The following is a 57671-nucleotide window of genomic DNA, read 5'->3' as shown; positions in this document are numbered from 1 at the left end:
TCCTCCGCCGCGACGCACGCGTCCAGCACGATCTTGTCGTCCTCGGAGCTGAAAACCGTCTTCAGGCTGGTCCAGCCACGCATGAGCGCGCCCTGCACCGAACCATGCTCTGCCGGACGTCCGCCGAGCCGTTCGATCTCGTTGTCGAGTTCGATGACTGCCGATGCGCAATCGCCAGCGCGACGCTGCATCACCGCCGAAATCGCCGGCATCTTCGCGTGCGCCGCCGCATGACGGAAACCTTCTTCCCCGTCGCGGCTCATCACCAGCAGGGTGTTGAGGGTATCGATCAGCTCGTCGGGGTCGACGGGCTCCCCTTCGACGGCACGCGCGGTGCGGCGCGACGCAGCCCGCTCCCAGGCAGCCTGCACGGCCGGACGTGCGTCGTCCCACGCCATGTTGCGGCCCGGCGAGCGCAGCCAGTCTTCGGCGAGGCGGGATTCAGCCTCCACATACGTGCCGGGGTAGCGCTCCACCCCCAGCCAGCCATGCTCGAAAGCAGGGCGGTAGTATTCATAGGGCGTGCCCGGGCGATAGTAAGGCTCCCGAACGTGGGCGTCGGCCCAATACACATCGTCATCGGCCGCAGGCCCGATCGTATCGACCAGCGCCTTGCCGCCGGCAGCGCCGGCCACGGCGCCGATCACCCCGCCAACCGCCGCACCCACCGGGCCCGCCGTTGCCGCGCCAACCGCCACGCCGGTGGCAACGCCCGAGGCAGCCCCGCCCACCAGGCCGATCTTGGTTGCAGTGGATTTGTCGTCAGCGCTTGGCGCCATCGGCGTCGTGACCTTGCCGTCAACCGGATGGGGCAGATGCTGGGTTTCGATCATTCTCTGGTTCATGGCTGTCTCCTTATCGGGTAGTGAACACGGAGTCATCTTCCCGCGTCCCGAGGAGCATCTCGATCAGCCACTGGCGCAAGCACCTGTCGGCCGGGGCCGACATCCCCGTAGGACTACCCACCCACGCAACCGGCCGCCCTGTGAAAACGGTTACACGGGGACACACGAATATTGTTGCAGCGCAGCACTTCCTCATCTATATTTGAATCGTCTCCTCCACCCTCCTCCTTTGGTGTGGATTTAACCCGAGTGGCACCCCCGCCCTCGGGTTTTTCTTTTGGTGCGCCGCCTCCGGCGCAAACCGCCGGCCGGCAGGCCCCGCCGCCGGTGTATCCTCACCCCGGATGAATAGCGCAAAGAGGGCGCCCATGAGCGAGGCGAGGGGTGAGGCGAGGAGCGAGGTGAAGGTCTTCCTATCCACCGTCAGCGCGGAGTTCTGCAGCTACCGCGACGCGCTGCGCCATCACCTCGACCGCCCCAACGTCACGGTCAAGGTTCAGGAAAACTTCATCCCCACCGGCACCGAAACGCTGGACATGCTCGACCAGTACATCCGCCAGTGCGACGTGGTGATCCATCTGGTGGGCGACATGACCGGCGCGATGGCCCAGGCGCCCTCCGTCGCGGCGATCCGCAGCGCCCACCCCAACTTCGCCGACAAGCTGCCGGTCGCTGCCTTCCTCGAAGCCGACGGCCCACCGCTGCCCTACACCCAATGGGAAGCCTGGCTGGCCCTCCACCACGGCAAGCGCCTCATCATCGCCGAGCCCGAACCCGACGCCCCCCGCGACCCCGACTACGCCCCGACGCCCGAACAGATCGCCGCCCAGCAGACCCACCTCGCCCGGCTGGCCAGCGTCGAACGCTTCCCCGGCATCCGCTTCCGCAACCCCGATCACCTGGCCGCCGAAGTGTGGCGCTCGGGGCTGCTCGATCTCCTCGTCGCCGCCGGGCTGATCACCCGACGGGTGCATCTGCCCCAGGCCAGCCTCGGCCCGCTGTTCATCGGGCGCGACGGGCTGCTCGACCGGCTCGCCGACTTGCTCGGCACTCCGCCTCAGGCCAAGGAAAACCCCGCCACCTGCGTCGCCCTCAGCGGCCTGGGCGGCGTCGGCAAGACCCGGCTGGCGCTGGAATACGCCTGGCGCCGGGGCGGCGGCTACCACGCCCTATTCCTGATCGGCGCCGACAGCCCCCAGGCCATCGACCGCAACCTGGCCGCCCTGTGCGGCCCCGTGCTGCTCAACCTGCCCGAAAAAGATCAGCCCGACGAAAGCCGCCAGAAAGACGCCGCCCTCGCCTGGCTCAACCACCACCCCGGCTGGCTGCTGATCCTCGACAACGCCGACGACGAAGCCGCCGCCCAGGCCGTCGAAGCCCTGTGCCCGCGCCTTTCCGGCGGCCACCTGCTGATCACCAGCCGCCTGCCCAACTGGAGCGCCGCGATCCAGCCCGTGGCGGTGGACGTCCTCGCCCCCGCCGCCGCGGCCGATTTCCTGCTCCGGCGCACCGCCGGCCGCCGCGCCGTGCAGCCCGACGACCCGGCCCGCGCCGCCACCCTCGCCCACGAGCTGGGCTACCTCGCCCTGGCGCTGGAACAAGCCGGCGCCTACATCGCCAAACTGCGCCTCGGCTTCGCCCAGTACCTCGACCAGTGGCGAAGCCGCCAGGCCACGGTGCTCGGCTGGTACGACCCGCGCCTGATGCAATACCCCAGGAGCGTCGCCATCACCTGGCAGACCAGCTTCGACCAGCTTCAGCCCGCCGCCCGCCGGCTGCTGCAGCGCCTCGCCTGGCTCGCCCCGGCCCCCATCCCCACCAGCCTGCTGGACGTGCCCATCCCCGGCGAGGACGCCCACCTGCGCGACGCCCTGGCCGAGCTGGAAGCCCTGTCCCTGGCGAGCTGGTCCGACGACGGCACGGCCTTCGCTGTGCATCGCCTCGTCCAGGCCGTCACCCGCCACGGGCAGGCCGACGACACCGAAAAGCCCGCGCTTGGCGAGGCGCTGGGCTGGATCGACGACGCCTTCGTCGGCGATCCGGAGGACGTGTGCAACTGGCCCGTTATTTACCCTCTCGCCCCCCACGCCCAGGCCGCCGCCATCCATGCGGCGGACAGCAGGCTCGACGGCCCCAGTGCCCGGCTGTTGAATCAGGTCGGCCTATTGCTACTGGCAGTAGCCCGCTCCGCCGAAGCCGAACCGCTGATCCGCCGGGCGCTGGAGATCAATGAAGCCCGCTTCGGTAAGGATCACCCCAACGTCGCCCGCGATCTCAACAGTCTGGCCCGAGTACTGCAGGACACCAATCGCCTCACCGAAGCCAAACCGCTGATGTGCCGCGCGTTGCTGATCGTTGAAGCCCGCTTCGGCAAGGATCACCCCGAAGTCGCCATCCAGCTCAACAACCTTGCCGGACTGCTGCAAGCCGCCAACCGCTTTACCGAAGCCGAACTGCTGTTGCGCCGGGCGCTGAAAATCGATGAAGCCAGCTTCCACATAGATCCCCCAAAGGTCGCCATCCGGCTCAACAGCCTGGCCCGACTGCTGTACGTCACCAACCGCCTCACGGAAGCTGAGCCGCTGATTCGCCGGGCGCTGGAAATCGATGAAACCAGCTCAGGCAAGGATGATCCCAAGGTCGCCCGCGACCTCAACAACCTGGCCCAGCTGCTGAGGGCCACCCACCGCCTCGCCGATGCCGAACCACTGATGCGCCGCGCCCTGACGATCTTGCTCAAGAGCCTCGGCGCTGACCACCCAAACAGCCGGCTTGTCACCGACAACTACATCGACCTTCTGCAGGCTCTTGGTAAGACCTACACCGAAATCGCTGAATTCTTTCCCAGCCTGCTCGACTGACCCACCCCGTCACACGCCCGTAACATCACCCAGCCACGATTTCCGGCATGAGCGATAACAACAATAACAACATGGCTTATGACTCTCCTGCCGCCCGCGATCTGTGGCTGCGGCTTCAGCAGTGGTCGCCGGATCATCCCGGCGCCGCCCTTTCCCTCTCCCGACGGCTCCAGCTCGAAAACGGCTGGACGGCCGACTTCACCCGGCGAGCCATCGACGAATACCGGCGCTTCGCGTATCTGGCGATGGTGGCCGGGCACACCATCACCCCGTCGGACGAGGTGGATCAGGTGTGGCACACCCACCTGCTGTACAGCCGCGATTACTGGGACGACTTCTGCCCGCGGGTGCTCGGCCGACCGCTGCATCACCAGCCCAGCGACGGCGGGCCGGAGGAGGCGGCGCGTTACAGCCAGCTTTACCGGCTCACCCTGGCGAGCTACGAGCGGGTTTTCGGCGAGGTGCCGCCCCAGGATCTGTGGCCGGCGCCGGCGCTGCGCTTCGGCGGGCGCTTCCAGCGGGTCAACCTGCGCACCCACCGCGTGCTGCCCCACCTCGACCTGCCCGGCCGCCTGCGCCCGCTGCTGGCCCGGGCCCGGGGCGCGGCCGTGGCGCTGGCGGCGGCGGTGGGCCTCTCGGGCTGCGCGCGCTTCGTGGATTCGTCGCTGCCCGGCAGCCCGGGGCCGGGCACCTTTCTGTTCGTGTATCTGCTGATGATCGTGGCCGGCGTGGCGCTGGCCGTAGGGCTGCGACGCGTTCTCACCGGCAGCGCCGCGCCGGGCGACACGCGCTTCCGCCGGATCGATCTTTACGCCCTGGCCTACCTGGCCGGCCGACGACGACGAGTGCTGGAGACGGCCGCCGGCCGGCTGCACCAGCAGGGCTGCATCGCCTTCCCGGAGGGCAACCAACGCTGGGAGGCCGTCCAGCCGCCCCCGGCCGACGCCCATCCGATCGAGCAGGGTCTGTTCGCCAACGTGGCCTACGGCAAGACCATCCACGCCCGACGCCTGAGCCCCGACCTGAACGCGGCGATCGCCGACCTGCACCGGACACTCCAGGCCGAAGGGCTGATCCCCAACCGCCTGCCGGGCCTGCTGGCCGCCCTCGGCGGCGCGGCGACCCTGGCCGGGGTGGCCACCGTGGGCGGGCTGCGGTGGTGGCACGGCATGATCCAGGGCAAGCCGGTGCTGTTCGTCGCGCTGCTCACGCTGGTGGCGGGCGGGCTCGCGCTGTACCTGCTCAGGCCGCCCCGGATCACCGGCGCAGGCCGTCACGCCCTGCGGCAGACCCGCCTGCGGGTGCCACGAGGCAAGCCGATCGGGCAGCTCGACCCGATGCTGATGACCGTGCTGGCCCTGTTCGGGCTGAGTGCGCTGGCCGACAACGCGCTGGCCGACCTGAAGGCCGCCCTCCAGCCGCCCAATTCGTCGTCGGGAGGGGATGGGGGCGACGGTGGAGACGGTGGTGGGTGCGGAGGTGGCTGCGGCGGCTGACGCCCTCAGTCGCCGCACATCGCCCGGATGTCGGCCGGCACGCCCACCGCCCGGATGCGCGGCGGATCGACCAACTCCCGCACCGCAAACACCCGCACCTCGCGCCCTTCGGCGAGCACCGTGTCGCCGCGCCGGGCCACGTGGCGCATCACGAAGCTCCTGCCGCCCCAGCTGTCCACCCAGCTCTCGATCTCGATGTCCTCGCCGTAGGTGGCCGGGTTGCGGAAGCTCGCTTGGGCGTCCACCAGCGGCGTGCCGATGATGCCGGAGTCGCGCTCGGTGTCGCGCCAGCTGGGCACGCCGCAGGCGGTGAAGAACTCGCGGCTGGCGGTGTCGAACCACCGGAAGTAATTGGAAAAATGCACGATCTGCGCCGGGTCGCAATCGACGAAGGCGATCCTGTAGCGGTGGATGTGGTGATAGCCCATGGCGGGCTCCTTTCAAGATTGATGGACGAAAAAAACGGCTGCGGGGGCCTGAGCCACGCAGCCGTGAACGAGCGAAGATCGGAAGGGAAAGACCGCCCTATCGGCCGCCGATCCGCTCGGAGAGATGACCCCATTCGGGCTGGAACAGGCCGGCGTCCATCAGCTGCACGTCGCGCATGATGGGCGGGAAGGCCATGTGGGCGACCACGTCGCGCTGGATGTCGATGCCCGGCGCCACTTCGAGCAGCTCCATGCCCTCGGCGCTGAGCTGGAACACCGCCCGCTCGGTGACGTACAGCACCGTCTGGCCGATGCTCGCCGCGTAGTGGCCGCTGAAGGTGATCTGCTCCACCTGCTCGATGAACTTGCGGCTCTTGCCTTCCTTCACGATCTTCAGCCGGCCGCCCTCCACCCCGATCTCCAGCCCGCCAGCGGTGAAGGTGCCGCAGAACACCACTTTCTTGGCGTTCTGGGTGATGTTGATGAAACCGCCGCAGCCCACCGGGCGCCCGCTGAACTTGCTCACGTTCACGTTGCCCTGGCCGTCGGTCTGGGCGAGGCCCAGGAAGGCCACGTCGATGCCGCCGCCGTCGTAAAAATCGAACTGGGCCGGCTGCTCCACCACCGCCTCGGCGTTGGAGGCGTGGCCGAAATCAAAGCCCGCCGCCGGCACGCCGCCGATGGGGCCGGTCTCCAGCGTGAGCGCCATCAGGTGCTCGATTTTCTCTTCCGCCGCCACCGACGCCACGCCCTCGGGCATGCCGATGCCCAGGTTCACCACCGCGCCGGGCTTGAGCTCCATCGCCGCCCGGCGGGCGATGATCTTGCGCTCGTCCAGCGGCAGGGGCTGCATCGCCCGGGTGGGCACCTTGATGTCGCCGGCGTACACCGGGTTGAAGTAGGTGTTCATCGTCTGGAGGTGGTATTCCGGCCGGCCGATCACGATGTAATCCACCAGGATGCCGGGGATCTTCACGTCCTTCGGGTGCAGGGTGCCGTTCTTGACGATGTGCTCCACCTGCACGATCACGATGCCGCCGCTGGCCCGCGCCGCCTGGGCGATGGACAGCGACTCCAGCAGCACGCCTTCGCGAGCCATCGACACATTGCCGTTCTCGTCGGCAAACGAGCCGCGCAGCAGCGCCACATCCACCTTGGGGTTGCGGTAGTACAGCCACTCCTCGCCATCCAGATGCACCACCTCCACCAGATCCTCGGTGGCGGAGGCATTCACCTTGCCGCCCTCGATGCGCGGATCGACGAAGGTATCCAGCCCCACCTTGGTCAGAAAGCCCGGCCGCCGACCGGCGATCTGCTTGGGCAGCTGCACCAGCACGCCTTGCGGCAGGTTGTAGGCCTCGATCTTGTTTTCCATGATGAGGCGCATCAGCTCCGGCCCACCCACGCCAAAATGCCCGCCGACGATGCGCTTGAGCAGGCCTTCGCGGGCGAAGTGATGCACGCCGCGGTCCTTGCCGTTGCCGACGCCGGTGGCGTGGTAGAGGGTGAGATCCCGCGGGTGGCCGGTGGCCTCGAAGGATTCGCGGATCGCCAGCACCGCCTCTTCGGCAAAGCCGGCGAGGCCCATGCCGGTGCAGTACACCGTGGCGCCGTTCTTCACCAGATGCCCCACGTCGGAGGGCGCAATGATTCGTGCCATCGCCGCCCCCTTTATTTGGCCGACAGGCGCACGGCGCCGTCGAGGCGGATCACTTCGCCGTTGATCATCACGTTCTCGACGATGGAACGCACCAGCTGGGCAAACTCGTCCGGCCGGCCGAGCCGCGGCGGAAAGGGCGTCGCCTTGCCGAGCGAATCCTGCACGTCCTGGGGCAGCGCGGCCATCATCGGGGTGAGGAACAGCCCCGGCGCGATGGCATTCACGCGGATGCCGGAGCGGGCCAGCTCCCGGGCGATGGGCAGGGTCATGCCCACCACGCCGGCCTTGGATGCCGCGTAGGCCGCCTGGCCAACCTGACCTTCAAACGCCGCCACCGAGGCGGTATTGACGATCACGCCGCGCTCACCTTCGGCGTTGGGCGCGCCCGCCGCCATCGCTGCCGCCGCCAAGCGCACCATGTTGAAGGCGCCCACGAGGTTGATGTTCACCGTGCGGGCGAAGTTGTCGAGCGGGTGCGGGCCGTCCTTGCCCAGCACCTTCCAGGCCGGGCCGACGCCCGCGCAGTTGATGAGGCCATGGAGCGCGCCGAAGCGGCTCACCGCCAGATCGACCGCCGCCTTGCCGTCGGCTTCGCTGGTGATGTCGGTCTTGATGAAGGCGACACGGTCGCCAAGCTGGGCGGCGAGGGTCTCGCCCTTGACGACGCCCACGTCGGCGATCACGACCTTCGCGCCGCCGGCGTGGAGGTTGCGGACGGTGGCTTCGCCGAGGCCTGAGGCGCCGCCGGTGACGATGAAAACGGAATCCTGGATGTGCATGTGCTTGTCTCCTTCCTTCGTCCGGCTTATTGGCCGGCGCTGTGATTTTGTTCGCGGGGCAAACGTGGTCGCCCGGTGCGTTGAATATCGAATCGTTGGCCGGGAGTTCGCCCCGGCGGGCGACCGACTTTCTTGCTTCGCCAAGAAAGTAGGCAAAGAAGGCGACCCGGCTTCACCGGTCGGCCTGCGGCCGACTGCCCTGCGCTGCTCGCAACAGGCGGCCGGCGCGGAACTCGCCGGCTACGCCGGCTCAGACAGCCGCGCCGGACTTCTCCGCCTGTTGCTGTGCTGCTCGGCGGTTCAGACGGGCTTTGGGCGAGCACCGAGCCTTTACTGAACCGACGCAAGCGACTTGCGCTGGGGTCAATGCGGGCTATGCCCGCTCCACCAGAATCGCCATCCCCTGACCGCCGCCGACGCAGGCCGAGGCGATGCCGAACTGCTGGTCGTCCAGGTGGAGCTGGCGCGACACCGTGTGGGTGAGGCGCATTCCGGAGGCGCCCAGCGGGTGGCCGATGGCGATGGCGCCGCCGCGGGTGTTGGCGCGGTCACGGTCGAGGCCCAGTTCGCGCTCGCAGCCCAGGTACTGGGCGCCGAAGGCTTCGTTGATCTCGACGCGGCCCACGTCGCTGAGGGTGAGGCCGGCCTTGGCGAGCACGGCGCGGATCGCCGGGGCGGGGCCGATGCCCATGATCTCGGGCGGTACGCCTGCCGCCGCGCCGCCGACGATGCGGGCGAGGGGCTTGAGGCCGTGGGCGCGCACGTAATCGCCGGAAGCCACCAGCACTGCCGCGGCGCCGTCGACGATGGCCGAGCTGTTGCCGCCGGTCTGCACGCCCTTGAAGGCGGGCTTGAGCTTCTGCAGGGTTTCGAGGCTGGTAGGTTTGACGTGCTCGTCGCGCTCGAACACCGCCTTGCGGTCGGCGAGCTTGAGGAAGCGGCTCTGGTAGCCATCGAGGGCGAATTCGGCGTTGGTCACCGGCGCCACTTCGTCGGCAAAGTAGCCGCCGTCCCACGCGGCGTTGGCGCGGGCGAAGGTCTGGGCGGCGTAGGCGTCCACCTCGTCGCGGGTGATGCCGTATTTCTGGGCCACGTTCTCGGCGGTGTTGCCCATCCCCTGGCGGGTGGCCGGGTCGGTGAAGGCTTCCCACAGGAAATCCTTGAACTCGATCTGCCCCATGCGGAAGCCGGCGCGGTGGGTGTAGGCCGCCACCGGGTTGCGCGACATGGATTCGGTGCCCACCGCCAGCACCACCTGGGCGCTGCCCAGGGCGATCTGGTTGGCGGCCTGCACGATGGTCTCGAACCCCGTGCCGCAGATGCGCGTGGCGAGCATCGCCGGCGCAGTGGCCGGCACGCCGGCGTAAAGGCCGATGTGGCGCGGCAGGTAGTAGGCGTCAAAACCCGCCTGGGCCATGTTGCCGGCCACCACCGACTGCACGTCGGCGGCCGGGATGCCGGAGCGCTCGAACAGCGCCCGGGCGGCAAAGATGCCCATGTCGATGGGGTTCACGTCGCGCAGCACGCTGTTGTAATCCGCAAACGGCGTGCGGGCACCGGCGACGAGGTAAATGTCGTCGTACTTCGTGACCAGTGCGGCGGCGGTGAAGTCTTCGTAAGCCATGGGTTCAGCCTTTCTTCCGGTTGAGGAATTCCTGCATGCGGCGGTTGGCTTCGTCGCTGCTCTGGGCGATGGCGGCCGCGAGGGATTCGGTGTAGAGGCCGTTGGCCATGGACATGTCGCCGATGTTGGCAACAGCGGTGATCGATGCCCAGTTGGAGAGCGGCGCGTTGGTGGCGATCTGGCGGGCGAGCTTCATCGCCTCGTCGAGCGCCTTGCCTTCTTCCACCAGGTAGTGCGACAGGCCGAGCCGGTAGCCGTCTTCGGCGTTGTAGCGGCGGCCGGTGAGCATCATCTCGGTCATGCGGTCGGGGCCGATGATCTTGGAGACGCGCACCGAGGCGCCGCCGCCCACGAAGATGCCGCGCTGGCCTTCGGGCAGCTGGTAGAAGGTGGTCTTGTCGGCGACGCGCACGTGGGTGCTGGTGGCAAGCTCGAGCCCGCCGCCCACCACCGCCCCGTGCAGCGCCGACACCACCGGCCGGCCGCCAAACTGGATCTTCTGGAAGACCCGGTGCCACCACTGGGAGTGCTGCAGCACCTCAAAGGGCGAGCGGATCTGGTGTTCCGACAGATCCAGCCCGGCCGAGAAGTGCGCGCCCTCGCCCGAGATCACCACCACCGTGGCGTCGGCGCCAAGGCTGTCGAAGCAGGCTTCGAGATCCTCCAGCAGGCCGTTGTTCACCGCGTTGCGCTTGGCCGGCCGGTTGAGCCGGATGTGGGCGATGCTGTCTTCGATCGTGACCAGGATGTTTTCGTAATTCATGCTCTTTTCCTTGTTGTGGCACGCGGGGGTGCTGTTCTCCCTGCTCGTGCGTGTTGCTCAGACGGCGCCCGCCGGCAGGATCACGCTGTGGTCCGGCTCGTCGGCGTGCAGGCGCAGCACCAGATCGGCGCGGCGCGTCAGCACGAGGCGCTGGTTGATGTAGCCCTTGTCGGTGATCTCCCCGGCGTCGATGGAGGGCGGCTCCACCAGCAGCATCGCCCGCGCCGCCGAGCCCGCCGAACCGCCGCCCTCCTTCTTGAGCCGCGCGAGGCCGCGGGCGACCATCGCGCGCTCCGAGGGCTGGTGCAGCAGTTCTTCCACCGACGCATCGGCCGGCAGGTTGGCGGAGAGCTTTCGCAGCTCGGGGATGTTCGGGAAGATCAAAAAGCCGATCTCGTCCCGGTCGTGGCCGGTGACCACGATGTCCTGGGCCACCGGCACGAGGGCGTCGAGGCCCTTCATGCGCAGCGCGCCCACATGCACCCAGGTGCCGGTGACGAGCTTGAAGTCCTCGCCTACCCGCCCGTCGAAGAGCAGGCCCTTCTGGGGCTTGGTGGGGTCGACGAACTCCACCGCGTCGCCGATCTTGTAGAAGCCTTCCTCGTCGAAGGCGGCCTTCGAGAGCTCGGGCAGCTTCCAGTAGCCGGGCATCACGTTGTGGCCGCGCACCCGCACTTCCATCTTGTCGGCGGACGGAACCAGCTTGAGTTCGGTGCCGGGGATGGGGATGCCGATCACCCCGGAACGCTCCGGCGCGAAGTGGCTGTCGGTGCACAGGGGCGCGGTCTCGGTCGAACCCCAGCCCGACACCAGCGGCACCTGAAAGCCCAGGGTCTCCAGGGACAGGCGGTTGAGCTCGTCGTACAAGTGCTGGGGCAGCGCGGCGGCGGCGTAGAAGATCACCTGCAGGTTCTTGAAGAAGGCTTCCCGCAGGCCGGCGTCCTCATGCAGCGCCGACACCAGCATGTCGAAGCCCCGCGGCACGTTGAGATACACCGTGGGCGACACTTCGCGCAGGTTCTTCAGGCTGGTCTCGAACACGCCCGGCACCGGCTTGCCGGCATCCAGATAAAGCGTGCCGCCGTTCCGCAGCACCATGTTGAAGTTGTGGTTGCTGCCGAAGGTGTGGCTCCAGGGCAGCCAATCCACGATCACCGGCGGCTGGGCTTCGAGGAAGGGCCAGATCTGCGCCTTGGCCTGCTGGTTGGAGCAGATCATGTGCTGGGTGTTGATCACCGCCTTGGGGGCGCCCACCGAGCCCGAGGTGAACAAGAACTTGGCAATCGTGTGGCCATTCACCTGGGCGTAGGCGGCATCCACCGCCGCGGCGTCGGTGCGCTCCAGCAGCGCGGAGAACGGCACCGCGCCCTCGCCCGCACCACCGGCCGTTCCGGCCACCACCACCCCGTCATGGAGCGGCGCGATGGCTGCCAGCGCCGGGGCAAAGCGGGCGTGGTGCTCCACGAAGATCACCCCTGGCGTGATGTGCTCGATGTTGCTCTTGAGCTTGGCAAAGTCCTTCGACACCAGCGAATAGGCCTGGGAGATCGCCGACACCGGCACGCCGATGTGCATCGCCGCCAGCATCAAGATCGCGTGCTCGACGCTGTTGTCGGAGAGCACCACCACCGGGCGCTCCAGCGACAGCCTCTGGCCCAGCAGCCAGGTGGCCACGGCGCGCACGCGGGCCAGGGCCTCGGCGTAGCTCACCCGCGCCCACTCACCGTCGGCGCCGCGTTCGGCGATGAAGGTGCGCTCGGGCGCCTCGGCGGCCCAGCGCTCCAGGTGCTCGCCGAGCTTGGCCGGCACGGCGCCGAGGGTCATCGGCGAGCGCAGGATGCGGCTGCCGTCGGCGCGGTGCTCCACCATCACGGTGGCCGGCGCAAACAGCCTGCCGGGATCACGAATGATCGTTGTCATCGTTCGTGCTCCTTATTTGCCGGAAAGCATCTTCCACTCGCCGCCGGTCACGCGCACCAGCACCCGGGCGCGCTCGTCCAGCCCGAAGTGGTCATTGGCGCTCATGTTGAACACGCCGTGGGCGCCGGCGATCTCGCGTTCGGCCTCGATGGCGTCGCGCAGGCCCTTGCGGAAAGCGGGCGTGCCCGGCTTGCCGGCCTTCAGCGCGGCGGGCACGGCCTTCTCGATCAGCTTGTAGGCGTCGTAGGCGTAAGCGCCAAAGGACGACACGCTGCCCGGGCCGTACTTGGCCTCATACAGCTTGATGTATTCCAGCGCCGGCTTCTTGGACGGGTGCGAATCCGGCAGCTGGGCCGCCACCGCCACCGGGCCAATGGGCAGGATGCCGCCTTCGACGGCCTTGCCGCCGACCTTCAGGAACTCTTTGTTGGCCGCAGCGTGGGTCTGGTAGATCTGGCCCTTGTAGCCGCGCTCGAACAGCGTGGTGTGGGGCAGCGCGGCCGGCGTGCCGGAGCCGGCGACCATCACCGCGTCGGGCTTGGCGGCGACGAGCTTGAGCACCTGCCCGCTCACCGAGGTATCGACCCGGTTGTAGCGCTCCACCGCCACCAGCTTGATGCCGGCGGCTTCGGTGGCGGCGGTGATCTGCTTGAGCCAGTCTTCGCCGTACGGATCGTTGAAGCCGATGAAGCCCAGCGTCTTCACGCCAGTCTCGCGCATGTGGCCCACCAGCGCCTTGGCCATCAGCGAGTTGTGCTGGGGCGCGCGGAACACCCAGGTGTTCTTGGCGGCGGGCAGATCCACCGGGCACATGGCCACCTGCGGCGTGGCGGTTTCGTTGGCCACTTCGGCGATCGCCGCGCAGGCCGGGGTGCTGGAGGAGCCGACCAGCACATCCACCTTGTCTTCGGTCACCAGCTTGCGGGCGTTCTTGGTGGCCTGGCCGGGGTCGGTGGCGTCGTCCAGCACGATGTAGTTGATCTTCTCGCCGGCGATGGTGGTCGGCAGGATCGCGAAGGTGTTCTTCTCGGGGATGCCGAGGGACGCCGCCGGGCCGGTGGCCGAGACGGACACGCCGATGTTGATGTCGGCCTGGGCAACGCCGGCAGCAGCGATCAGAACGAGGGCGGGCAGTGCAGTGTGCTTCTTCATGGTGTCTCCTCCGTGGGATTTGATCCCGTTTCTTGTATCAGATATGAGATTTTGAACCGCGAACAAAATATACTTTACAATACTCACGGATTGCAAGAGATCGTATGTGATATTCGGAGGAGACATGAACAATTACCAAGCCCCCCTGCGCGACATGCGCTTCGTCATTCATGAACTGGTCGGCAGCACCCCGATCTGCGCCCTGCCGGCCTACGCCGACTGCGACGCAGGGCTGATCGACGCGGTGCTGGAAGAAGCCGGCCGCTTTGCCGGCGACATCCTGTCGCCCCTCAACCCGGTGGGCGACCGGGAAGGCGCCCGCTGGCTGGCGGTTGCCGACGGCAAGGGCGAGGTGCGCACCGCCACCGGCTTTGCCGATGCCTACCGGCACTTCGCCGAAGGCGGCTGGATGGCCCTGCCCTGCCCGCCCGAGTTCGACGGCCAGGGCCTGCCGCGCCTCCTGGCGGTGGCGGTGAGCGAGATGTGGAAGTCAGCCAACCTGTCGTTCTCGCATGTGGTCACGCTCACCCACGGCGCCATCGAGGCGCTGCTGATCGCCGGCTCGGACGCGATGAAAGCCACCTGGCTGCCGAAGCTCGTCTCCGGTGAATGGACGGGCACCATGAACATCACCGAGCCCCAGGCCGGCTCGGATCTCGCCGCCATCGCTTGCCGCGCGGTGCCGCAAGCCGACGGCAGCTACCGCATCAGCGGCCAGAAGATCTTCATCACCTATGGCGACCACGACATGGCCGCCAACATCGTGCATCTGGTGCTGGCCCGCACGCCGGACGCCCCGCCGGGCGTCAAGGGCCTGTCGCTGTTCATCGTGCCCAAGTTCATCCTCGATGCCGACGGCAAGCCGGGCGAACACAACGACGTGTATTGCACGTCCATCGAGCACAAGCTGGGCGTGCACGGCAGCCCCACCACCACGCTGGTCCACGGCGACCACGGCGGCTCGACCGGCTACCTGATCGGCGAGCTGGGCCGCGGGCTGGAGATCATGTTCGTGATGATGAATTCGGCGCGGCTCTCGGTGGGCACCGAAGGCCTGGGCGTTGCCCAGCGCGCCTGGCAGCTGGCGTCGGAATACGCGAAGGAGCGGGTGCAGGGCACGGACGTAACGCAAAAGGGCGGCAAGCCGGTCGCCATCGTCCGCCACCCGGACGTGCGCCGAATGCTGATGACCCAGCGCGCCCACACCGAGGCGATCCGCGCGCTGGCCTACAGCGTGGCGGCGTTGCAGGACATCGCCCATCAGTCGGACGACGCCGAGGCCCGCGCCGCCGCCCATCGCCGCGTCGAGCTGCTCACCCCCGTGCTGAAGGGCTGGAGCACCGAGAGCGCGGTGGAGCTCACCTCCCTGGCGATCCAGGTTTTCGGCGGCATGGGTTTTGTGGAAGAGACCGGCATCTCGCAATACATGCGCGACGCCCGCATCACCCCGATCTACGAAGGCACCACCGCGATCCAGGCGGCGGACCTCGCCGGCCGCAAGCTCGCCCGTGACGGCGGCGCCGTGCTCGCCATGTTGCTGGCCGACATGCGCGCCGACCAGCGCACCCTCGCTGGCGCGGGCGACCCCCTCCTCGCCGACATTGCCACCCGCCTCGCCGCCGGCCTCGACGACCTGCTGGCCGCCAGCGACGTGCTCATCGCCCGCATGGGCGCCGCCCCCGCCGCCGCACTGGTGGTGGCCGAGCCCTTCCTCAAGCTGGCCGGCACGGTGATCGGCGGCTGGCTGATGGCGAAGGCCGCCAAGGTGGCCCACGACGCCCTCGCCACCGGCAGCAGCGATCCGTTCTACCGGGAGAAGCTCGCCTCCGCCCAGTTCTACATGGGCCACATCCTCCCCAAGAGCGCCGGCCTGCGGATCACCGTGGAATCGGACAACAGCCTGCTGCTGGGGCTGCCGGACGAGGCGTTCTGATCCAGCCTCAATTACCCGGCGCCATTCGGGATGCGCCGGGTGAAATTGCCAATCGCAGGTCTCAGATTGGCAATTTCACGCCGCGATTGGCAATCGGCGGCGTGAACATTCGATTCTGTCGGCGGCGATTGCCAATCTCAGGCTGTGATTGCCAATTTCGCCCTGAGATTGCCAATCGAGCCCTGCGATTGCCAATCTGCGCCCGCAAACTGTCAATCTGACAGGCCAAACCCTTGATGCGCCCCACCAATCCACCTGGCGGCAGGCGGATTGCCCGCCAGAGCGCAGAAAACGCAAAGGCGCCGCAGCGATTGGCCATCGGGGCATGAGAGAGGGGTTGTCATCCCGTCGAATCCCGCTGCCGCGCCTGCAGACCGGATCGGCGGAGCGTAGCCCGACAACGCAGCATCAGCAGGCAGGCGCGACTGGATTGAAAGACCTCGCGCGGGCCGACCAAGCGGGTGGCACCCCGGATCATCCACGCCCCTTCCCGGGGGGCAAGGACGGAGATGATTCAGCCGCAGCAGGCGCTGCTGCTCATTGGGCCGGCCCGGTGGCATCGGCGCCGAACACCCGCTCCAGCGTCGCGGGCAGCAGCGCGGCGTTGGCTTCGCGGATGGCGGCGTGTCTGGCCTTGAGGGCAACGACTTCTGCCTGCAGACGGTCGAAGGCTTGCTGGGTGGAGAGCGGTGGCGTCGGTACTTCGATCGCCATCAGCTTATTCAGGCCCAACGTCCGATTGCGGCCAGCTCCACCCGGCGATGCCTCCCCGATTTTCAGCATGCCCCCGGTCGTCAAGAAGTAATAGCGTAAAAAGGCGGCCGTTGTAAGTTCAGGATCCACCTTGCAGGTGATGAAGCGATGAGAGCCATAACGGCCAGTGTCTTCAGGCTGGGCAATGGCAATAGCACCTTCCCAAGCAAACACATTGGAAAACACCAGATCACCCGGCTCTATCCGATACAAACGCTTCGTGCCAACCTCACCACCAGACAGCGGCTGTTTGTGGAAGGAGCCTTTACCGAATGAACGGATACCCAACTCCGGATAGCAGCCATCAGGCTCAATGGATTGCTCCCGTCGTATTAACGGAGCCACTTCTGCCATCGGCCGCAAAGGCGCGTCGGCAATGGCATCGCGGAAACGCAGGGCCAGCAGGTGCTCTGCATCGCGCTCGACCGCATCCAGATGCACCTCGACCTGTCGGGTCTTTGCGGCGAGGGCATCGAGACGGGCGACGAGGGCGTGTTGTTCGGCCAGTGGTGGCAGCGCTAAATGCTGATCTAGGAAGCGCCCCTCCTTTATGCGAACTCGGTTTGTAGTGCCCTCGCTCGCCGCCTTGCATAGTTCTGCAAAGGGAGCCGAGCGGACAAGCCAACCCATGAATGCCGCATCACAGCGCCGAGGATCACGAAGCTCAAAGGACGGGAAATCGTTACTGACGATCGCTCCGTCAAGCTCGGGCGGCACCAAGCCGATCGCGCCATTACGTGCGTCGATCTTCGACAATATCAATTGATCACGCCGGACAACCCTACGCACCGATGTAACGTCACTGCCAAGCACCTTACCCCGGCTGACAACACCCTTGCCCCATAGCTTAACCGTCACTTCATGATACTCAGTCGCCGGGTCGACGACGGCCAACTCGTCGGCACGTCGAAGCAACTCACCCAACGCAACTTTCGGCCACGCCTTCATTCCGCGCCCTCCCCGGCATCACCGCGCCCGATCCGTCGTGCCTCCAGCTCGCGCCGGGTCTTGTCCAGTTCGTCGGCCAGCAGCTTCTCATCGGGCAGCACGGTCTGGTATTCGGCGGCCAGCACCTTGTTGGGCAGGCCTTCCAGCGCGTAGTGGGCCTCGGCCGCGCCTTTTTCGGCGCACAGGATCAGGCCCACGGGCGGGTTCTCGCCGGGCTTCATCCAGTGCTCGCGGGCATAGTTGAGGTACAGGTGCATCTGGCCGGCGTCGGCATAGCCAAACCTGCCGACCTTGAGGTCGATGACGAGCAGACACTTGAGGCGACGGTGGAAGAACAGCAGGTCGACCCGAAACCATGCGTCGTCCAGCCTCAGGCGGCGCTGGCGGCCCACAAACGCAAAGTCGTCACCCAGCTCGAGCAGAAAGTCGGCCAGGTGCTGGATGAGTGCGTCCTCGAGTTCGGCTTCGGAGTATTCATCCTTGAGGTTGAGAAACTCCAGGATGAAGGGGTCCTTGATGGCTTGCTCGGGGGTGATGCCGTCATCCGGCAGGGCCGCCTCGCCCTGGCGCAGCATCGCGGCCTTGTTGTGCGACAGGGCGGTGCGCTCGTAGAACTGGCTGCTCACCTGCCGGTCGAGCTGGCGCACCGACCAGCCGCCGCGCAGGGCTTCAGTCTCATAAAAGGCGCGGGCCTGGAGGTTGCGTACCGAGAGCAGGCGCACGTAGGCCGACCAGGGCAAGGGGAACATCTGCGCCAGCAAGGACAGATCGATCGACTTGCGGGACAGCGCGTCGGCGATGGCCGTCGAAGCCGCGGATTGTGCAGACAGCGTCTGCACAATCCGGTCAGCGGGCCAGGCGAGGTAGAAGGCGCGCATCTGCGCCAGGTTGCGTGCGCCAAACCCGCGGCCAAAGGCTCGGGTGAGGTCGGCGGCCAGGCGCTGGATGAGGGCGTCGCCGTATTCGGCCCGCGCCTGCCCGCCCTGCTCGAACTCGACGATGCGCCGGCCGATCTCCCAGTAAGAGGCGGTCATCAGGGCATTGACACTGCGTGCCGCGGCGCGGCGGGCGGCCTCGAGCAGCGCGACGATGCCGCCGTGGACGGCTGCGTAGTCGGCCTGATCCAGGATGGCAGGGGTGCCGGGCGCGGTCATGCCTGCACCTCGGCAACCAGGGCCTCGATCTCGCCCAGAAGCCGCATCACCTCGGCCTCGTGGCTGCGCATCGAGGCGATCAGATCCCTGGGATCCGCGTGCTCCAGCCCCGCCTTGGCGTTGGGGTTCTTGATGTCGAGGTTGTAGATGGGCCAGTACAGCGCGTCGCCCTGGGCCTGCGCAGCCTTGGCGGCCGAGTCGTGGGCTTGCTGCGTGGCCTTGAGGTCACGCAGCCGCAGCTGGAGCTTTGCCTTGTCTTTGGTGCCGGCAGCCGCCAGCGCGCCCTCGGATTCGCGGATGGCCTTACTCAGCGCCATGGCGGCGGCGCGCTCGGCGCTCGCGTGATTCCAGTGCGGAGTGGCGGCTTCAAGGGCCGCAGCGCGGCGGGCGGCAAAATCCACCTTCCAGGCGTGGGGGCCTTCTTCACGGGCGCTCCACCAGGCCAGGGCCGGGGCAAACTCGTCGAACTGCAGCGGCGCGGTCTTGCTGTACTTCTTGCGGCCCTCGGGCAGCGGCAGCTCGTAATACCAGACGGTGTCGGTCGGGCCGCCACGCTCGAAGAACAGCAGGTTGGCCGGGATGTCGGTGTAGGGGGCGAAGACCCCTTGCGGCAGGCGCACGATGGTGTGGAGCCTGAACTCCTTGAGCATCTCCTCCTTGATGACGGCGCACACGCCATCGCCAAACAGCGTGCCGTTGGGCACGACCACGGCAGCGCGACCGCCGCGGAGGGCTGGCTTGCCGCCGGGCACCGGGGCGCCGGCTACCCGCAGCTTGCGCATGATGTACTGCAGGAAGAGGAGCGCGGTTTCAGCTGTCTGCATGGAGGCCGGGAAGTTGGCCTTGATGCCGACTTCTTCCTCTCCGCCGAAGGGCGGATTGGTGAGAATGACATCCACCCGCTCGCTGTGGCCGATCTCGTTGATGCGGCGCTCGAGCGTGTTGCCGTAGGCGATCTGCGGCGCCTCCAGCCCGTGCAACAGGAGGTTCATCTGCGCCAGCATGTAGGGCAGCGGCTTGGCCTCCTGGCCATACAGGGTGTCGTGCTGCAGGGTGCGGCGCAAATCGGGTGAGTTCACCTGTCGGGCGATGTGGTCGTAGGCCTCGACCAGAAAGCCGCCGGTGCCGCAGGCCGGATCGAGCACAGTTTCCCCCAGCCGCGGATCGGTCACCTGCACCATGAAGCGCACCACCGGACGCGGGGTGTAGAACTCGCCCGCGTCGCCAGCCGCGTCGCGCATCTCGCGCAGCATGGATTCATACAGATGCGAGAGGGTGTGGATTTCCTCGCTGGCCGAGAAATGGATGGCGTTGATCTTGTTGATGATGTCGCGCAGCAGATAGCCGCTGACCATGCGGTTCTGCACGCCCTTGAACACGTTGGCGATGACTTCGCGCTGGCTGCCCTTCTCGCCCTCGCCAGCGAGCCCGCGGAGGTAGGCAAACAGGCCCTTGCCGGTGCTGCCGTCCGCACGCCGGGTGGTCTCCTGGCCAATGAAGGCCAGCAGTTCGTCGCCGCTGATGCCATCGTCACGGGCCGCCCAGTCGCGCCAGCGGTAAGGGGATTCGATGATGGGCTGGTAGCGCTTGCCATCGAGTTCGGCTTCTTCTGCGTGAGCGATCTCAAGGTCGTCGAGAAACTTGAGGAACATCACCCAGGTGAGCAGCGGCAGGCGATCCACGTCGCCGTTGAGCCCCTTGTCCTTGCGCAGGATCTTGCGAGCGGTGCCGATCAGAGCCGAGAGGTTTTCGCGGGTGGTGAGCGGCGTGCGGGCCTTGCGGGGCGCACGGGCCTTCTTTTCGCCGGGCGTGGCGGCGGTATTTCTGACCATTGGGGTGAATTCTCGTTATTGGTAGAGCGCGTGCTGGAGCCGGACGACGGCGTCCTTCATGCCGCGCACGCCGCCAAAGTGGCGGGTGGCGATTTCAGTGGGATTTCCGTAGCGGTCGAAGGGCTTCACCTTCAGCAGCTCGGACAGCACATTGAACTGCAGGATGCCGCGCTCGATGTAGCGGTCGAGCAGCAGCGTGAGGATTTCGCGGGCGGTGTCGCCGTATTGGGCGAACAACTCCCGGGCCTGCCGCCTCGCACTGTCTGCGCGCTGCCGCCGGGTAAGCAGCGGCGCGTTCCAGGCCAGATGGCAAAGCAGGTCGAGGGGGTCGGCATCCGGTAGTTCGCTGTTGGCCGCCAGCTCTTCAAAGCTGATGCCCCGCCGGGTGAGTTCGCGCAGCACCTCGGCGCGGGTGTCGGGGTTGGCCCAGGCGGTTTGCAGCGCCTCGCGGGTGGGATAGAGGGTGCGAACGGAACGGCCGGAATACTCGGTGTACTTCACCACCTGCAGCTTCTTGCCGTCGGAGTCGAGGTCGTAGATGAGGTGGCCGATCACCTCCACCTCTCCGCCATCGACGTAGAACTTGCGCGGTTCGGGCGGAGGCTGGTTGATTGGCAGACCAGCGTCCGGCCCGAACTGCTCCTCGGTAAGCCCGTATTCGACTGGCAGATCATCAACTGGCACCTCGGCTTCATGCAGCGTCTCGGACTCCCCCACCGGATCGCCGGCCTCGTCGACGGTAACTTCTTCGATCCGGGCCGGCTCGCCATCGAAATCAGGGTCGGCAAAGTGACGCGTGGCCGTGCCGGTGAAGTCGATGATGTTGAAGTACTCCTTGCCGTAATCGACCTTCAGCCGGGTGCCGCGACCGACGATCTGCTTGAACTCGGAGCGGGAGCCCACCACCCTGGCCAGCACCACATTCTTGACCATCTCGGCGTCCACGCCCGTGGTCAGCAGCTGGGATGTGGTGAGGATGACGGGCGTCGGCTTGTCCACGTCCTGAAAGTTCGACAGGTGGGTGAGGCCGATTGCGCCCTCATCGGCGGTGACGCGGCAGACGTAATCGGGGTACTGCCTGACAAGATCACTGTTCAGATTGAGGAGTTCCTGCCGCATCTCGGCCGCATGCTCCTGATCCACACAGAACACGAGCGTCTTGGCAAAACGGTCGGTGCCCTTGAGCAGGTCGGTGAGATGCCGGGCCATGGCACGCGTACGGGAGCGCAGGGCAACGACGCGTTCGAAATCCTTGGTCTGATATTCCTCGTCGGGCACGGGCCGGCCATAGCGATCCAGTTCGTTCTTGCTGGGGCGCCAGCCGGCGGCGTCCACGGTGGTGATGACCCGATGCACGCGATAAGGAGCAAGAAAACCGTCCTCGATTCCCTGGCGCAGGCTGTAGGTGTAGACCGGGTTGCCGAAATACGCGTAGCTGTCGCGGGATTCCTCGCGCAGTGGCGTGGCGGTCATCCCGAACTGCACCGCAGGCTCGAAGTAATCCAGCACTGCACGCCAGGCGCTCTCGTCGCGACTGGAGCCGCGATGACATTCGTCAATGATGATCAGGTCGAAAAAATCCGGGCGGTACTGGCGGAACACCTCGGCCCCAGCGGTGGAGAGTGCCTGATAGATGCCGAAGTACATGTCCCGGCCCTGGCTCGTGTCGCCGCCGGCGATCTTGTGGCGTGCATCGCCGAAGGGCGCGAACATTTTGGCCATCGGGTCATCGACCAGGATGTTGCGATCGGCAAGAAACAGAATCTTCGGGCGACGGTACTCGCCTGCGCGGTTCCAGCGGCTGCTCCAGAGCTTCCAGCAGATCTGGAAGGCCACACAGGTCTTGCCGGTGCCGGTAGCCAGGGTGGCGAGGATGCGCGTCTGACCGCGGAGGATCGCCTCGATCACGCGGTGGATCGCAATCTGCTGGTAGTAGCGCGGCACCTTGCCGGAAACAAGGTTGAAAGGCTCCAGCAGGTGGGCAGCCGCGTCCGGTGGGAGCAACTGCACCGCGGTCAAACGGGCAAAGAGCTCATCGGGTGTGGGGTAGCGATCGACCTCACGCTCGGTGCCAGCGGTGTAGTCAATCTCGATGATGCGCGGGCCGTTGGTGGCATAGGCGAACTTCAGCCCGAGAATCTCGGCGTACTCACGCGCCTGCTGTACGCCGGCCTCCGCCGGCACATTGCTTTCCTTGGCCTCGACCACGGCCAAGGGATAGTCCCGGCGGTAATACAGCAGGTAGTCAGCCCTTTTCAGCTTGCCGCGCCGAACCTTTCCCCCCGCGACGATGATGCGGCCGTTGGTGAAGCTGCGCTGCTCGCCGATGGCATGGGGCGCGCTTCCCCAGCCGGCCTCCATCAAGCGGGGCGTGACGAGCACCCGGCAGGTGTCCGCTTCGGTGATTAGACCATCCCGTACGATCTCGCCCTTCATCGTGTCACCCTTCGCTCAAATCTGACGGTTTGAACGGGCGGTCAGCCCGCCATCTGCCCCACGATCCGCGCCACCACCTCATCCACCGTCAGCCGCGTCGTATCCACGTCGAACGCGGCCATGCGGTACAGGTGATCGCGGGCCTCCAGCGTGCGGTGGATGTTGTCCATCGCCTCGCGGTGGAGGGCCGGTTTGGCGATGCGGATGTCGTGCTGATCCATCACCCGGCGGAAGTGGGTATCGGGCTCGGCGTGGAGCCACACGGTGAAGAAGGAGTTGAGAAGGATCTCGTAGGTGAGCGGTTCGGCGACGATGCCGCCGCCGGTGGCGAGCACCACCTGCGGGTGCTTCACCACCACCTGCTCCAGGCAGCGCCGCTCGAGATTACGGTAGCCCGACTGGCCGTAGAGGGTGATGATTTCCTGCAGGCTGAGGCCGGCTTCTTCTTCCACCTCGCGGTTGAGCTCGACGAAGGGCCGGCCGAGGCGCGTGGCCAGAGCCTGCCCGACCGTCGATTTGCCGGCGCCGCGCAGCCCGGTGAGCACGATGCGATCCTTGCGCACGCCTTCGGCGGGCTGGAAATCCGCAAAGATCTGCTCGCGGATGCGCGCGAGGTTGGACACCGGCTGGCGCTTGAGGAATTCGACGATCAGGTTGAGGTCGCCGGCGCGGGCTTCTTCGTCGCCGAAGAGGCTCGCCACCGACTGATTGAGGGCCTTCGCCACCTTGCCCAGCACCACCACCGACACGTTGCCCTGGGAGCTTTCCATGCGCGCCAGATGCGGCAGCGACACGCCGGACTGCTCGGCCAGGTTCTTGCGCGTCATGCCGCGCTGGCCGCGGAAATGGCGGATGTTGCGGGCCAGCACCGCCAGCAGCGCCGCCGAATCCGCATCCAGCCCGGCCGATTGGGTTTCGGCTGGTACGTCGGCCTGCACTTCCGTCTGGACTTCCTTCTCGTCCTGCTCCGCTGCCACGATGTCGCCTGTCATTTTTTTGCAATCGCACATTTTAGCGCCTGACAGGCGATCGCCCAACGGTTCGACGTGTTACGTGGCCAGCATGTCCTGGTGCTTGCTGCCGAAGCCCAGATAGGCCTCGACCACCCGCGGGTCGTCGGCGAGATCGGAGGCCTTGCCTTCCATTGCCACCGCGCCCATCTCCAGCACGTAAGCGTAGTCGGCCACCTGCAACGCGGCGCGGGCGTTCTGCTCCACCAGCAGGATGGACACGCCCCGCTCGCGCAGGCCGGCGATGATGCGAAAGATCTCGCGCACGATCAGCGGCGCGAGGCCCAGGCTCGGTTCGTCGAGCATCAGCAGCTTGGGCTTGCCCATCAGGGCGCGGCCGATGGCGAGCATCTGGCGTTCGCCGCCCGACATGGTGGCCGCCGCCTGATCGCGCCACTCCTTGAGCCGCGGGAAGAGCTCGAAGACCTCGTCCATCGTCTTCGCCTGATCCCGGTGCCCCTGGCGGTAGCGCTGGAAGGCGCCCAGCAGCAGGTTGTCCTCGACGCTCATCTCGCCAAACAGGTCGCGCTTCTCGGGCACCAGGGCGAGGCCCTGGATCACCCGCTTCTCCACGTTGGCGCGGCGCTGGGCGTGGCCGTCGAAGACGATGCGCCCGGACGAGTTCATCAGCCCCATGATCGCCGCGAGGCTGGTGGTCTTGCCGGCGCCGTTGGGGCCGATCACCGTGACGATCTGGCCGGCGCCCACGGTGAGGCTGACGTTATGGACCGCCTCGACCTTGCCATAATTGACCCGCAGGTCCTGCACTTCGAGCAGCGTGCTCATTCCACCGCCGTTCATTCCACACCTCCCAGATAGGCCGCGAGCACACGCTCGTTCTGCTGGATTTCCTCCGGCAGGCCCTCGGCGATCTTCTCGCCAAACTCCATCACCACGATCCGATCGACCAGCCCCATCACGAAGTCCATGTCGTGCTCGACCAGCAGGATCGCCACGCCCTCGGCCTTCAGCTTCTTGAGCAGCTCGCCCAGGGCCTCCTTCTCCTTGAAGCGCAGGCCGGCAGCCGGCTCGTCCAGCAGCAGCAGGCACGGGTCGGCCGCCAGCGCCCGGGCGATCTCGACGATGCGCTGCTGGCCCAGGGCCAGGGAGCCGGCCTCGTCGTGCATGTGGGCCTCCAGCCCCACCCGGCGGATCTGCCGGGCGGCTTCGGCCAGCAGGCGTTCCTCTTCCTTGCGGTCGAGGCGCCAGGCGGCGGGGAAGACGCCGGTCGAGCCGCGCAGATGGGTGCCGATGGCGACGTTCTCCAGCACGCTCATCCGCGGCAGCAGGCGCACGTGCTGGAAGCTGCGGCTCATGCCAAGGCGGGCGATCTCGCGGGAGTCGTGCCCCGCCACCGCCTTGCCATTGAAGATGATCTCGCCCGAGGTGGGCGTATCCACGCCGGAGATCTGGTTGAACATGGTGCTCTTGCCGGCGCCGTTGGGGCCGATCAGCGCCAGGATCTCGCCGGCCTTCACGCTGAAGTTCATGTTGTTGTTGGCGACGAGGCCACCAAACCGGCGCGTCACGTCCTTCACTTCGAGGATCGTCTCGCCGCGGGTCGGCATCGTCCGGCGCGGCAGCGCGGCGGCGGAATCCGACACCGGCTTGGGCGGCGCCTTCACCCGCAGGAGCCGCAGCACCGCCGGCCACAAGCCCTCCCGCGCCCGGTGCAGGATGAGCAGCAGCAACATGCCGAAGATGATGATCTCGAAGTTGCCCGAATGGCCGAACACCCGCGGCAGGAAATCCTGCAGCCACTGGTTGAGCAGCGTCACCAACCCGGCGCCCACCACCGCGCCCCACACGTAACCGGCGCCACCCACCACCGCCATGAAGAGATACTCGATGCCGTGGTGCAGGCCAAAGGGCGACGGATTCACCAGCCGCTGCATGTGGGCGTACAGCCAGCCGGCCGCCGCCGCGTGCAGCGCCGCAATCACGAAGATCACGATGCGCGAGCGGGATGTATCCACGCCCATCGCCTCGGCCATCACCACGCCGCCCTTGAGCGCGCGGATCGCCCGCCCCTCGCGGGAATCCAGCAGGTTCTGGGTGGTGACCACCGCCGCCAGCAGGAAGGCCCAGATCAGGTAATAGATCTCCGGGCCTTCATCCAGCGCCCAGCTGCCGATGCGGATCGGCGGCAGGCCCGAGATGCCGCTCTGGGCGCCCAGGAAATCCAGCGTGCCAAACAGGAAGTACAGGCTGATGCCCCACGCGATGGTGCCCAGCGGCAGGTAGTGGCCCGACAGCCGCAGGGTGAGCGAACCGAGCAGTAGCGCGATGAGCCCGGTGATCACCAGCCCGACGCCCAGGGTGAGCCACGGCGACGCGCCAGCCCAGGCGATCCAGCCCGGCAGGCTGGTGGAGGTGGTGAGCACCGCGGTCGTGTAGGCGCCCACGCCCACAAAAGCCGCCTGCCCGAAGCTGGTGAGCCCGCCCACGCCGGTGAGCAGCACCAGGCCCACGGCCACCAGGGCCGAGATGCCGATGTAGTTGAGCAGGGTGACGTAATAGGGCGGCAGCACTGCCGGCAGCACCGCCAGCACAGCGACCACCGCCAGCAGTCGAAGTACGTTCTTCATCGGGCTGGCAGCCCCTTGCTGCGGCAGCGCGCTGCCGGCCGACGTTTGCACATGGGTGTTCATTCCTCGTCCTCCACGTGATGACTGTTGAAGGAGCGCCACAGCAGCACCGGGATGATCAGCGTGAACACCAGCACCTCCTTGAAGGCGCTTGCCCAGAACGACGAGAAGGATTCCAGCAGGCCCACCAGCACCGCGCCAGCCGCCGCCAGCGGATAGCTCGCCAGCCCGCCGATGATCGCGGCCACAAAGCCCTTCAGGCCGATGAGGAAACCCGTGTCGTAGTAGATCGTGGTGATCGGCCCGATCAAGAGGCCCGAGAAGGTGCCCAGCAGCGCTGCCAGCAGAAAGGTGAGCTTGCCGGCGACCACCGGCGAGATGCCCATCAGCTTGGCGCCGGATTGATTCACCGCCGTGGCCCGCAGCGCCTTGCCGTAGATGGTGCGGGCGAAGAAGGCGTACAGCCCGACGATGAAGGCCAGCGAGCAGCCCACCACCCAGATCGTCTGCAGGTTGATGGTGAACTCGCCGAAAGTCAGGCTGCCCTCCGAGAACGGCGCGGTGCGCACGCCCTCGGCGCCGAAGAACACCAGCCCCAGCCCGGTGAGGATCAGATGCACCGCCACCGAGGCGATCAGGAGCACCAGCACGCTGGTGTCGGCGATGGGCTGGTAGGCGATGCGGTAAATCATCGGCCCCAGCGGCACGAGGATCGCGAGCGTGAGGGCGATCTGCGCGACCATCGGCAGGCCGCTGCCATCCACGCTGTACAGCAGCGCGGCCAGGGCCAGCGGATAGGCGAGGTTCCAGCCCACGAGGCCGCCGACGCCTTCCATGTCCTTGTCGCGCACCCGGCCGATCAGGTCGATCACCGCCACGAAGGCGCCCATCGCCACCAGCAGCCACACCGTGGCCGGCACCTTGCCGGCCTGCAGCGCGGCCAGGGTGAGCGCCCCGAAGGCGACGAACTCGCCCTGGGGAATGAAGATCACCCGCGTGACCGAGAAGACGAGGACCAGGGCCAACGCCAGCAGGGCGTAAATCGCCCCGCCGGTCACCCCGTCCTGTCCGAGTATCAAAACGATTCCTGCATCCAAGGCCGAACCCCTCTCCTTAACCAGACTTCCGTCAAGCCGCATCTAATATTTGATATAAGCGGCACCTATCCTCCAACAAATATACTTTATACGATATCTTTGAGTTGCAACAACTCTTTCTTGATATCTTTTATGAGCAGCGCACATATCGAACGATCAAAAAAGAACCGGCCACCTGAAATCAGGTGGCCGGTTCATGGCATTCAGCGCAGCAGGAAGGCAGGCTCCGCGGGCGGCGGAGCCGGGTCAGCTCACCCCCGGTAAGGCCCTGCGCCAAGGCCGATGGGCGCCGGCGCGGCGGCGACGAGCTTCGAGAACACGTCGGCGAAGTCTTCCGGCTTGCCGCGGGTGCCGCTCATGGGGTCGCGGTCGTGGGTGAAGGCGCGATCCACCTCGGCCCAGTCTTCGGCGGTGAGCACCTTGCGGGCCAGCGGCAGGGCTTCGCGCTCTTCCAGCAGCATGTGGCTGCGGTAGAAGTCGGCGTAGTGGTCGAAGGCGGCGGCGAAGTCGGCGAGCTTGGTCGGATCGGCGGCGTAGGCGGCCAGCGCCGTCTCCAGGGCCTGGATGCGCTCGGCCGAGGCCTGGTGCTGGCGGTCGAGCTCGGCCAGGGCTTCGGCGCCTTCGTCGGTACGGGCCTTGAGCCGCGCGAAGAGGATGTCTTCCTTCGGGTGGTGGCGCTTCTCGGGGTAGGCGTCAAGGTAGTGGATCATCGCCTCGAAGAGCTTGAGATCAGGCTGCAGGCGGCCGGAGACGACTTCCTTAAGCATGAAGCGGACGGCGTGGAGGATGGCGGCGAGGGACTGGTGTTCGTCGCCGAGGATGCGAAGGGCTTCCATCGGAAGGGTTCTCCTGAAACGGGGCAGCGCCACAACCGGCCACGCCGCCCCCGGTTGCTCACGTGGCCAGCATGGCCTGGTGCTTGCTGCCGAGGCCCAGATAGCTCTCGATGACGCGGGGGTCGTCGCGCAGGGACTGGGCTTCGCCGTGCATCTTGATGCCGCCGTTTTCGAGCACGTAGGCGTAGTCGGCCACCTGCAGGGCGGCGCGGGCGTTCTGCTCGACGAGCAGGATCGACACCCCGCGCCGACGCAGCTCGGTGATGATGCGGAAGATCTCGCGGACGATCAGCGGCGCAAGGCCCAGGCTTGGCTCGTCGAGCATCAGCAGCTTGGGCTTGGCCATCAGCGCGCGGCCCACGGCGAGCATCTGGCGCTCGCCGCCCGACATGGTGCCTGCCGCCTGGGTGCGGCGTTCCTTGAGGCGCGGGAAGAGCGCGTACACCTCTTCCATCGTCTGCAGGTGATCGCGGTGACCGCTGCGGTGGCGCTGGAAGGCACCCAGCAGCAGGTTGTCCTCGATGCTCATGGAGCCGAACAGCTCACGCTTCTCGGGCACGAGGTTCATCCCGCGCACCACCATCCGCTCCACTTCCGGCACCTGCTCGATGCTGCCGTCGAAGGCCACCTCGCCCCTGGACGGCAGCAGGCCCATGATGGCCGACAGGGTCGTCGTCTTGCCGGCGCCGTTGGGGCCGATCACGGTGACGATCTTCCCCTCGCCGACGCTGAGATTCACATTGCTCACCGCCTCGACCTTGCCGTAGGCGACGGAGAGGTTCTTCACTTCAAGCACGTTCGAAGTCATCAGACACCTCCCAGATAGGCTTCGAGCACGGCCGGGTCCTTCTGCACATCCTCCGGCAGGCCCTCGGCGATCTTCTCGCCGAACTCCATCACCACCACCCGATCCACCAGGCTCATCACGAAATCCATGTCGTGCTCGACGATGAGCACCGCCATGCCTTCGGACTTGAGACGGCGCAGGAGATCGGCCGGGGCCTGCTTTTCCTTCAGGCGCAGGCCGGCGGCGGGTTCGTCCAGCAGCAGCAGGCAGGGGTCGGAGCACAGGGCGCGGGCGATCTCGAGGATGCGCTGCTGGCCCAGGGCCAGGCTGCCGGCATCCTCGTACATGAAATCCTTGAGGCCGACGCGCTCCACCTGGATCGCGGCTTCCTTCAGGAGGCGCGCCTCCTCGTCCCGCTCCAGCCGCCACGCGGCGGGCACGACGCCCTTGCTGCCGCGGCGGTGGGCGCCGATGGCGACGTTTTCGAGCACCGTCATCTTGGGCAGCAGGCGCACATGCTGGAAGGTGCGGCTCATGCCCAGCGCGGCGATCTCCCGCGAACTGTGGCCGGCCACCGACTTGCCGCGGAACAGCACCTCGCCGGATGTCGGCGTATCCACGCCCGAAAGCTGGTTGAACATCGTGCTCTTGCCGGCGCCGTTGGGGCCGATGAGCGCGAGTATCTCGCCGGCATTCACGTGCAGGCTCATGTTGTTGTTGGCGACGAGGCCGCCAAACTTGCGGGTGACGTTCTTCGCTTCGAGGATGGTCTCGCCCATGGGCGGCTGGGGCTTCTTCGGCAGATCCAGCGCGGTGCGGTCGATGGCCTTGGGCGCGGCGCGCACCGGCACGAGGCCGGCGATCAGCGGCCACAGGCCGTCGCGGGCGCGTTGCAACACGATCACCATCATCACGCCAAACACGATCACCTCGAAGTTGCCGGCGCTGCCGAACACCTTGGGCAGGATGTCCTGCAGCCACTGCTTGAGCACGGTAATGACGCCGGCCCCGACGATCGCGCCCCACACCTGCCCCGCGCCGCCCACGACGGCCATGAACAGGTATTCGATGCCGATGTGCAGGCCGAAGGGCGTCGAGTTAACAAAGCGCTGCATGTGGGCGTACAGCCAGCCGGCGGTGCACGCCTGCAGCGCGGCCAGCACGAAGATCACCATCCGGGCGCGGGACGTATCCACGCCCATCGCCTCGGCCATCACCATGCCGCCCTTCAGCGCCCGGATCGCCCCCCCTCGCGGGAATCCAGCAGGTTGTGGGTGGTGTAGAGAGCGATCAGCAGGAAGGCCCACACGAGGTAGTAGTAGTGCCGGTTGTCGAGGAGCTCGACGCCGAACAGGCTGACCGGCGGAATGCCCGACATGCCGCCGTGGCCGCCGAGGAACTCCATGATGCCGAACAGGAAGTACAGGCTGATGCCCCAGGCCATCGTGCCCAGGGGCAGGAAGTGACCGGAGAGCTTGAGCGTCACCGAGCCGAGGATGATCGCCACCAGCGCGGTGAGCACCAGCCCGGCGACGAGCGACAGCCACGGCGAGGTGCCGGCAAAGGCCAGCCAGCCCGGCAGCTCCTGGGACGTGGTGAGCCACGCGCTGGTGTAGGCGCCGAGGCCCACGAAGGCCGCCTGACCAAAACTGGTGAGGCCGCCGACGCCGGTCAGCAGCACCAGCCCGAGGGCCACCATCGCCGACAGGCCGATGTAGTTGAGCAGGGTGACGTAGAAATCCGGCAGCGCCAGCGGGGCCACCGCCAGCAGCACCAGAAAGGCAACCAGCACGCTGCGCGGGCCGATGCGCGAGGCGCCGGTGGGCAGGGCCTGGGTTTGAGCAGGCGAGTTCATTCTTCTTCCTCCACGTGGTGGGAAGTGAGGGAGCGCCAGATCAGGACCGGGATGATCAGGGTGAACACGATCACGTCCTTGAAGGCGCTCGCCCAGAAGGACGAGAAGGATTCGAGCAGGCCGACGAGGATCGCGCCGCCCGCCGCCAGCGGATAGCTGGCGAGGCCGCCGATGATGGCCGCGACGAAGCCCTTGAGGCCGATCAGGAAGCCGCTGTCGTAGTAAACCGTGGTGAGCGGCGCCACCAGCACGCCCGAAAGCACACCGATGACGGCCGCCAGCAGGAAGGTGAGCCGCCCCGCCAACGCCGGCGAGATGCCCATCAGGCGCGCGCCGTTGCGGTTGATCGCCGTGGCGCGCAGGGCCTTGCCGTACAGCGTGCGGTCGAAGAACAGGTAGAGCCCGACGATCAGCACCAGCGAGGCGACGATCACGAAGATCGTGTGGCCGCCGACCACCAGCGTGCCGATCTCCAGCTGGGCTTCGCTGAACGGCGTGGTGCGCGAGCCTTCCGGCCCGAACACCAGGAGGCCCAGGCCAACCATCGCCAGATGCACCGCCACCGAGATGATCAGCAGCACCAGCACCGGCGCCTCGGCCACCGGCTGGAAGGCCACCCGATAGAGCATCGGCCCCATGGGCACCACGATGGCGAGGGTCAGGATCACCCGCAACCCGGTGGGCAGCGACGCCAGCGGCACCAGCCACAGGATCGCCGCCATGGCCAGCGGATAGGCGAGGTTCCACAGGGCCGAGCGGCCCAGGGTGCGCCGGCCGGTGGCCGAGAAGGCATCGACGGCCAGCGTGAGTAGGCCACAGCCCACCAGCAGCCACACGGTGCCGGGAAAGTTGCCAGCTTCCAGCGCGGCCATGGTGAGGGCGCCCCAGGCCAGCAGCTCACCCTGGGGAATGAAGATGACCCGGGTGACGGCGAACACCAGCACCAGCGCCAGCGCCAGAAGGGCGTAGATGGCACCGTTGGTGACGCCGTCCTGACCGAGCATCGCAATGATTTCGGCATCCATGAACGGACTCCTGACGCGGCGCAAGCCTGCGCGGCGGTACGACGGGTGGGATCGGAGGGAAAAACGCCTCCGGGCGCGGGAGCGGACGGGGTCCGCCGGCCCGGAGGTCAGGCGCCGGTTCTTACTTGACCAGCTTCCAGTGGTTGTTTTCGACCTTGATCAGCACGATGGCGCTGGGGTCGTAGCCGGCGTGGTCGGTGGCGGACATGCTGTACACACCGTTGGTGCCGACCAGCTTGTTCTTCTCGATGTTCTCGCGCACGGCGGCGCGGAACTCCGGCGTGCCCGGCCTGGCCTTGCCCTTCAGGGCGTTGCCGAGGGCGTTCTGGAGCAGCAGCCAGGCATCCCAGCTGGCGCCGGCGAAGGTGGAGCGGGAATCCGGGCCGTACTTGGCTTCGAGGGCCTGCACGAAGGCCACGCCGTTCTTCTTGGTCGGGTGGGTGTCGGGCAGTTGCTCGGCCACCAGCACCGGGCCGACCGGGATCAGCGCGCCTTCGACGGCCTTACCGCCGACGCGCAGGAACTCCTTGCTGGTCACGCCGTGGGATTGGTAGATGCGGCCCTTGAAGCCGCGCTCGCGCAGGGTGATCTGGGGCATCGCGGCGAGGGTGCCGGAGGCGCCGACGAAAACCGCATCGGGCTTGGCGCTGATGATCTTCAGCACCTGGGCCTGCACGCTCGGGTCGGCGCGGCCGTAGCGCTCGGAGGCGACGATGTTGATCTTGCTGTCGGCGGCCTTGGTGAGCGCCTTGTGGAGGAGCTCGCCCCACGAATCCGAGAAGCCGATGAAGCCGACGGTCTTCACGCCGTTGGCGACCATGTCGCTTACCACGCGCTGGACCATCAGGTCGGCGGAGGGCTCGGAGCGGAACACGAAGCCGCGCTTGTCGCCGGAGACATCCAGCGGGGCGACGGAGATCATCGGCACCTTCTCGGTGTTGGCCACGTCGGCCATGGCGGTGGCGGTGCTGATGAGGTTGGGGCCGAGGATGGCGTCAACCTTGTCTTCGCTGATCAGCTTGCGCACGTTCTTGACGGCGGCGGTGGGGTCGGTGGTGTCGTCGAGCAGGATGAAGTTGATCTTCTCGCCGCCGACGGTGGCCGGGAACATCGACACCGCCTTGCGGGTTTCGGCGCCGAGGGCGGCGGCCGGGCCGGTCATCGAGGCGACGACGCCCACGTTGATGTCGGCCAGGGCAGGCATGGCGGCCAGGGCGCCGACGGTCAGCGCGAACAGGTTTTTGAGTTTGGTCATTATTGTCTCCTCGAGAAGTGGCGCTTCGGTTCTTGTGATGGGCGTTGCCAGACTGCGCGGCGTAGGCGACAGAATGGCCTTATCTTCTTTTATGCCTTGATCAGCGCGATTGATTATAGGAAGCCGGTTTATTGGCTCAAACAATCAAAACAAAACGTCCACTTGTTGCACAATATTGTTTTGACAGGAGCTTTCGACGATGCGCAAGGATGGCGGTGCCGAATACGCCGTGGTTCGCGGCCTCACCCGCGGGCTTGATCTGCTGAAGGCCCTGAACACCCAGGAAGGCGGCCGATCGACCCTCGCCCAGCTCTCCGAAGCCACCGGCCTGCATCGCACCACGGTGCGCCGGCTGCTCGAGACCCTGATCGCCGAAGGCTACGTGCGGCGCAGCCGCTCCGACGACCGCTACGTGCTGGCGCTGCACGTGCGCTCGCTCTCCGAAGGCTTCCGCGACGAGGACTGGATCGCCTCCATCGCCGCCCCGGCGCTGGGCGAGCTGCTGCAAACCGTGGTGTGGCCGTCCGATCTCGTCACCCCCCAGGGCGCGACGATGATCATCCGCGAATCCACCCACCGCTTCAGCCCGCTGTCCTTCCACCGGGCGATGGTCGGCCAGACCATGCCGACCCTCCTCACCGCCGCCGGCCGGGCCTTTCTGGCCTACTGCCCCGACGAGCAGCGGGAGCAGATCCTGCACATCGCCCGGGGCGGCAACGACGACCAGGCCAGGCTCGCCGCCGACGACCGCTTCGTGGCCAACATCATCGCCCGCACCCGCGACGCCGGCTACGCCAGCAACGACGGAGAATGGACCTCCCACCGCAAGATCGGCGCCATCGCTCAGCCGGTGATGCACGCCGGCCGCCCGGTGGGGGCGATCAACATCGTGTATCTCAACAAGGCGGTGAGCCTGAAGGAAGCCATCAGCCGCTACCTGCCGGCCCTGCAGAAGGCCGTCGCGCGCATTGAAGCCCAGTTCGCCGACCATCCGCCGCCCCCGCCCCAGGCAGGTTGACGGGGCCAGCGCGGCCTGCCCGGGCGTTACTTCACGCACAAATGTCTCATCGGAGGCGTATAAGGGAAGCTACGCAGTGATGCACTGCAACAAAAGTGCTACGCTTTCCCGATCTGAATCAACACCCGCGCACCGCGAGAATCATCATGAGCGAAGTTGACCTCAAGAAATTCTTCCTCGAACAGGTACCCCTGTTCGCCAGCTTCCCTGCCGACAAGGTCGAGACCATCGTCAGCCAGTCCCGGCTGACCACCTACGAAGGCAACGAGGCGATGCTCGAGACGGGCGACGAGGCCCGCAACATCGGCATCGTGATCACCGGCCACGCCGAGATCTCCGTCACCGACAACACCGGCACCCGCACCGTCATCAGCCAGCTCGGCCCGGGCGACGTGTTCGGGGTGATGTCCACCCTCACCGGCGACCGCATCGCCGCCGACGTGATCGCCGGCAACCGCTGCTTCGTGCTGCTGATTCCGCAGGATGTGTTCAACCTGCACATCCTCACCAACCCCAAGGCCGTCGCCTACCTGTCGCACAAGCTCCTCGACCGGGTGCGCACCCTGTCGACCGACATGCTCAACAGCCAGCCGGGCCAGCCCGCCAAGGCCGACGACCCGTACTCCCTGTCGCTGCACACCGACTCCCCGGGCAAGGTGCTGGCCCTCAACGTGGGCATCAGCCAGATCCACTTCGGCATCTACGACACCCACGATCTGGGCTCCGACGTCCACGGCATCATCGACAACGCCGATCCGGCCATCTCGCGCGTCCGCGTGTTCGTGGGCACCCAGGTCCGCTCTGCCGAGCGCTCGCCCTTCCCGCTCACCGACCTGTTCCGGGTGATCGAGGAATCCACCCGCCTGCTCGGCGACGCCTTCGCCTTCCATCCCCACGACGTCACCGCCGTCGGCCACCGGGTGGTGCATGGCGGCAGCAAGTTCGCCAGCTCGGTGGTGATCACCCCGGCGGTCATCGCCGACATCGAGGCCCTGTCGGTGTTCGCCCCGCTGCACAACCCGGTGAACGTCGAAGGCATCCGCGAGGCCATGCGCCAGCTGCCCGGCGTGCCCCACGTGGCCGTGTTCGACACTGCCTTCCACCAGACGCTGCCGCCCTACGCCTACCTCTACGGCCTGCCCTACGAGCTCTACAAGCAGCAGGGCATCCGCCGCTACGGCTTTCATGGCAGCTCCCACCGCTACGTGTCGCTGAAGGCCGCTGAGGTACTGAACCGCCCGCTGGGCGAGCTGGAGATCGTCTCCTGCCACCTGGGCATCGGCGCCTCCCTGTGCGCCATCGACCACGGCCGCTCGGTGGACACCACCATGGGCATGACGCCGACCGACGGCCTCATCATGCCCAGCCGCTCCGGCAGCATCGACCCGGCGGTGATGATCCACCTGATGGAGCACAACAAGCTCTCCGCCGACGACCTGTCGACGATGATCAACACCAACAGCGGCCTGAAGGGCATCTCGGGCATCTCCAGCGACATCCACGACATCGAAGCCGCCGCCAACGACGGCCACCACCGCGCCCTGCTGGCCCACAAGGCCTTCTGCTACCAGGTGCGCAAGAACATCGGCGCCTACGTGGCGGCGATGGGCGGCATCGACGTGCTGGCCTTCACCGGCGACGTGGGCGAGACCAGCGCCGCGGTGCGCAGCCTGGCCTGCCAGGGCCTTGGCTACATGGGCATCCGCCTCGACGAGGAAAAGAACCGCAACCTCGACCGGGTCGGCGACTACGCCATCATCTCGGCCGACGATTCGCCGGTCACCATCCTCGTCATCACCAACGACGACGAGCGTCTGGTGGCCTGGGAAGCCCTGCGCGCCATCGAGCGCAATGCGCTGTCGGTGGCCATGCGCGAAGATCAGGCCGAAGCGCCGATCCCCATCGAGATCTCCGCCCACCACGTGCACCTTTCGCAAGCCGACGTGGACAAGCTGTTCGGCCCCGGCCACCAGCTCACCCCGGAGCACGAACTCTCCCAGCCGGGCCAGTTCGCCTGCGCCGAGAAGGTGCACCTCGTCGGCCCCAAGGGCCGCATCGCCAACGTCCGCGTCCTCGGCCCGACCCGCAAGGAAACCCAGGTCGAGATCGCCATGACCGAGCAGTTCAAGGTCGGCATCCAGCCGCCGATCCGCGAATCCGGCGACCTCGCCAACACCCCGGGCATCACCCTCGAAGGGCCGTTCGGCAGCACCACCATCGAGCGCGGCGTGATCTGCGCCCAGCGCCACATCCACATGTCGCCCGAAGACGCCCTGCGCTTCCGGGTGCGCGACAAGTACGTGGTGCGGGTGCGCGTCGAAGGCGAGCGCGAGCTGATCTTCGGCGACGTGGTGGTGCGGGTGAATCCGGCCTATCGGCTGGCGATGCACATCGACACCGACGAAGGCAACGCCGCCAACATCCGCACCGGGATGCTCGGCTACATCGAGGAAATCCAGAACCGCTACTGAGCGGCCCTCGCCTCACCGAAACCGGCATCGCGCCGGCCCCGGGCCCTGCGGCTCGCGGCCGGCGCGATGCCGTTCACGACTCACTTCAGGCACGATCCATAACATTTTCAAATACTTCTCCGGACGGATTTCATGTCCGTCCGGATGCCTCGCGCGTATAATCGCCCGCTTCGCTCGACTGCTGCGCTGCAGCAAATCACCCCAGCGGCCATCTGCCCCCCGTCGAGCGTCCGATTCCCGCCCACGGAGAACGCGCGACAATCATGCGCCCTGACGCCTCAAGACTGCCCGCCATCGATGCCCTCAAGGCCATCGCCTGCGTGCTGATCGTCCTGCACCACCTCGCCTTCTACGGCCCCATGGCCGACGTCGCCAAGCCGCTGATGCCCGGCGTCATCGGCTTCCTCGACGAATACGCCCGGATGGCCGTGCAGGTCTTCCTGGTGGTGTCCGGCTTCCTGTTCGCCGGCAAGTTCGGCCCCGCGGCCCTGTCCGGCGCGCCGCTCAACCTGCTGATCCAGCGCTACACCCGCCTCGTGGTGCCCTACTCTGGCGCGCTGCTGCTGGCCATCGCCTGTTCGGCGCTCGCCGGCGTGTGGATGGTGCACCGCTCGATCTCCGACGTGCCCGATCTGGGCCAGCTCCTCGCCCACGTGCTGCTGCTCCACGACCTCCTCGACCAGGAAGCCCTGTCGGCCGGCGTGTGGTACGTGGCCATCGACTTCCAGCTGTTCGCCCTCGCGGTGCTCCTGTTGTGGCTGCCCGGCCGCGTTGCCGCCCTGCGTCCGCTGGCGCCGGCCCTTGTCGCCGCGATGACCCTCGCCGCGCTGTTCGGCTTCAACCGCGACGCCTTCTGGGACGAGACCGCGTTCTACTTCTTCGGCAGCTTCGGCCTCGGCATCCTCGCCGGCTGGGCCATCCGCCAGCCCCGCTCGGGCCTGTGGCTGGCCGCGCTGACGGTGGTGGCGGTCACTTCGCTGGCGGTGGATTTCCGCCCGCGCATTGCGGTGGCTACCGCGGTGATGCTGTTCCTGGGCCTCGCCGGTCGCAGCGGCTTCCTCTACACCATGCCGGTGCCGGCCGCGGTGAGCCGTCTGGCGCGTATCTCGTACTCGGTGTTCCTGGTGCACTTCCCCCTGTGCCTGCTGGTGAACGCCACCTTCATCACCCTCTTCCCCACCCACCCGATGGTCAACGCGATCGGCATGCTGGTGGCGCTGGGCATCAGCATCGTCGGTGGCGAGTTGTTCTACCGGGGCATCGAGAGCCGCCCCCTGCCGGTGCGCCTGCGCCTGCTGTTCCCGGCCGGCGTGGTTGCCGGCGGCTGGCTGGCCGCCCTGGCCCTCGGAGGCTGAGCCCCGCGGGCCACGCCCGCCCCAGCGTAAAACGCCGTCCCCCGGCTCCGGGCGACGGCGTTTTTCGTTGACCTCTCCCCCCCAGCACCCGCAGCCCGCCAAACGCCGCCCGAGCCCCGCCACGCCTTGATCCATGCCGGGCAGCCACCCGGCGAGCCCACTCCGGGCGCCGACCTCACACCACCACAAAACCCAGCAAAAACAACGTTGTGCATATTGTGCACACTTTTGCATTTGCTTTTTGTGGCTGTGGACCACCGCCCTAGAATCGCCTCACCAACAAAAAAAGACGCAGGGTGGAGACAGCCCAAGGCAAGCGCAGGCCGCAACCCGGCCCGCCTTCTCCGCCCTCGCCTGTAGGCGCCGCACGGCCCGGTCCACACGCTGAGGAGCACGCATGTCCATCAAACTCAAATGCCTGTCGCACACGCCGCTGCGCGGGCTGAACGACCCGGGCGCCGACGTCGTCCGTGAAGTCGACACCGTCCTGGCCCAGGCCCGCGCCGAAGTGGAAGCCTTCGATCCCGAGCTGATCGTGATCTTCGCGCCAGACCACTACAACGGCCTGTTCTACGACCTGATGCCGCCGTTCGTGATCGCCACCGCGGCCGAATCCGTCGCCGACTATCAAACCCTCCCCGGCCCCCTGTCCATCCCGCGGGATCTGGCCCTGGAGATGACCAAGTTCATCCTCGACCAGGACGTGGACATCGCCCTGTCCCACCGCCTGCAGGTGGACCACGGCTGCACCCAGACCCTCGAAGAGCTCACCGGCAGCCTCACCCGCTACCCGGTGATTCCCATCATCATCAACTCGGTGGCGCCGCCCTTCGGCCCCTACCGCCGGGTGCGCAAGCTGGGCGAGGCGGTCGGCAAGTTCCTGACCACCCTCAACAAGCGCGTGCTGATCCTCGGCACCGGCGGCCTCTCCCACGAGCCGCCCGTGCCGCTGCTGTCGGGCGCCCCCGACGAGATCGCCAACTTCCTGATCGCCGGCCGCAACCCCACCCCGGAAGCCCGCGCCGCCCGCCAGGCCCGCACCATCGCCGCCGGCAAGATCTACGGCACCGAAGCCTGCGCCCAGACCCCGCTCAACGAGGAATGGGACCTGGCCTTCATCGACCTGCTGACGAGCCGCCGCCTCGCCGAGGTGGACGACTTCCGGATCGACGAGATCTCGAAGGCTGCCGGCCGCTCGACCCACGAAGTGCGCACCTGGGTCGCCGCCTTCGCCGCCCTCGCTGCCACCGGCCCCTACGCCGCCCGCAAGGATTACTACCGCGCCATCAACGAATGGATCGCCGGCTACGGCGTGGTCAGCGCCGAACAGGCCTGAACCCGCCCGCCGCACGCCCGACACACCAAAGGAGATTTGAACCATGAACGCTGCCGTTGAAACCCTCATCCCGTCCGAAGAAGAGATCGTTGCCCGCGCCGAGGCGCTGATCCCCTGGCTGCGCGAGCGCGCCGACGCCTGCGAGAAGGCCCGCATGGTCTCCCCCGAGACCATCCAGAAGTTCCAGGAAGCCGGCTTCTTCAAGATCCTCCAGCCCAAGCGCTGGGGCGGCTACGAGATGCACCCCAACGTCCTCAACAAGGTGCTGATGGAGCTCGCCCGCGGCTGCCCGTCCAGCGCCTGGAACGTGATGGTGCTGGGCGTGCATCCCTTCGAAGTAGGCCTGCTGCCCAGCCAGTGCGGCGACGAGCTGTGGGGTGAGGACAACTCGCGCCTGGTGTCGTCCTCCTACGCGCCCTTCGGCACCGTGACCCGCGTCGAAGGCGGCTACGTGCTCAACGGCGAGTGGCTCACCTCCAGCGGCTGCGACCACGCCGCCGGCGGCGCCTTCCTGGGCGGCCGCGTGGCCAACGCCGCGGGCGAGATCGAGTTCCGCTCGTTCTGGGTCCAGCGCGCCGACTTCGAGATCATCGACGACTGGTTCGTGGTGGGCCTCGCCGGCACCGGCTCCAAGAAGCTGTCGGTGAAGGAAGTCTTCGTGCCCGACTACCGCAGCCACGTGATCGGCGCCTACGACGACGACTCCCACGGCCACGTGAACAACCTCTACAAGATGCCGTTCTTCTACGTCTTCTACGCCGCCGTGTCGTCCGTTATCATCGGCATGGCTCGCGGCATGGTCGATCTCTACATCGAGCACATGGTGCCGCGCCAGAACATCAACCAGGCCGTTGGCGCCGCGGTTCAGGACCCGTTCATCAAGGCCAAGCTCGGTGAAGCCTATGCCAAGATCCTTGCCAGCACCTCCCGCGTGCTGCAGAACACCGAAGAAGCCTGGAGCTACGCCTCCAAGGGCAAGCTGGTCCCCCTGGACATCCGCATCCGCCACTTCGCCACCAACCAGTTCACCGGCGGCGAATGCTTCGACGCCGGCCACATGATCTTCAAGAAGACCTCCACCCGCGGCGTGTGGCTCAACTGCCCGCTGCAGCGCCAGCTGCGCGACCTGCTGGTGGGCGCCAACCACATCACCCAGAACCAGGACAACATCGGCGACCTGCTGGGCGGCCACCTGCTCGGCAACCCGCTGCCCAAGGTGAACCCCTTCGGCGTCAAGGCCTGATCCACCCGGCGGCCCGGCCACGCACCGGGCCCTTTTTCATGAAGCCACCACACCACGAGAGAGACAAACCATGACCGACCTCACCAACGCCGTCGTCCATCAAAGTCCGGTCAGGGATGTGAAGACGCCGGGCCTTGCCGAACTGCCCACCGTGACGCCCGCCGAGCAACGCAACGGCATGCGCCACCTGGCCGCCGGCGTGTCGATCATCAGCGCGGCCGACAGCGAGCGCCGGGCCGGCCTCACCGCCACCGCGGTGTGTTCCGTCACCACCGATCCGCCGCGGCTGGTGGTGTTCGTGAACAAGAACGTGTTGGCCTGCGAGATCATCCAGCAAAGCGGCGCCCTCGCCGTCAATGTGCTGGCCGGCGACCAGGAAGAAGTCGCCCGCGCCTTTGCGGGCATGGTCGAAGGCGTGCATGGCGACGCCCGCTTCGGCTACGGCAGCTGGGGCACCGCCATCACCGGTGCGCCGATGCTCGAAGGCACCCTGTCGAGCTTCGATTGCCGGGTCATCAAGATGTTCGACGAGAGCACCCACCACGCCTTTTTGTGCGAAGTGCTGACGGTGCGCGAGCGCAGTGACGGCCAGGCGCTGGTGTATCTCAACGGCGCCTTCCGCAAGATCGACCAGTAAGCAGCCCGCTCCTCCTCGTGGGGCGACGGCCTGGCCGGGCGCCCTGCTTTCCGGCCCATCCCGCCCATTCCACCGGGCGCGACGGGCCGTGCTTTTTTAGGGACTCAGCCGGCCCGGGCGAGGGCGGCGTCCAAGTCCACCTCATCCACGTGGTCGGCGCTCATGTGCGCTTCGGCGTATTCGCGGAACACCCCGGACTGCAGGAACAGCGCGAACAGATCCGGGTCGATGTGCCCCTCGTCGCGCATCCGGGACATGATGGCGATGGCCTCCGACAGGGTCTTGCCCTTCTTGTAGGGCCGGTCGGCGGCGGTGAGGGCCTCGAAGATGTCGGCGATCGCCATCATCCGCGCCACCGGGCTCATCTCGCCGCCGGTGAGCCCGCGCGGGTAGCCCGTGCCGTCCATCTTCTCGTGGTGGCCGCCGGCGATCTCGGGCACCGCCCGCAGGTGCCGCGGGAAAGGCAGCGCGTCGAGCATCCGGATGGTCTGCACGATGTGTTCGTTGATGGTGTAGCGGTCTTCGTCGGTGAGGGTGCCGCGGCCCACCGACAGGTTGGCGAGTTCCCCGTGGTTGTGGCGCAGGGCCGGCACATTGAGGCGGAAACCCCAGCGGTTGTCCGGGGCGATCCGGTCATCCGGCCCGCGGGCCTGGCGGTGCTCCGGCTTGTCGGCGAGTAGCGTCTCGACGGCCGGCAGCGGCTGTCCCTGGCCAAGGCGCCGGCGTTCCTCTTCCGACAGCCCGAGGCGGTCGTCCAGCGTACGCAGCCAGGTCTGCCCGCCGATCTGGCGCAGGCGCTCCACGTCGGTCGCCGCCATCGCCTCGCCGCCCACGTTGCAGGCGGCCACGAAGGCGAAGTCGGCGTCGAGCCGGGCGTGGGCCCGCGCCAGCTCCGTGCGGGCCTCGGCGGGGTCGGCGCCCGCGGCGATGGCCTGCAGGCAGGCGATCTCGGCGTCGCGCTTCTTCACCTCGAAACGCATCCGGATCTCGTGGATGCGGTTGTAGCGCAGCTCCAGCTTGGTGGCCTTGTCGACGATGCTCTCGGGCGTCGCCACCTTGCCGCAGTCGTGCAGCCACGCGGCGATGTGCACGGCCTCCCAGTCGTCGTCGCCCAGCTGGAAATCCTTGAACGGCCCGTCGGTGGCGTCGCACGCGGCGCGGGCGAGCATCTTGGTGAGCACCGGCACCCGGGCGCAGTGGCCGCCGGTGTAGGGGCTCTTGGCGTCGATGGCGCCGGCGAGCATCTGGATGAATGATTCGAACAGGCGCTTCTGGGCACGGATCAGCGCCTGGGTCTCGACCGACAGCGCCGCCGCCCCCGACAGCGCCTCGACGAAATGCACCAGATCCCGCTGGGGCTCGGCGTCGAACCACAGCACCAGCAGGCCGATGCGGGTCTGGTCGCGGGCAAGGAGCGGCACCGCCAGATAGGCGAGGCGCGTGGTCTCGAGCGCCTCGGCGAGCCCCGCGCAGCTACGCCCGACGCCATCGGCGCCCACATCGACGCTGCCCACGCCGGAACGCGCCGCCGACGCCACCAGCCCGGCCATCGCGGCCCCGTCCGGCGCAGCGTCCCGCGGCAGGTTGGTGTCCCCCGCCCGGCGCAGCGAGGCGAGTTCGAGCGCGGCACCGTCGTCGTCGGCAAGATAAAGCACGCCGGCCCGGGCGCCGGTCACCGCTACGGTCTCGTCCACCAGCCGGGGCAGCAGGCGGTCGAAGTTCGACTCCCGTGCCATGGTCGCCGAGATGTCGAGGAAGTGGCGGACCGCCCCTTTCATCGAGGCCAGATCGGCGGCCAGGTCGTCCACCTCGCGCACCACCGAGCGGGTCGCCACGTCGGCGGTGAAGTCGAAGCTGCGGATCGCTGCGGTTTCGTCGGCCAGCGCGCGGATCGGCCGTGACACCAGCCTGGCGGTGAGATAGGTGAGGGGCAGCGTGGCCAGCATCACCAGCAGGGTTGCCAGCAGCGCGCGGTTACGCACCTGGCGGGCGTCGGTGAGGAGCTCGTCGTCGGGGATCATCACGCCGAGGCGCATCGGCCGCCCGCCCTGCACCGGCAGCCGGGCCACCGCTCCGTGCCAGCGCTGGCCGGCGGTGCTGAAGGCGGTGAGCGGCAGCTCGCCCTCGCCGCCCGGCGCGGCGGCCAGGGCCGCCAGCTGGCCGTCGCCCAGATCGGACACCCGCGGCCGCTCGCCCTCCGCCCCGGGCCGAGCCTCGGGCAGCCAGCCAGATTCGGAATAGGCCACCACCCGCTGCCCGTCGTCGAACAGCACGAGGCGCGAACCCGGCGTGATGCGCTGGCGGCGCAGGGTTTCGTCCAGCGTGGTGAGGCGGATGTCGGCGCCCACCACCGCGCCGCTGCCGGCCACCCGGTTCGCCACCGTCACGCCCAGCCGGCGGGTCGAGGCGAACAGGTAGGGCGCGGTCTGCACCGGCTCGCCGTGGCGCAGGGCTTCGGCGTACCAGCTGCGCTGGCGCGGGTCGTAACCGCGCGGGTAGTCGGGCCGCAGCACGTTGCGCAGCTCGTTCAGGTCGGCATCGAGGTAGATGAAACGCCCCTCGTCGCCATCGATGCTCTGGATGAGATAGGCGGCCCCCGGCGGCGCGTCCACCAGCTTCCGGTCGCCGTCGTCGGCAAGGCGCAGCAGCATGAAGAAATCGCCGTCCCCGTAGCCCACGTAGAAGGCCGTCACCGACGGCGAGGCGATCAGCGCCTCACGCAGGCTCGCCAGCCCCTGGCGGCGCTCGGCGAGGGTTGTCGCCCGGGCCAAGGGTTGCAGGCCCAGCAGGCGCACCGTGGTGCCCACCGGGCTCAGGAGGATCTCGGTCTCGACCACCGTCTGGCGGGAGATACGCACCAGCAGATCGCCCGCCGCCCGCTCCAGCATGTGGGCGCTGCGCGAGTACGACACCCACGCGATGCTCGCCCCCACAGCCAGCACCAGCAGGAAGAACAGGGTCGAGATGTGGACGTGGAGCGGGAAACGGAAACGGCGCGCCACGGAGCTGGATTTGCGGTGGTTCCCCATGGCGGCCTTTGTGTTTATTGGCCGGCCACGGCGCGGCGGTATTCGCCCGGCCGGGCGCCGGTCCATTTCTTGAACGCCCGGTGGAAGGCGCTGGCTTCGGCAAAGCCCAGGTCATGGGCGATGTCGAGCACGGATTTTTCGGAGTGGCACAGCTGGCTGATGGCCAGATCGCGGCGCAGGTCGTCCTTGATCGACTGGTACGACTGCCCCTCGTCGATCAGGTGCCGGCGCAGGGTGGATACCGAGCTGTGGAGCTGCTGAGCGAGGGTCTCGAAATCCGGCCAGGTGTCGGGCGGGATGTGCCGCAGCTGGCGCCGGATGCGCGCCACCAGGCCGTCGCTGTTGCGGTACTTAACCAGAAAGTTGGCTGGCGCGCTACGCAGGAACACCTTCATCGTGCGCTCGTTCTGGACGTTGGCCATGTCGAGGTATTCGGCCGGAAAGCTGATCGCCGTCTCTGCCTCGCCGAAGCGCAGGTCGGGCGAGAACAGCACCCGCCATTCGGCGCTGAAATCCGGCTCGGCGCAGCGAAAACTGGCGTGATCGAGGGTGATGCGCCGCCCGATGAGCCAGCACGCCAGCCCGTGGAGGATGATCAGGAAGGTGCCGTAGGCAAACGCCCGCCGCGGCCCGGGCAGGCGCTCGGCGAGCACCACCCGGGCGGTGTCGCCGTCGCGCTCCAGCACGCCCTCGAAATCGTCCAGCACCAGCCGGAAGAAACGCAGCGCCCGGCGCAGGGCGCGCTCCAGGGTGTCGCAGTGGATCACGCTGTGGCACAGCAGGGTGAAGCTGCCGGCCTTCATGGGGTGGGAATCCATCCCGAAGAACTCGTCGTCCAGCGCCTCGGCGATCAGGTGCCACAGCAGGCCGTAATGCACCGACGACACCCGCGCCTGGGGCGCGTCGAGGAGCTCCGGCGAGATGCCCGCCTGGTCAAGCAGGCTGCCTGCATCCAGCCCCTTTTCGCGCACCCCGGCCAGCGCCTCCAGCACGAAGGCGATGGAAATGGTGCCCTTGTCGGAAGTGGGTGCACGCATCAAAGGCCGGAAGACGAAAAAGGGTGAGAATGAGCGGGATGACAGGCGCAACGGCGCGCCTGTTTGCTGCTCTGCAATGTGGCAAATTCTACCATTCACATTGATCGATTTCGGCATGGAAGCCGGCCCCGCTTGTGCCTAGAGTTCACGGCCATTGCGGAGCGTGCCCGCCATCCGGGCAGGGCCTTCCGTCCGATCAAAAAACACAACAGAAACAGGAGCGATTCATGGAGATCAAGGACAACGTTTTCGTGGTGACCGGCGGTGGTTCCGGCCTGGGTGCCGCAACCGCAAAGATGATCGTCGCCGCCGGCGGCAAGGTCGTGCTGGCCGACGTGAACAAGGAAGCCGGCGACGCCCTCGCCACCGAGCTGGGCGCCAATGCCCGCTTCGTGGCCACCGACGTGACCGATGAAGCCAGCGCCAAGGCCTGTTTCGCCGTTGCCGTCGAGCTCGGCACCCTGCGCGGTCTGGTCAACTGTGCCGGCATCGCCCCGGCCGAGAAGGTCGTCGGCCGTGAAGGCCCGCACCGCCTCGAATCCTTTGCCCGCACCATCAACATCAACCTGGTCGGCAGCTTCAACATGATCCGCCTCGCCGCCGAGATCATGAGCAAGAACGAACCCAACGCCGGCGGCGAGCGCGGCGTGATCGTGTCCACCGCCTCCGTCGCGGCCTTCGACGGCCAGCTCGGCCAGGCCGGCTACGCGGCCTCCAAGGGCGGCGTGGTTGCCATGACCCTGCCGATCGCCCGCGAACTGTGCCGCTCCGGCATCCGCGTGATGACCATCGCCCCGGGCATCATGGAAACCCCGATGCTCCTCGGCATGCCCGCCGACGTGCAGGAAGCCCTCGGCAAGATGGTTCCCTTCCCCTCCCGCATGGGCAAGCCGGCCGAATACGCCGCGCTGGTCGAGCACATCTTCAGCAACGCCTACCTCAACGGCGAAGTGATCCGCCTCGACGGCGCGATCCGCATGGCAGCCAAATAAACCGGTAAGGAGTGAGGCGTGAGGAGTGAGGAGACCGCGCGTGACGCGCAGTGCCCCTCCCCGCACCTGACCTCGCCCGGCCGACGCCAGCGCACAGCCGCACAACCGCACAGCCCGGCCTCCTCACTCCTCTCGCCTGCCCCCTCACTGAACTTAAAAGGAATTCCGCATGAGCAACGCCAACGACCCGATCGTCATCGTCTCCGCCGCCCGCACCCCGATGGGTGGTTTCCAGGGTGACTTCTCCAGCCTCACCGCGCCCCAGCTGGGCGGCATCGCCATCAAGGCGGCCGTCGAGCGTGCCGGCGTGCCCACCGACGTGGTGCAGGAAGTCATCTTCGGCTGCGTGCTGCCCGCCGGCCTCGGCCAGGCCCCGGCCCGCCAGGCCACCCTCAACGCCGGCCTGCCCCTCACCGCCGGCTGCACCACCATCAACAAGGTGTGCGGCTCTGGCATGAAGGCCACCCTGCTGGCCCACGACCTGCTGGTTTCCGGCAGCGTCGAAGTCGTCGTCGCCGGCGGCATGGAATCCATGAGCAACGCCCCCTACATGCTGCCCAAGGCCCGCGGCGGCATGCGCCTCGGCCACGGCCAGGTGCTCGACCACATGTTCTTCGACGGCCTCGAGGACGGCTACAGCAAGGAAACCAAGGGCCGCCTGATGGGCACTTTCGCCGAAGACTGCGCCACCGCCTACGGCTTCACCCGTGAAGAGCAGGATGCCTGGGCGATCACCTCCACCACCCGCGCCCAGGCCGCCATCAAGGACGGCTCCTTCGAGTGGGAAATCACCCCCGTCACCGTGGCCGGCCGCAAGGGCGACGTCACCATCGCCTCCGACGAGCAGCCGCCCAAGGCCAACATCGACAAGATCGCCACCCTCAAGCCGGCTTTCAAGAAGGACGGCACCGTCACCCCGGCCAACTCCAGCTCCATCTCCGACGGCTCCGCCGCGCTGGTGCTGATGCGCGCCTCCACCGCCGAGAAGCTGGGCGCCAAGCCCATCGCGAAGATCGTCGGCCACACCAACCACGCCGGCCTGCCCGCCAACTTCCCGACCGCCCCGGTCGGCGCCATGCAGAAGCTGCTCGCCAAGACCGGCTGGACCGCCGGCGACGTGGATCTGTGGGAAATCAACGAAGCCTTCGCCGTCGTCACCATGGCCGCGATCCATGATCTGAAGCTGGATCACGCCAAGGTGAACATCCACGGCGGCGCCTGCGCCCTCGGCCACCCGATCGGCGCCTCCGGCGCGCGCATCATCGTCACCCTGCTCGGCGCCCTCAAGAAAACCGGCGGCAAGCGCGGCGTGGCCAGCCTGTGCATCGGCGGCGGCGAAGCCACGGCCCTGGCCGTGGAGATGCTGTAAGGCAGGCAGTCTTCCGGAACGTCGGGTTACGCCCTGCGGGCTAACCCGACCTACGGATCGCGGCGCCGAGCCGACCAGAAAAGGCTCGGTGCCTCGTCAAAGCCCGTCTGAACCGCCGAGCAGCGCAGCAACAGGCGGAGAAGTCCGGCGCAGCTGTCTGAGCCCGAAGGGCGAGTTTGCGACGTCGGCCGGCTGGCGCGAGCAGCGCAGAGGAGTCGTCCGCAACGCGGACGACCGGTGAAGCCGGGTCGCCTTCTTTGCCTACTTTCTTGGCGACACAAGAAAGTAGGTCGCCCGCCGGGGGCGAACTCCCCGGCCAACGTAACGCCCGGCAATGGAAAGCCGATCAGCCAAGGCACTCAGCCGCTGGGCGAACAACGCAACCCAGAATTCAAAGGACACCGCACCATGATCCTCACCCAAGAACAGGAAATGATCCGCGACTCCATGCGCGCCTTCGCCCAGGAGCGCCTGGCCCCCTTCGCTGCCGAATGGGATAAGCACCACACCTTCCCCGCCCAGGCCCTCAAGGAACTCGGCGAGCTGGGCGCGATGGGCATGTGCGTGCCCGAAGAGTGGGACGGCGCCGGCATGGACTACATGAGCCTGGTGCTGACGCTGGAAGAGATCGCCGCCGGTGATGGCGCCACCTCCACCATCGTGTCGGTGCAGAACTCCCTCGCCTGTGGCATCACGCAAAAATACGGCACCGACCAGCAGAAGGAAGAGTGGCTCAAGCCGCTCGCCCGCGGCGAGAAGCTCGGCTGCTTCTGCCTGACCGAGCCCCATACCGGCTCCGACGCCGGCGCCATCACCACCCGCGCCGACCGCGACGGCGACAGCTTCGTGCTCAACGGCGTCAAGCAGTTCATCACCACCGGCAAGCACGCCCACATGGCCATCGTCTTCGCCGTGACCGACAAGGCCGCCGGCAAGAAGGGCATCAGCTGCTTCCTCGTGCCCACCGCCACCCCAGGCTTCATCGTCGGCCGCACCGAAGAGAAGATGGGCCAGCACGCCTCCGACACCGTGCAGATCATCCTCGAGAACTGCCGCGTGCCCGCAAGCGCGCTGCTCGGCAAGGAAGGTGAAGGCTACAAGATCGCCCTGTCCAACCTCGAAGCCGGCCGCATCGGCATCGCCGCCCAGAGCATCGGCATGGCCCGCGCCGCGTTCGAAGCCGCCGTGCGCTACGCCAAGGAGCGCATCACCTTCGGCGTGCCGATCATCGAGCACCAGGCGGTCAACTTCAAGCTGGCCGACATGAACACCCTGCTCGACGCCGCCCGCCTGATGGTGTGGCGCGCCGCCCAGCTCAAGGACGCCGGCAAGCCCTGCCTGAAGGAAGCCTCGATGGCCAAGATGTTCGCCTCCGAAGCCGCCGAAAAGATCGCCTCCGACGCCATCCAGATCCACGGCGGCGTCGGCTACACCAGCGACTTCCCGGTCGAGCGCATCTACCGCGACGTGCGCATCTGCCAGATCTACGAAGGCGCCAACGACATCCAGCGGCTAGTCATCGGCCGCTCCATCGCCGCCGAGTAAAGGGCGCGCCGGGCTACTGCGCGGCCCGATCTTGCGATTCCGGTACTCGCCGTACTCAAGTACGGCTGCGTTCCTCGTCGCAACCTCAGGCCGCTCGCTACGCCCTTCGCACCCTTTACGACGCGAGGGTTGTCGGGGCGAACAAGCGTTCGCCCCCAAAGAAAAACCCCCGCCCCAAAACCTCTTCAAATCCCGAAGAGGCTCGGTGGCGCACCAAAGCCCGTCTGATCCGCCGAGCAGCGGAGAAGCGGGCGGGGCCTTCCGGCGCGGCTGTCTGAGCCGGCGCAACCGGCGAGTTCCGCGCCGGCCGCCCGCTTCGAGCAGCGCAGGGGAGTCATTCGCGCAGCGAATGACCGGTGAAGCCGGGTCGCCTTCTTTGCCTACTTTCTTGGCGAAGCAAGAAAGTAGGTCGCCCGCCGGGGGCGAACACCCCGGCCAACGGCGCGCCAAACAAGCACCGCCAGCCAAATCAAAACAAGAACAACAAAACCAAGGAGACAAAACCAATGGGCCCCCTCCACGGCATCAAAGTCGTCGAATTCGCCGCCCTCGGCCCCTGCCCCATGGCCGCGATGATCCTCGCCGACCTCGGCGCCGAAGTCGTGCGCATCGAACGCAAGCCCGCGCCGGGCGCAAAGCCGGCGTCCGACCTGTTTGATCCCAACATCGACATCCTCAACCGCTCCCGCCGCGTCGTCACGCTGGATCTCAAAAAGCCCGAAGGCCTCGCCGCCGCCCGCGAGCTGGTCGCCAGGGCCGACATCCTCGTCGAAGGCTACCGCCCCGGCGTGATGGAGCGCCTCGGCGTGGGGCCGGACGAGAGCCTCAACGCCAACCCGCGCCTCGTCTATGGCCGCATGACCGGCTGGGGCCAGACCGGCCCGCTCGCCCACACTGCCGGGCACGACATCAACTACCTGTCGCTCTCCGGCGCGCTGCACGCCATCGGCGAGCCCGGCGGCAAGCCGGTGGTGCCGCTCAATCTGGTGGCCGACTGCGGCGGCGGAGCGATGCTGCTGGTGGTCGGCGTGCTCGCAGCGCTCACCGAGGCGCGCAACTCCGGCAAGGGCCAGGTGGTGGACGCGGCGATGACCGACGGCTCGGCGCTCCTCATGACCATGATGTACACCCTCAAGGCCATGGGCCAGTGGGGGCAAACGCGGGGCAGCAACCTGCTCGACGGCGGTGCGCACTTCTACGACACCTACCGCTGTGCCGACGGCAAGTACGTCTCCATCGGCCCCATCGAGCCGCAGTTCTACGCGCTGTTCCTGCAGAAGGCCGGCATCGACGATCCGGACTTCAGCCAGCAGTGGGATCGCGCCCGCTGGCCCGAACTCAAGAGCCGCGTCGCCGAACATCTGGCAACCCGTACGCGCGACGAATGGTGCGCGGTGTTCGACGGCAGCGACGCCTGCGTGGCGCCCGTTCTGGACATGGACGAAGCGCCCGAACACCCGCACAATCGGGCTCGCGGCACCTTCATCGAGGTAGGCGGCGTCATTCAGCCGGCGCCGGCTCCCCGCTTCAGCCGCAGCCCTCCGGCATCGCCCCGCCCGCCCCAGGTTGGGGCCACGGGCGAGGACGTGCTGGCAGACTGGGGCTTCACCCCCGACGCCATCGACGGCCTGCGCCGTGCCGGGGCGATTTAACTAAAACACGCTTGGAGGACACATGGATTACCAGAACATCATCGTCGAGACCCGTGGCAAGGTCGGCTTCATCACCCTCAACCGCCCCAAGGCCCTCAACGCCCTCAACGACGCCCTCGTCGATGAGCTGGGTGTGGCGCTGGACGGCTTCGAGGCCGACGAGAACATCGGCTGCGTGGTCATCACCGGCTCCGAGAAGGCCTTCGCCGCCGGCGCCGACATCGGCATGATGGCCAAGTTCAGCTACATGGACGCCTACAAGGGCGATTACATCACCCGCAACTGGGAGCGCCTCAAGACCTTCCGCAAGCCGGTGATCGCCGCGGTGGCCGGCTTTGCCCTGGGTGGCGGCTGTGAGCTGGCGATGAGCTGCGACATGATCTTCGCTGCCGACACCGCCAAGTTCGGCCAGCCCGAAGTGAAGCTCGGCACCCTGCCCGGCGCCGGCGGCACCCAGCGCCTGCCCCGCGCCGTGGGCAAGGCCAAGGCCATGGACCTGTGCCTCACCGCCCGCATGATGGACGCCGCCGAAGCCGAGAAGGCGGGCCTCGTGGCCCGCGTGATCCCCGCCGACAAGCTGGTGGAAGAAGCCCTCGCCGCCGCCGCCACCATCGCCAGCTATTCCCTGCCCGTCATCATGATGATCAAGGAATCCATCAACCGCAGCTTCGAATCCGGCCTCAACGAAGGCCTGCTCTTCGAGCGCCGCGTGTTCCACTCCAGCTTCGCCCTCGACGACCAGAAGGAAGGCATGGCCGCCTTCGTCGAGAAGCGCAAGGCCGAGTTCAAGAACCAGTAATTCCGCGGTTCGCGCAGCACACGGGAAAGGGGCTTCGGCCCCTTTTCTGCGTTCACCGCCCCCTCAGTGCCCGAACACCCGCAGCCCCAGCAATCCCACCACCGCCAGCGCCAGCACCGCGGTGCTGCACTTCCAGAACAGCACCGGATCACGGTCGATCAGCGGGGTGGCGCGTTCGTTCTGGAACTGCGGGCCCGGCGCCTTCAGATCCTGCACGAACTCCGAGATCACCTCCTGGCGCTTGTCCGGCTGGGGGCTGAGGGCCTTGCCGAGCACCGCGTCCACCCACGCCGGCAGATCCGGGCGCAGATGACGCGCAGGCACGTAGCGCAGACGGCGCAGATCCGCCGGGCTGCGCACGCGGGTGGCCTCCAGCCCGTAGGGCAGCTGGCCGGTGAGGAGCTGGTAGGTGATCGCCGCCAGCGAGAACAGCTCGCTGCGCTGGCTGCCGCCTTTGCCCAGCAGGTATTCCGGCGCGGCGTATTGCAGGGTGCCGGGCACACCGGTGACGAGGGCGTCCCGGTGATATTCGGCCAGCCCTTCCACGTGGGCGTTGGCCAGGTCGATGAGCTTGACCGTGCCCTGGGCGTCGATCATCACGTTCTCGGGGCGCAGATCCTGGTGGAGCATCTCGCGCCGGTGCAGGGCCTGCAGGCCCTGGGCGATCTGCTCGACGATGCCGCGCACGCTCTCGAGGCTGGGCTTGGGGTTATCCACCCGCCACTGGGCGAGGGTCTGGCCGTCGATGAAGGCCATCGCCACGAAGAGGTGGCTGCGCGGGCGGTCGCCGGGCCAGGTCTTGACCACGTGGGGGCTGTCCACCCGGCGGGCGATCCATTCCTCCAGCACGAAGCGGTCGAGGTAATCCGCGTCCTGGCTCAGGTCCACCGACGGCGTCTTGATGACGTACTGCAGCCCGCTGGCCTGATCCACCGCCAGATGCAGGTGGCTGCGGGCACTCACCTGCAGCTCGCGCAGGATGGTGAAGCCCTCGAACTCCATCCGCGGCGCAAGCTGGGGCGGCATCGCCAGCCCCTCGCGACGTAGCTGCGGGTGGGGCGCGTCGCTCGCCGGCAGCGCGTCGATGCGCAGGAGCTGCAAGGTGGCGTCGTCGGTGGAGCCGCGCCGGTGGGCGAGGCTCACCAGATCGGAGGCGGCGGCATCCAGATCATCCGGATGGCGGCCGAGGGCGGCGTGGATGTCGTCGGCCTGCAGGTGGGTGTAGGCGCCGTCGGTGGCGAGCAGGTACACCTCGCCCACCTCGGCCGCCCAGCCCCGGTAGTCGATCTCCACATGGGGCCCGACGCCCAGCGCCCGCCCCAGATACGACTCGGTGGACGACATGCGCACCCGGTGATCCTCGGTGAGCTGCTCCAGCGCCTGGGGGTGCAGCCGGTAGATGCGCGAATCGCCCACGTGGAGCAGGTGCAGGTCGCGCCCCTTGAGGATCAGCGCGCAGAAGGTGCACACGAAGCCCCGATCCTTCTCGAAGCGCCCGTCGCCACCCATCGTCTGGGAATGCAGCCACGAGTTGGTGGCGGAGAGCACCCGCTCGGCCGCCCGGCGCACCGACCACGCCTCGGACGTGGCGTAGTAATCCTCGAGAAACGAGCCCACCGCCGTCTGGCTGGCGAGCTGGCTCACCGCGCTCGAGCTGATGCCATCGGCAATCGCCAGCGCGATGCCTTTGCTGGCGAGCTGGTGCCCCTTGGGCAGCAGGGCGCCGTGGAAATCCTGGTTGACGTCGTGAGCCCCGGCCAGGGATGCCTGGCCGAGGCTCACCCGCAGATTGCCGCTGGCCACGCTCAGGCGGCGCGACGCTTGGGCGCGGTCTTGTAGTGGGTGGAATACAGGGTGGCGCCCACAAAGGTCAGGCCGCCGACGAGGTTGCCCAGCACGGTGGGGATCTCGTTCCAGATCATGTAGTCCATGAAGGTGAAGTTGCCACCCAGCATCAGGCCCGACGGGAAGAGGTACATGTTCACGATGCTGTGCTCGAAGCCCATGTAGAAGAACACCAGGATCGGCATCCACATGGCGATGACCTTGCCCGACACGCTGGTGGACATCATCGCGGCCACCACGCCGGTGGACACCATCCAGTTGCACATCACGGCGCGGATGAACAGGGTGAGCATGCCGGCGGCGCCGTGGGCGGCGTAGCCCACCGTGCGGCCTTCGCCGATGTGGCCGATCTTCACCCCGACGGCGTTGGGCGCCTCGGAGAAGCCGTTGGTGAAGATGATGGCCATGAACACCGCCACCGTGAGCGCACCGGCGAAGTTGCCGGTGAACACCAGCCCCCAGTTGCGCATCACGCCGCCCCAGGTGGCGCCGGCGCGCTTGTCGAGCACCGCCAGCGGCGCGAGGGTGAACACCCCGGTCAGCAGATCGAAGCCCAGCAGGTAGAGCATGCAGAAGCCCACCGGAAACAGCAGCGCGCCGATCAGCGGGTTGGCGGTATTCACCGATACGGTGACCGCGAAGGCGGCAGCAAGGGCCAGGATGGCGCCGGCCATGTAGGCGCGGATCAGGGTGTCGCGGGTGGACATGAGCAGCTTGGATTCACCGGCGTCCACCATCTTGGTGACGAATTCGGCAGGAGCGAGGTAGGCCATGTTGGTTTCCTTCGTGGTGGCCGGCAGGCTCGATCGCGCGGTGGCCGCGCGTCGGGCATTGTTGTGTGCCGGCGGGTTGATTCAGGCGATGTTGTTGCGTTGCGCTCTTCCTGCAGGTCGGACTTCAGTCCGACACCACAGGAGGAGGCAGGGGATGTCGGACTGAAGTCCGACCTACAGATCAGGCCAGCGCCACCTGCACGCGGCCGTCCTCGATGCGCACCGTGTGGGCGCGCACCGAATACTCCGGCGCTTCCAGGCACACGCCGTCGGCGAGGTCGAAGTGGTTCTTGTAGAGCGGCGAGGCGACCACCACGTGATCCCCCAGGTTGCCCACCAGCCCCCGGGAGAGGACGCTGGCGCCGGATTTCGGGTCCACGTTGTCGATGGCGTAGAACTGCGTCTCGCCGACGCGGAAGACCGCCACGTGGCGCCCGCTCACCAGCGCGCTGACGCCGGTGTTGGGCAGGATGTCGTCCACCGGGCACACGGTGGTCCATTCAAGGGGTGCGATGCTCATGGCGGGCTCCTCAGGCGGTTTCGGCAAGTTCGGCGGAATCGGCAGCGCGGCGCTCGTCAGGGCGGGCCGGGCGGATCTGCCCGCGCTCCTCCACGAAGACGATGTGCTCGTCGGCCTTGTCGCTATTCACGAAGGTGCGGAAGCGCTTGCGCACGTCCGGGTTGGTGACGGCGGTCTTCCATTCGCACTGGTAGGTATCCACCACGTGCTGCATCTGGGCTTCCAGCTCGGCGGCGAGGCCCAGGCTGTCGTTCACCACCACGTCCTTCAGGTAGTCGAGGCCACCTTCCAGGTTGTCGCGCCAGGTGCTGGTGCGCTGCAGGCGGTCGGCGGTGCGCACGTAGAACATCAGGAAGCGGTCGATCAGCTGGACGAGCTTCTCCTTGGTCAGGTCGGCCGCGATCAGCTCGGCGTGGCGCGGCTTCATGCCGCCGTTGCCGCACACGTAGAGGTTCCAGCCCTTGTCGGTGGCGATGATGCCCACGTCCTTGCCCTGGGCTTCGGCGCACTCGCGGGTGCAGCCCGATACGCCGAACTTGATCTTGTGGGGCGCGCGCAGGCCCTTGTAGCGGTTCTCCAGCTCGACCGCGAGGCCGACGCTGTCATCCACCCCGTAGCGGCACCAGGTGGAACCCACACAGCTCTTCACGGTGCGCAGGCTCTTGCCGTAGGCGTGGCCGGATTCGAAGCCGGCGGCGATCAGCTCTTCCCAGATCAGCGGCAGCTGCTCGACGCGGGCACCGAACAGATCGACCCGCTGGCCGCCCGTCACCTTGGTGTAGAGGCCGTACTTCTTGGCCACCTGGCCCACGGCGATCAGGCCGTCCGGGGTCACTTCGCCACCCGGCATGCGCGGCACCACCGAGTAGGTGCCGTCCTTCTGGATGTTGCCGAGGAAGTAGTCGTTGCTGTCCTGCAGGCTGGCCAGATCCTTCTTCAGCACGAACTCGTTCCAGCACGAGGCGAAGATGCTCGCCGCGGTGGGCTTGCAGATGTCGCAGCCGAGGCCCTTGCCGTGCTTGGCGATGAGCTCGTCGAAGCTCTTGATCTCGCCCACCTTGATGAGGTGGAAGAGCTCCTGGCGCGAATACGGGAAGTGTTCGCACAGGTGGTTGTTCACCGCCATGCCCAGGCGCGCCATCTCGGCCTTCATCACCTGGGTGACCAGCGGCACGCAGCCGCCGCAGGTGGCGCCGGCCTTGGTGCAGGCCTTCATGGCGCCGATGTCGGAAACGCCATCCGCCACCGCCGCGCAGATCTGGCCCTTGGTGACGTTGTTGCACGAGCAGATCTGGGCGCTGTCGGGCAGGGCATCCACGCCCAGGCCCGGCTTGGCCTTGCCGTCGCTGGACGGGAGAATCAGAAACTCCGGGTCGGCGGGCAGCGCGATGCCGTTCAGCGCCATCTGCAGCAGGGTGCCGTATTCGTCGGCGTTGCCCACCAGCACGGCGCCGATCAGGCGCTTGCCGTCCTCGCTCACCACGATCTTCTTGTAGACCTGCTTCACCTCGTCCATGTAGCGGAAGCTGCGGCAGTTGGGCGTGCGGCCCTGGGCATCGCCGATGCTCGCCACATCCACGCCCATCAGCTTGAGCTTGGTGCTCATGTCGGCGCCGGCAAAATCGCCGCCGGGCTGGCCGGCGATGTGCCGCGCGACCACGCGGGCCATGTCGTAGCCGGGGGCCACCAGGCCATACACCATGTCCTTCCACGCCGCGCATTCGCCGATGGCGTAGATGTCCGGGTCGCTGGTGCCGCAGTGGTCATTCACCGCCACGCCGCCGCGGGCGCCCACCGCCAGGGCGTTCTGGCGGGCCAGTTCGTCCCGCGGGCGGATGCCGGCGGAGAACACGATCATGTCGGTCTCGAGATAGGAGCCGTCGGCAAACACCATGCGATGCCGGGCGCGGGCGCCATCGGTGATCTCCACGGTGTTGCGGTTGGTGTGCACCTTCACGCCCAGCGCTTCGATCTTGCTGCGCAGGATGCGGCCGCCGTCGTCATCCACCTGCACCGCCATCAGGCGCGGGGCGAACTCCACCACGTGGGTCTCGAGGCCCAGATCCCGCAGCGCCTTGGCGCATTCAAGGCCGAGCAGGCCGCCGCCCACCACCACGCCGGTCTTCGAGCGGGCGCCGCATTCGGTCATCGCCTCCAGATCCTCGATGGTGCGATAGACGAAGCAGTCGGCCCGGTCATTGCCCTTCACGGGGGGCACGAAGGGCGTGGAGCCGGTGGCCAGCACCAGCTTGTCGTAGGCCAGCACCTCGCCTTCGGCGGTGGTCACCGTCTTGTTGCGGCGATCGATGGCCGTGGCACGGGTGTTGAGGCGCAGCGCAAAGCCGGTCTTGTCGAAGAAGCCCGGCTCGACCAGCGAGAGGTCGTCGGCCGTCTTGCCAGCAAAGAATTCGGAGAGATGAACCCGGTCGTAGGCGGCGCGAGGCTCTTCGCACAGCACGGTGACTTCGGTAGGGGCGGCTGCGAGCGACTGAAGTTCTTCGAGGAACTTGTGGCCCACCATGCCGTGGCCGACAACAATGATTTTCATGATGAATCCTGCACGTCCTGGCTCCTGCCGGGACATTCAGGACATCCTTGCCAGTGCTCGGGAAACGAGCGGCGCAGACATCATGGCCCCCGCGGAACGCGGATCAAAGTCGGGTTGGAACAACGAGGTTGCAGACGCACACGCGCCCCACTCTCTCGGGTCCCGCCGTCGTTGGCGGAGGCAATACCGCCCGCGACGACACTGCCAGCGGGCAATGACTACTCAGCAGGTATCGTGCCAGGCGGTTTTTCGCGGAAAACCAGGGGTTCGAGGGCCGAAAACAGCCCTACTGCGGTGCAGCAAGCCCCGGATTGGTGCATGAAACCAGCGCGCCCCCCTGTAGGTCAATGAGATGGACTCCTCCCTCCTGAAACGGCTTCGATGAGCCAGACTGGGAAGTGTCACCCCCGGTCAATCAGAAAGAAGGAGTCCGCCATGAAGATTACGCGTATCGGCCTTGATCTG

Annotated in this window: 40 protein-coding genes and 1 pseudogene (1 of these 41 running past the window's edge); 14 read left to right on the top strand and 27 right to left on the bottom strand. The window is 67.3% G+C overall.

Translation table 11 applies throughout. The features are described 5' to 3' along the window. On the bottom strand, nt 1-845 hold the 5' portion of the coding sequence (locus GH681_RS17100) for a PA2169 family four-helix-bundle protein (protein ID WP_153162747.1). 136 nt of this gene lie to the left of the window's left edge; the window shows 845 of its 981 coding nt (coding positions 1-845); its start codon is at nt 843-845; the stop codon falls past the left edge of the window. 368 nt (nt 846-1213) lie between these two features. Between GH681_RS17100 and GH681_RS17095 the strand changes: the two genes are divergently transcribed. Then, nucleotides 1214-3706, top strand: coding sequence for a tetratricopeptide repeat protein (locus GH681_RS17095; protein ID WP_228111953.1), 2493 nt, complete (start codon nt 1214-1216; stop codon nt 3704-3706). A 47-nt stretch (nt 3707-3753) separates the two neighbouring features. Next, nucleotides 3754-5202, top strand: a complete 1449-nt coding sequence (locus tag GH681_RS17090; protein ID WP_153162745.1) for a TIGR04222 domain-containing membrane protein — start codon at nt 3754-3756, stop codon at nt 5200-5202. Between the two features lie 5 nt (nt 5203-5207). On the opposite strand, the gene GH681_RS17085 is transcribed toward GH681_RS17090, so the two are convergent. From GH681_RS17085 to GH681_RS17055, 7 genes are all read right to left on the bottom strand, one after another. Continuing rightward, the gene (locus tag GH681_RS17085; RefSeq protein ID WP_153162744.1) at nt 5208-5630 is read right to left on the bottom strand and encodes a thioesterase family protein; all 423 of its coding nucleotides are present in this window, start codon (nt 5628-5630) and stop codon (nt 5208-5210) included. A gap of 97 nt (nt 5631-5727) precedes the next feature. After that, a complete protein-coding gene (locus GH681_RS17080; RefSeq protein WP_153162743.1) occupies nt 5728-7290 on the bottom strand; it encodes an acyl CoA:acetate/3-ketoacid CoA transferase in 1563 nt (520 codons plus the stop codon). A gap of 11 nt (nt 7291-7301) precedes the next feature. Further along, nucleotides 7302-8069, bottom strand: a complete 768-nt coding sequence (locus GH681_RS17075; protein WP_153162742.1) for a 3-hydroxyacyl-CoA dehydrogenase — start codon at nt 8067-8069, stop codon at nt 7302-7304. Nucleotides 8070-8442: 373 nt separating this feature from the next. Next, nucleotides 8443-9693, bottom strand: coding sequence for a thiolase family protein (locus tag GH681_RS17070; RefSeq protein ID WP_153162741.1), 1251 nt, complete (start codon nt 9691-9693; stop codon nt 8443-8445). A gap of 4 nt (nt 9694-9697) precedes the next feature. Further along, a complete protein-coding gene (locus GH681_RS17065) occupies nt 9698-10456 on the bottom strand; it encodes a crotonase/enoyl-CoA hydratase family protein (RefSeq protein ID WP_153162740.1) in 759 nt (252 codons plus the stop codon). A 57-nt stretch (nt 10457-10513) separates the two neighbouring features. Continuing rightward, on the bottom strand, nt 10514-12376 hold the full coding sequence (locus GH681_RS17060) for a feruloyl-CoA synthase (RefSeq protein WP_153162739.1): 1863 nt from the start codon (nt 12374-12376) through the stop codon (nt 10514-10516). Nucleotides 12377-12388: 12 nt separating this feature from the next. After that, on the bottom strand, nt 12389-13528 hold the full coding sequence (locus GH681_RS17055; protein ID WP_153162738.1) for an ABC transporter substrate-binding protein: 1140 nt from the start codon (nt 13526-13528) through the stop codon (nt 12389-12391). 124 nt (nt 13529-13652) lie between these two features. Here GH681_RS17055 and GH681_RS17050 point away from each other — a divergent pair, with 124 nt between their 5' ends. Further along, on the top strand, nt 13653-15461 hold the full coding sequence (locus tag GH681_RS17050; RefSeq protein WP_153162737.1) for an acyl-CoA dehydrogenase: 1809 nt from the start codon (nt 13653-13655) through the stop codon (nt 15459-15461). Between the two features lie 537 nt (nt 15462-15998). On the opposite strand, the gene GH681_RS17045 is transcribed toward GH681_RS17050, so the two are convergent. From GH681_RS17045 to GH681_RS16985, 13 genes and pseudogenes are all read right to left on the bottom strand, one after another. Beyond that, nucleotides 15999-17162: a restriction endonuclease subunit S gene (locus GH681_RS17045; protein ID WP_153162736.1), complete on the bottom strand. Its 1164-nt coding sequence runs from the start codon at nt 17160-17162 to the stop codon at nt 15999-16001. Further along, complete coding sequence (locus GH681_RS17040; RefSeq protein WP_153162735.1) at nt 17159-18316, bottom strand: YhcG family protein; 1158 nt, start codon at nt 18314-18316, stop codon at nt 17159-17161. Before GH681_RS17040 ends, GH681_RS17045 begins: the two co-directional genes overlap by 4 nt. Continuing rightward, nucleotides 18313-20148 carry a class I SAM-dependent DNA methyltransferase gene (locus GH681_RS17035; protein ID WP_153162734.1) on the bottom strand — a complete coding sequence of 612 codons (1836 nt, stop codon included), beginning with the start codon at nt 20146-20148 and terminating at the stop codon, nt 18313-18315. The genes GH681_RS17040 and GH681_RS17035 overlap by 4 nt, the downstream gene beginning before the upstream one ends. A gap of 15 nt (nt 20149-20163) precedes the next feature. After that, complete coding sequence (hsdR, locus tag GH681_RS17030) at nt 20164-22584, bottom strand: EcoAI/FtnUII family type I restriction enzme subunit R (protein WP_153162733.1); 2421 nt, start codon at nt 22582-22584, stop codon at nt 20164-20166. Between the two features lie 41 nt (nt 22585-22625). Beyond that, nucleotides 22626-23576 (bottom strand): helix-turn-helix transcriptional regulator, encoded by a 951-nt coding sequence (locus GH681_RS17025; protein ID WP_153162732.1) that lies wholly within the window; start codon nt 23574-23576, stop codon nt 22626-22628. A 57-nt stretch (nt 23577-23633) separates the two neighbouring features. Beyond that, nucleotides 23634-24395: an ABC transporter ATP-binding protein gene (locus tag GH681_RS17020; protein WP_228111952.1), complete on the bottom strand. Its 762-nt coding sequence runs from the start codon at nt 24393-24395 to the stop codon at nt 23634-23636. Next, nucleotides 24392-26182 carry an ATP-binding cassette domain-containing protein gene (locus GH681_RS17015; RefSeq protein WP_153162776.1) on the bottom strand — a complete coding sequence of 597 codons (1791 nt, stop codon included), beginning with the start codon at nt 26180-26182 and terminating at the stop codon, nt 24392-24394. The genes GH681_RS17020 and GH681_RS17015 overlap by 4 nt, the downstream gene beginning before the upstream one ends. 59 nt (nt 26183-26241) lie before the next feature. Further along, nucleotides 26242-27279, bottom strand: a complete 1038-nt coding sequence (locus GH681_RS17010; protein ID WP_153162731.1) for a branched-chain amino acid ABC transporter permease — start codon at nt 27277-27279, stop codon at nt 26242-26244. Between the two features lie 251 nt (nt 27280-27530). Further along, on the bottom strand, nt 27531-28115 hold the full coding sequence (locus tag GH681_RS17005) for a hemerythrin domain-containing protein (RefSeq protein ID WP_153162730.1): 585 nt from the start codon (nt 28113-28115) through the stop codon (nt 27531-27533). Between the two features lie 58 nt (nt 28116-28173). Further along, nucleotides 28174-28923, bottom strand: a complete 750-nt coding sequence (locus GH681_RS17000) for an ABC transporter ATP-binding protein (protein ID WP_153162729.1) — start codon at nt 28921-28923, stop codon at nt 28174-28176. After that, a pseudogene (locus GH681_RS16995) lies at nt 28923-30757 on the bottom strand (ATP-binding cassette domain-containing protein). The gene GH681_RS17000 and the pseudogene GH681_RS16995 overlap by 1 nt, the downstream one beginning before the upstream one ends. Then, nucleotides 30754-31782 carry a branched-chain amino acid ABC transporter permease gene (locus GH681_RS16990; protein WP_153162728.1) on the bottom strand — a complete coding sequence of 343 codons (1029 nt, stop codon included), beginning with the start codon at nt 31780-31782 and terminating at the stop codon, nt 30754-30756. Before GH681_RS16990 ends, GH681_RS16995 begins: the two are co-directional and overlap by 4 nt. A gap of 121 nt (nt 31783-31903) precedes the next feature. After that, nucleotides 31904-33037: an ABC transporter substrate-binding protein gene (locus GH681_RS16985; RefSeq protein WP_153162727.1), complete on the bottom strand. Its 1134-nt coding sequence runs from the start codon at nt 33035-33037 to the stop codon at nt 31904-31906. A gap of 199 nt (nt 33038-33236) precedes the next feature. Here GH681_RS16985 and GH681_RS16980 point away from each other — a divergent pair, with 199 nt between their 5' ends. The 6 genes from GH681_RS16980 to GH681_RS16955 all read left to right on the top strand — a co-directional run bounded on the left by GH681_RS16980 (nt 33237) and on the right by GH681_RS16955 (nt 41097). Beyond that, the gene (locus GH681_RS16980; protein ID WP_153162726.1) at nt 33237-34055 is read left to right on the top strand and encodes a DNA-binding transcriptional regulator; all 819 of its coding nucleotides are present in this window, start codon (nt 33237-33239) and stop codon (nt 34053-34055) included. 146 nt (nt 34056-34201) lie between these two features. Next, nucleotides 34202-36526, top strand: coding sequence for an acetate/propionate family kinase (locus GH681_RS16975; RefSeq protein ID WP_153162725.1), 2325 nt, complete (start codon nt 34202-34204; stop codon nt 36524-36526). A gap of 263 nt (nt 36527-36789) precedes the next feature. Then, nucleotides 36790-37881: an acyltransferase gene (locus tag GH681_RS16970; protein ID WP_153162724.1), complete on the top strand. Its 1092-nt coding sequence runs from the start codon at nt 36790-36792 to the stop codon at nt 37879-37881. 397 nt (nt 37882-38278) lie between these two features. After that, nucleotides 38279-39217: a 3-carboxyethylcatechol 2,3-dioxygenase gene (locus tag GH681_RS16965; protein ID WP_153162723.1), complete on the top strand. Its 939-nt coding sequence runs from the start codon at nt 38279-38281 to the stop codon at nt 39215-39217. A 43-nt stretch (nt 39218-39260) separates the two neighbouring features. Beyond that, complete coding sequence (locus GH681_RS16960; protein WP_153162722.1) at nt 39261-40460, top strand: acyl-CoA dehydrogenase family protein; 1200 nt, start codon at nt 39261-39263, stop codon at nt 40458-40460. Nucleotides 40461-40530: 70 nt separating this feature from the next. Continuing rightward, nucleotides 40531-41097: a flavin reductase family protein gene (locus tag GH681_RS16955; protein WP_153162721.1), complete on the top strand. Its 567-nt coding sequence runs from the start codon at nt 40531-40533 to the stop codon at nt 41095-41097. A 104-nt stretch (nt 41098-41201) separates the two neighbouring features. On the opposite strand, the gene GH681_RS16950 is transcribed toward GH681_RS16955, so the two are convergent. Both GH681_RS16950 and GH681_RS16945 read right to left on the bottom strand, forming a co-directional pair. Continuing rightward, nucleotides 41202-44099: an HD domain-containing phosphohydrolase gene (locus GH681_RS16950; RefSeq protein WP_153162720.1), complete on the bottom strand. Its 2898-nt coding sequence runs from the start codon at nt 44097-44099 to the stop codon at nt 41202-41204. A 41-nt stretch (nt 44100-44140) separates the two neighbouring features. After that, nucleotides 44141-45163, bottom strand: a complete 1023-nt coding sequence (locus tag GH681_RS16945) for an AraC family transcriptional regulator (protein WP_153162719.1) — start codon at nt 45161-45163, stop codon at nt 44141-44143. Between the two features lie 227 nt (nt 45164-45390). Between GH681_RS16945 and GH681_RS16940 the strand changes: the two genes are divergently transcribed. From GH681_RS16940 to GH681_RS16920, 5 genes are all read left to right on the top strand, one after another. Next, entirely contained in the window at nt 45391-46155 is a 765-nt protein-coding gene (locus GH681_RS16940; protein WP_153162718.1) for a 3-hydroxyacyl-CoA dehydrogenase, read from the top strand. Between the two features lie 169 nt (nt 46156-46324). Beyond that, the gene (locus tag GH681_RS16935; protein ID WP_153162717.1) at nt 46325-47524 is read left to right on the top strand and encodes an acetyl-CoA C-acetyltransferase; all 1200 of its coding nucleotides are present in this window, start codon (nt 46325-46327) and stop codon (nt 47522-47524) included. A 408-nt stretch (nt 47525-47932) separates the two neighbouring features. Continuing rightward, nucleotides 47933-49069 carry an acyl-CoA dehydrogenase gene (locus GH681_RS16930; RefSeq protein ID WP_153162716.1) on the top strand — a complete coding sequence of 379 codons (1137 nt, stop codon included), beginning with the start codon at nt 47933-47935 and terminating at the stop codon, nt 49067-49069. Nucleotides 49070-49575: 506 nt separating this feature from the next. Further along, on the top strand, nt 49576-50721 hold the full coding sequence (locus GH681_RS16925; protein ID WP_153162715.1) for a CaiB/BaiF CoA-transferase family protein: 1146 nt from the start codon (nt 49576-49578) through the stop codon (nt 50719-50721). 22 nt (nt 50722-50743) lie between these two features. Further along, nucleotides 50744-51520, top strand: coding sequence for an enoyl-CoA hydratase (locus tag GH681_RS16920; RefSeq protein ID WP_153162714.1), 777 nt, complete (start codon nt 50744-50746; stop codon nt 51518-51520). A 63-nt stretch (nt 51521-51583) separates the two neighbouring features. Here the strand turns inward: GH681_RS16920 and GH681_RS16915 are convergent, their stop codons facing one another. The 4 genes from GH681_RS16915 to nirB form a co-directional block, all read right to left on the bottom strand. Then, on the bottom strand, nt 51584-53323 hold the full coding sequence (locus GH681_RS16915) for a bifunctional protein-serine/threonine kinase/phosphatase (RefSeq protein WP_228111951.1): 1740 nt from the start codon (nt 53321-53323) through the stop codon (nt 51584-51586). A 2-nt stretch (nt 53324-53325) separates the two neighbouring features. After that, nucleotides 53326-54138: a formate/nitrite transporter family protein gene (locus GH681_RS16910; RefSeq protein ID WP_153162713.1), complete on the bottom strand. Its 813-nt coding sequence runs from the start codon at nt 54136-54138 to the stop codon at nt 53326-53328. Nucleotides 54139-54319: 181 nt separating this feature from the next. Next, nucleotides 54320-54658 carry a nitrite reductase small subunit NirD gene (gene nirD, locus GH681_RS16905; RefSeq protein WP_153162712.1) on the bottom strand — a complete coding sequence of 113 codons (339 nt, stop codon included), beginning with the start codon at nt 54656-54658 and terminating at the stop codon, nt 54320-54322. 10 nt (nt 54659-54668) lie between these two features. Then, complete coding sequence (nirB, locus tag GH681_RS16900; RefSeq protein ID WP_153162711.1) at nt 54669-57206, bottom strand: nitrite reductase large subunit NirB; 2538 nt, start codon at nt 57204-57206, stop codon at nt 54669-54671. Nucleotides 57207-57671 lie beyond the last annotated feature (465 nt).

The organism is Zoogloea sp. 1C4, from assembly GCF_009469605.1.
Taxonomy (GTDB): domain Bacteria; phylum Pseudomonadota; class Gammaproteobacteria; order Burkholderiales; family Rhodocyclaceae; genus Zoogloea; species Zoogloea oryzae.
Note: the sequence above shows the minus strand (reverse complement) of the source record. Positions and strands in the feature narration are given on the sequence as shown.

Excerpts from the sequence above, each read along its gene's own strand:
- GH681_RS17005 (WP_153162730.1), bottom strand. The coding sequence starts at position 28,115 with ATGGAAGCCCTTCGCATCCTCGGCGACGAACACCAGTCCCTCGCCGCC.
- GH681_RS16955 (WP_153162721.1), top strand. The coding sequence starts at position 40,531 with ATGACCGACCTCACCAACGCCGTCGTCCATCAAAGTCCGGTCAGGGAT.
- GH681_RS16960 (WP_153162722.1), top strand. The coding sequence starts at position 39,261 with ATGAACGCTGCCGTTGAAACCCTCATCCCGTCCGAAGAAGAGATCGTT.
- GH681_RS17070 (WP_153162741.1), bottom strand. The coding sequence starts at position 9,693 with ATGGCTTACGAAGACTTCACCGCCGCCGCACTGGTCACGAAGTACGAC.
- GH681_RS16940 (WP_153162718.1), top strand. The coding sequence starts at position 45,391 with ATGGAGATCAAGGACAACGTTTTCGTGGTGACCGGCGGTGGTTCCGGC.
- GH681_RS17045 (WP_153162736.1), bottom strand. The coding sequence starts at position 17,162 with ATGAAGGCGTGGCCGAAAGTTGCGTTGGGTGAGTTGCTTCGACGTGCC.
- GH681_RS16920 (WP_153162714.1), top strand. The coding sequence starts at position 50,744 with ATGGATTACCAGAACATCATCGTCGAGACCCGTGGCAAGGTCGGCTTC.
- GH681_RS16945 (WP_153162719.1), bottom strand. The coding sequence starts at position 45,163 with ATGCGTGCACCCACTTCCGACAAGGGCACCATTTCCATCGCCTTCGTG.
- GH681_RS16910 (WP_153162713.1), bottom strand. The coding sequence starts at position 54,138 with ATGGCCTACCTCGCTCCTGCCGAATTCGTCACCAAGATGGTGGACGCC.
- GH681_RS16935 (WP_153162717.1), top strand. The coding sequence starts at position 46,325 with ATGAGCAACGCCAACGACCCGATCGTCATCGTCTCCGCCGCCCGCACC.
- GH681_RS17090 (WP_153162745.1), top strand. The coding sequence starts at position 3,754 with ATGAGCGATAACAACAATAACAACATGGCTTATGACTCTCCTGCCGCC.
- GH681_RS16975 (WP_153162725.1), top strand. The coding sequence starts at position 34,202 with ATGAGCGAAGTTGACCTCAAGAAATTCTTCCTCGAACAGGTACCCCTG.
- GH681_RS17015 (WP_153162776.1), bottom strand. The coding sequence starts at position 26,182 with ATGAAGAACGTACTTCGACTGCTGGCGGTGGTCGCTGTGCTGGCGGTG.
- GH681_RS17020 (WP_228111952.1), bottom strand. The coding sequence starts at position 24,395 with ATGAACGGCGGTGGAATGAGCACGCTGCTCGAAGTGCAGGACCTGCGG.
- GH681_RS17080 (WP_153162743.1), bottom strand. The coding sequence starts at position 7,290 with ATGGCACGAATCATTGCGCCCTCCGACGTGGGGCATCTGGTGAAGAAC.
- GH681_RS16925 (WP_153162715.1), top strand. The coding sequence starts at position 49,576 with ATGGGCCCCCTCCACGGCATCAAAGTCGTCGAATTCGCCGCCCTCGGC.
- GH681_RS17040 (WP_153162735.1), bottom strand. The coding sequence starts at position 18,316 with ATGACCGCGCCCGGCACCCCTGCCATCCTGGATCAGGCCGACTACGCA.
- GH681_RS17055 (WP_153162738.1), bottom strand. The coding sequence starts at position 13,528 with ATGAAGAAGCACACTGCACTGCCCGCCCTCGTTCTGATCGCTGCTGCC.
- hsdR (WP_153162733.1), bottom strand. The coding sequence starts at position 22,584 with ATGAAGGGCGAGATCGTACGGGATGGTCTAATCACCGAAGCGGACACC.
- GH681_RS17085 (WP_153162744.1), bottom strand. The coding sequence starts at position 5,630 with ATGGGCTATCACCACATCCACCGCTACAGGATCGCCTTCGTCGATTGC.
- GH681_RS16965 (WP_153162723.1), top strand. The coding sequence starts at position 38,279 with ATGTCCATCAAACTCAAATGCCTGTCGCACACGCCGCTGCGCGGGCTG.
- GH681_RS16970 (WP_153162724.1), top strand. The coding sequence starts at position 36,790 with ATGCGCCCTGACGCCTCAAGACTGCCCGCCATCGATGCCCTCAAGGCC.
- GH681_RS17035 (WP_153162734.1), bottom strand. The coding sequence starts at position 20,148 with ATGGTCAGAAATACCGCCGCCACGCCCGGCGAAAAGAAGGCCCGTGCG.
- GH681_RS16985 (WP_153162727.1), bottom strand. The coding sequence starts at position 33,037 with ATGACCAAACTCAAAAACCTGTTCGCGCTGACCGTCGGCGCCCTGGCC.
- nirB (WP_153162711.1), bottom strand. The coding sequence starts at position 57,206 with ATGAAAATCATTGTTGTCGGCCACGGCATGGTGGGCCACAAGTTCCTC.
- GH681_RS17050 (WP_153162737.1), top strand. The coding sequence starts at position 13,653 with ATGAACAATTACCAAGCCCCCCTGCGCGACATGCGCTTCGTCATTCAT.
- GH681_RS16980 (WP_153162726.1), top strand. The coding sequence starts at position 33,237 with ATGCGCAAGGATGGCGGTGCCGAATACGCCGTGGTTCGCGGCCTCACC.
- GH681_RS17065 (WP_153162740.1), bottom strand. The coding sequence starts at position 10,456 with ATGAATTACGAAAACATCCTGGTCACGATCGAAGACAGCATCGCCCAC.
- GH681_RS17060 (WP_153162739.1), bottom strand. The coding sequence starts at position 12,376 with ATGACAACGATCATTCGTGATCCCGGCAGGCTGTTTGCGCCGGCCACC.
- GH681_RS16990 (WP_153162728.1), bottom strand. The coding sequence starts at position 31,782 with ATGGATGCCGAAATCATTGCGATGCTCGGTCAGGACGGCGTCACCAAC.
- GH681_RS17025 (WP_153162732.1), bottom strand. The coding sequence starts at position 23,576 with ATGACAGGCGACATCGTGGCAGCGGAGCAGGACGAGAAGGAAGTCCAG.
- nirD (WP_153162712.1), bottom strand. The coding sequence starts at position 54,658 with ATGAGCATCGCACCCCTTGAATGGACCACCGTGTGCCCGGTGGACGAC.
- GH681_RS17000 (WP_153162729.1), bottom strand. The coding sequence starts at position 28,923 with ATGACTTCGAACGTGCTTGAAGTGAAGAACCTCTCCGTCGCCTACGGC.
- GH681_RS16930 (WP_153162716.1), top strand. The coding sequence starts at position 47,933 with ATGATCCTCACCCAAGAACAGGAAATGATCCGCGACTCCATGCGCGCC.
- GH681_RS17075 (WP_153162742.1), bottom strand. The coding sequence starts at position 8,069 with ATGCACATCCAGGATTCCGTTTTCATCGTCACCGGCGGCGCCTCAGGC.
- GH681_RS17095 (WP_228111953.1), top strand. The coding sequence starts at position 1,214 with ATGAGCGAGGCGAGGGGTGAGGCGAGGAGCGAGGTGAAGGTCTTCCTA.